This window comes from Exiguobacterium sp. s36 (genome assembly GCF_018618345.1).
Lineage (GTDB): Bacteria > Bacillota > Bacilli > Exiguobacteriales > Exiguobacteriaceae > Exiguobacterium > Exiguobacterium chiriqhucha.
Genome location: NZ_JACSLW010000002.1, coordinates 228896 through 285907 on the forward strand (window position 1 = coordinate 228896; position 57012 = coordinate 285907).

General features: G+C 53.0%; 62 protein-coding genes (2 of these 62 only partly in view). All 62 read right to left on the reverse strand.

Going from position 1 to position 57012, the window contains the following annotated elements:
• A protein-coding gene (gene pnp, locus KNP95_RS06640) for a polyribonucleotide nucleotidyltransferase (protein ID WP_021067164.1) crosses the window boundary here: on the reverse strand, positions 1–1244 show its 5' portion. 973 nt of this gene lie to the left of the window's left edge; the window shows 1244 of its 2217 coding nt (coding positions 1–1244); its start codon is at positions 1242–1244; its stop codon lies beyond the left edge, outside the window.
• 132 nt (positions 1245–1376) lie between these two features.
• Positions 1377–1646, reverse strand: coding sequence for a 30S ribosomal protein S15 (gene rpsO, locus KNP95_RS06645; RefSeq protein WP_015881433.1), 270 nt, complete (start codon positions 1644–1646; stop codon positions 1377–1379).
• Between the two features lie 124 nt (positions 1647–1770).
• Complete coding sequence (locus KNP95_RS06650) at positions 1771–2697, reverse strand: bifunctional riboflavin kinase/FAD synthetase (RefSeq protein WP_214800854.1); 927 nt, start codon at positions 2695–2697, stop codon at positions 1771–1773.
• A 15-nt stretch (positions 2698–2712) separates the two neighbouring features.
• Positions 2713–3621, reverse strand: a complete 909-nt coding sequence (gene truB / locus KNP95_RS06655) for a tRNA pseudouridine(55) synthase TruB (RefSeq protein WP_058763392.1) — start codon at positions 3619–3621, stop codon at positions 2713–2715.
• 48 nt (positions 3622–3669) lie between these two features.
• Positions 3670–4020 (reverse strand): 30S ribosome-binding factor RbfA, encoded by a 351-nt coding sequence (gene rbfA, locus KNP95_RS06660; RefSeq protein ID WP_021067161.1) that lies wholly within the window; start codon positions 4018–4020, stop codon positions 3670–3672.
• A gap of 18 nt (positions 4021–4038) precedes the next feature.
• A complete protein-coding gene (gene infB, locus KNP95_RS06665; RefSeq protein WP_214836276.1) occupies positions 4039–6273 on the reverse strand; it encodes a translation initiation factor IF-2 in 2235 nt (744 codons plus the stop codon).
• 21 nt (positions 6274–6294) lie between these two features.
• Positions 6295–6591, reverse strand: coding sequence for a YlxQ family RNA-binding protein (locus KNP95_RS06670; RefSeq protein ID WP_021067159.1), 297 nt, complete (start codon positions 6589–6591; stop codon positions 6295–6297).
• Positions 6588–6866 (reverse strand): RNase P modulator RnpM, encoded by a 279-nt coding sequence (rnpM, locus tag KNP95_RS06675; protein ID WP_165569410.1) that lies wholly within the window; start codon positions 6864–6866, stop codon positions 6588–6590. The genes KNP95_RS06670 and rnpM overlap by 4 nt, the downstream gene beginning before the upstream one ends.
• Positions 6863–8029 carry a transcription termination factor NusA gene (gene nusA, locus KNP95_RS06680; protein ID WP_029595684.1) on the reverse strand — a complete coding sequence of 389 codons (1167 nt, stop codon included), beginning with the start codon at positions 8027–8029 and terminating at the stop codon, positions 6863–6865. The genes rnpM and nusA overlap by 4 nt, the downstream gene beginning before the upstream one ends.
• Positions 8030–8041: 12 nt before the next feature.
• Positions 8042–8512, reverse strand: a complete 471-nt coding sequence (rimP, locus tag KNP95_RS06685; RefSeq protein ID WP_021067156.1) for a ribosome maturation factor RimP — start codon at positions 8510–8512, stop codon at positions 8042–8044.
• A gap of 119 nt (positions 8513–8631) precedes the next feature.
• Complete coding sequence (locus tag KNP95_RS06690; RefSeq protein ID WP_035385678.1) at positions 8632–12924, reverse strand: PolC-type DNA polymerase III; 4293 nt, start codon at positions 12922–12924, stop codon at positions 8632–8634.
• A gap of 75 nt (positions 12925–12999) precedes the next feature.
• On the reverse strand, positions 13000–14700 hold the full coding sequence (locus tag KNP95_RS06695; RefSeq protein WP_021067154.1) for a proline--tRNA ligase: 1701 nt from the start codon (positions 14698–14700) through the stop codon (positions 13000–13002).
• Positions 14701–14740: 40 nt separating this feature from the next.
• The gene (gene rseP, locus KNP95_RS06700; RefSeq protein WP_029595687.1) at positions 14741–15991 is read right to left on the reverse strand and encodes an RIP metalloprotease RseP; all 1251 of its coding nucleotides are present in this window, start codon (positions 15989–15991) and stop codon (positions 14741–14743) included.
• Between the two features lie 16 nt (positions 15992–16007).
• Positions 16008–17153, reverse strand: coding sequence for a 1-deoxy-D-xylulose-5-phosphate reductoisomerase (gene dxr / locus KNP95_RS06705; RefSeq protein WP_214836279.1), 1146 nt, complete (start codon positions 17151–17153; stop codon positions 16008–16010).
• Between the two features lie 15 nt (positions 17154–17168).
• A complete protein-coding gene (locus KNP95_RS06710; RefSeq protein WP_031200184.1) occupies positions 17169–17966 on the reverse strand; it encodes a phosphatidate cytidylyltransferase in 798 nt (265 codons plus the stop codon).
• Position 17967: 1 nt separating this feature from the next.
• Positions 17968–18705, reverse strand: a complete 738-nt coding sequence (locus KNP95_RS06715; protein ID WP_021067150.1) for an undecaprenyl pyrophosphate synthase — start codon at positions 18703–18705, stop codon at positions 17968–17970.
• 83 nt (positions 18706–18788) lie between these two features.
• Entirely contained in the window at positions 18789–19349 is a 561-nt protein-coding gene (gene frr, locus KNP95_RS06720) for a ribosome recycling factor (protein ID WP_021067149.1), read from the reverse strand.
• A complete protein-coding gene (gene pyrH, locus KNP95_RS06725) occupies positions 19346–20071 on the reverse strand; it encodes a UMP kinase (RefSeq protein ID WP_021067148.1) in 726 nt (241 codons plus the stop codon). The genes frr and pyrH overlap by 4 nt, the downstream gene beginning before the upstream one ends.
• Before the next feature lie 106 nt (positions 20072–20177).
• Positions 20178–21059 (reverse strand): translation elongation factor Ts, encoded by an 882-nt coding sequence (gene tsf / locus KNP95_RS06730; RefSeq protein WP_029595690.1) that lies wholly within the window; start codon positions 21057–21059, stop codon positions 20178–20180.
• A 117-nt stretch (positions 21060–21176) separates the two neighbouring features.
• Positions 21177–21917: a 30S ribosomal protein S2 gene (gene rpsB, locus KNP95_RS06735; protein ID WP_021067146.1), complete on the reverse strand. Its 741-nt coding sequence runs from the start codon at positions 21915–21917 to the stop codon at positions 21177–21179.
• Between the two features lie 152 nt (positions 21918–22069).
• Positions 22070–22438 carry a hypothetical protein gene (locus KNP95_RS06740; protein WP_021067145.1) on the reverse strand — a complete coding sequence of 123 codons (369 nt, stop codon included), beginning with the start codon at positions 22436–22438 and terminating at the stop codon, positions 22070–22072.
• A 13-nt stretch (positions 22439–22451) separates the two neighbouring features.
• The gene (locus KNP95_RS06745; RefSeq protein WP_021067144.1) at positions 22452–23222 is read right to left on the reverse strand and encodes a FliA/WhiG family RNA polymerase sigma factor; all 771 of its coding nucleotides are present in this window, start codon (positions 23220–23222) and stop codon (positions 22452–22454) included.
• A gap of 11 nt (positions 23223–23233) precedes the next feature.
• The gene (locus KNP95_RS06750; protein WP_021067143.1) at positions 23234–23719 is read right to left on the reverse strand and encodes a chemotaxis protein CheD; all 486 of its coding nucleotides are present in this window, start codon (positions 23717–23719) and stop codon (positions 23234–23236) included.
• A complete protein-coding gene (locus KNP95_RS06755) occupies positions 23712–24311 on the reverse strand; it encodes a chemotaxis protein CheC (RefSeq protein WP_214836282.1) in 600 nt (199 codons plus the stop codon). The genes KNP95_RS06750 and KNP95_RS06755 overlap by 8 nt, the downstream gene beginning before the upstream one ends.
• Positions 24301–24732, reverse strand: a complete 432-nt coding sequence (locus tag KNP95_RS06760) for a chemotaxis protein CheW (protein ID WP_029595691.1) — start codon at positions 24730–24732, stop codon at positions 24301–24303. Before KNP95_RS06760 ends, KNP95_RS06755 begins: the two co-directional genes overlap by 11 nt.
• A gap of 12 nt (positions 24733–24744) precedes the next feature.
• Positions 24745–26712 carry a chemotaxis protein CheA gene (locus KNP95_RS06765; protein WP_214713787.1) on the reverse strand — a complete coding sequence of 656 codons (1968 nt, stop codon included), beginning with the start codon at positions 26710–26712 and terminating at the stop codon, positions 24745–24747.
• A gap of 19 nt (positions 26713–26731) precedes the next feature.
• On the reverse strand, positions 26732–27571 hold the full coding sequence (locus KNP95_RS06770) for a MinD/ParA family protein (RefSeq protein ID WP_021067139.1): 840 nt from the start codon (positions 27569–27571) through the stop codon (positions 26732–26734).
• Complete coding sequence (locus tag KNP95_RS06775) at positions 27550–28629, reverse strand: flagellar biosynthesis protein FlhF (protein ID WP_214836285.1); 1080 nt, start codon at positions 28627–28629, stop codon at positions 27550–27552. The genes KNP95_RS06770 and KNP95_RS06775 overlap by 22 nt, the downstream gene beginning before the upstream one ends.
• Positions 28630–30648, reverse strand: a complete 2019-nt coding sequence (gene flhA / locus KNP95_RS06780) for a flagellar biosynthesis protein FlhA (RefSeq protein WP_058763385.1) — start codon at positions 30646–30648, stop codon at positions 28630–28632.
• Between the two features lie 13 nt (positions 30649–30661).
• The gene (gene flhB, locus KNP95_RS06785) at positions 30662–31753 is read right to left on the reverse strand and encodes a flagellar biosynthesis protein FlhB (protein ID WP_021067136.1); all 1092 of its coding nucleotides are present in this window, start codon (positions 31751–31753) and stop codon (positions 30662–30664) included.
• Positions 31750–32520, reverse strand: a complete 771-nt coding sequence (gene fliR / locus KNP95_RS06790) for a flagellar biosynthetic protein FliR (protein WP_021067135.1) — start codon at positions 32518–32520, stop codon at positions 31750–31752. The genes flhB and fliR overlap by 4 nt, the downstream gene beginning before the upstream one ends.
• Positions 32517–32789 (reverse strand): flagellar biosynthesis protein FliQ, encoded by a 273-nt coding sequence (gene fliQ, locus KNP95_RS06795; protein WP_021067134.1) that lies wholly within the window; start codon positions 32787–32789, stop codon positions 32517–32519. The genes fliR and fliQ overlap by 4 nt, the downstream gene beginning before the upstream one ends.
• Before the next feature lie 11 nt (positions 32790–32800).
• Positions 32801–33466, reverse strand: coding sequence for a flagellar type III secretion system pore protein FliP (gene fliP, locus KNP95_RS06800; protein WP_214836288.1), 666 nt, complete (start codon positions 33464–33466; stop codon positions 32801–32803).
• Positions 33463–33957, reverse strand: coding sequence for a flagellar biosynthetic protein FliO (locus tag KNP95_RS06805; RefSeq protein WP_214836291.1), 495 nt, complete (start codon positions 33955–33957; stop codon positions 33463–33465). The genes fliP and KNP95_RS06805 overlap by 4 nt, the downstream gene beginning before the upstream one ends.
• On the reverse strand, positions 33954–34319 hold the full coding sequence (locus KNP95_RS06810; protein WP_021067131.1) for a response regulator: 366 nt from the start codon (positions 34317–34319) through the stop codon (positions 33954–33956). The genes KNP95_RS06805 and KNP95_RS06810 overlap by 4 nt, the downstream gene beginning before the upstream one ends.
• A 12-nt stretch (positions 34320–34331) precedes the next feature.
• On the reverse strand, positions 34332–35447 hold the full coding sequence (gene fliY, locus KNP95_RS06815) for a flagellar motor switch phosphatase FliY (protein ID WP_029595697.1): 1116 nt from the start codon (positions 35445–35447) through the stop codon (positions 34332–34334).
• Positions 35444–36433 (reverse strand): flagellar motor switch protein FliM, encoded by a 990-nt coding sequence (fliM, locus tag KNP95_RS06820; RefSeq protein WP_021067129.1) that lies wholly within the window; start codon positions 36431–36433, stop codon positions 35444–35446. The genes fliY and fliM overlap by 4 nt, the downstream gene beginning before the upstream one ends.
• Before the next feature lie 9 nt (positions 36434–36442).
• A complete protein-coding gene (locus KNP95_RS06825; protein ID WP_021067128.1) occupies positions 36443–36892 on the reverse strand; it encodes a flagellar basal body-associated FliL family protein in 450 nt (149 codons plus the stop codon).
• Positions 36885–37103: a flagellar FlbD family protein gene (locus tag KNP95_RS06830; RefSeq protein WP_021067127.1), complete on the reverse strand. Its 219-nt coding sequence runs from the start codon at positions 37101–37103 to the stop codon at positions 36885–36887. The genes KNP95_RS06825 and KNP95_RS06830 overlap by 8 nt, the downstream gene beginning before the upstream one ends.
• Complete coding sequence (gene flgG, locus KNP95_RS06835) at positions 37103–37894, reverse strand: flagellar basal body rod protein FlgG (RefSeq protein ID WP_021067126.1); 792 nt, start codon at positions 37892–37894, stop codon at positions 37103–37105. Before flgG ends, KNP95_RS06830 begins: the two co-directional genes overlap by 1 nt.
• An 11-nt stretch (positions 37895–37905) precedes the next feature.
• Positions 37906–38337: a flagellar hook capping FlgD N-terminal domain-containing protein gene (locus KNP95_RS06840; RefSeq protein WP_021067125.1), complete on the reverse strand. Its 432-nt coding sequence runs from the start codon at positions 38335–38337 to the stop codon at positions 37906–37908.
• Positions 38309–39355 carry a flagellar hook-length control protein FliK gene (locus tag KNP95_RS06845; protein WP_251138504.1) on the reverse strand — a complete coding sequence of 349 codons (1047 nt, stop codon included), beginning with the start codon at positions 39353–39355 and terminating at the stop codon, positions 38309–38311. Before KNP95_RS06845 ends, KNP95_RS06840 begins: the two co-directional genes overlap by 29 nt.
• Before the next feature lie 20 nt (positions 39356–39375).
• On the reverse strand, positions 39376–39936 hold the full coding sequence (locus KNP95_RS06850) for a MotE family protein (RefSeq protein WP_021067123.1): 561 nt from the start codon (positions 39934–39936) through the stop codon (positions 39376–39378).
• Between the two features lie 4 nt (positions 39937–39940).
• Entirely contained in the window at positions 39941–40375 is a 435-nt protein-coding gene (locus tag KNP95_RS06855) for a flagellar FliJ family protein (RefSeq protein WP_021067122.1), read from the reverse strand.
• A complete protein-coding gene (fliI, locus tag KNP95_RS06860) occupies positions 40372–41691 on the reverse strand; it encodes a flagellar protein export ATPase FliI (RefSeq protein ID WP_214836297.1) in 1320 nt (439 codons plus the stop codon). Before fliI ends, KNP95_RS06855 begins: the two co-directional genes overlap by 4 nt.
• Positions 41678–42400: a FliH/SctL family protein gene (locus tag KNP95_RS06865; protein ID WP_214836300.1), complete on the reverse strand. Its 723-nt coding sequence runs from the start codon at positions 42398–42400 to the stop codon at positions 41678–41680. Before KNP95_RS06865 ends, fliI begins: the two co-directional genes overlap by 14 nt.
• Complete coding sequence (gene fliG / locus KNP95_RS06870) at positions 42384–43391, reverse strand: flagellar motor switch protein FliG (protein WP_021067119.1); 1008 nt, start codon at positions 43389–43391, stop codon at positions 42384–42386. Before fliG ends, KNP95_RS06865 begins: the two co-directional genes overlap by 17 nt.
• Positions 43392–43396: 5 nt before the next feature.
• A complete protein-coding gene (gene fliF, locus KNP95_RS06875) occupies positions 43397–44965 on the reverse strand; it encodes a flagellar basal-body MS-ring/collar protein FliF (RefSeq protein WP_214836303.1) in 1569 nt (522 codons plus the stop codon).
• A gap of 21 nt (positions 44966–44986) precedes the next feature.
• Positions 44987–45271: a flagellar hook-basal body complex protein FliE gene (fliE, locus tag KNP95_RS06880; RefSeq protein WP_021067117.1), complete on the reverse strand. Its 285-nt coding sequence runs from the start codon at positions 45269–45271 to the stop codon at positions 44987–44989.
• Positions 45272–45284: 13 nt separating this feature from the next.
• Positions 45285–45713, reverse strand: a complete 429-nt coding sequence (gene flgC / locus KNP95_RS06885; protein WP_021067116.1) for a flagellar basal body rod protein FlgC — start codon at positions 45711–45713, stop codon at positions 45285–45287.
• Positions 45714–45715: 2 nt separating this feature from the next.
• Positions 45716–46084 carry a flagellar basal body rod protein FlgB gene (gene flgB, locus KNP95_RS06890; protein ID WP_021067115.1) on the reverse strand — a complete coding sequence of 123 codons (369 nt, stop codon included), beginning with the start codon at positions 46082–46084 and terminating at the stop codon, positions 45716–45718.
• Between the two features lie 273 nt (positions 46085–46357).
• Positions 46358–47137, reverse strand: coding sequence for a GTP-sensing pleiotropic transcriptional regulator CodY (gene codY / locus KNP95_RS06895; RefSeq protein WP_016508279.1), 780 nt, complete (start codon positions 47135–47137; stop codon positions 46358–46360).
• 37 nt (positions 47138–47174) lie between these two features.
• Positions 47175–48545, reverse strand: a complete 1371-nt coding sequence (gene hslU, locus KNP95_RS06900) for an ATP-dependent protease ATPase subunit HslU (protein WP_029595703.1) — start codon at positions 48543–48545, stop codon at positions 47175–47177.
• A complete protein-coding gene (hslV, locus tag KNP95_RS06905) occupies positions 48542–49090 on the reverse strand; it encodes an ATP-dependent protease subunit HslV (protein ID WP_214836307.1) in 549 nt (182 codons plus the stop codon). The genes hslU and hslV overlap by 4 nt, the downstream gene beginning before the upstream one ends.
• 11 nt (positions 49091–49101) lie before the next feature.
• A complete protein-coding gene (locus KNP95_RS06910) occupies positions 49102–49983 on the reverse strand; it encodes a tyrosine-type recombinase/integrase (protein WP_021067112.1) in 882 nt (293 codons plus the stop codon).
• A 186-nt stretch (positions 49984–50169) separates the two neighbouring features.
• On the reverse strand, positions 50170–51477 hold the full coding sequence (gene trmFO, locus KNP95_RS06915) for an FADH(2)-oxidizing methylenetetrahydrofolate--tRNA-(uracil(54)-C(5))-methyltransferase TrmFO (RefSeq protein ID WP_021067111.1): 1308 nt from the start codon (positions 51475–51477) through the stop codon (positions 50170–50172).
• A gap of 2 nt (positions 51478–51479) precedes the next feature.
• Entirely contained in the window at positions 51480–53576 is a 2097-nt protein-coding gene (gene topA / locus KNP95_RS06920; RefSeq protein WP_021067110.1) for a type I DNA topoisomerase, read from the reverse strand.
• Positions 53577–53641: 65 nt separating this feature from the next.
• A complete protein-coding gene (dprA, locus tag KNP95_RS06925) occupies positions 53642–54433 on the reverse strand; it encodes a DNA-processing protein DprA (protein WP_214836309.1) in 792 nt (263 codons plus the stop codon).
• A gap of 54 nt (positions 54434–54487) precedes the next feature.
• Entirely contained in the window at positions 54488–55405 is a 918-nt protein-coding gene (gene sucD, locus KNP95_RS06930; protein ID WP_021067108.1) for a succinate--CoA ligase subunit alpha, read from the reverse strand.
• A 12-nt stretch (positions 55406–55417) separates the two neighbouring features.
• Positions 55418–56578, reverse strand: a complete 1161-nt coding sequence (sucC, locus tag KNP95_RS06935) for an ADP-forming succinate--CoA ligase subunit beta (RefSeq protein WP_214836311.1) — start codon at positions 56576–56578, stop codon at positions 55418–55420.
• Positions 56579–56689: 111 nt separating this feature from the next.
• Positions 56690–56959, reverse strand: coding sequence for an EscU/YscU/HrcU family type III secretion system export apparatus switch protein (locus KNP95_RS06940; protein ID WP_021067106.1), 270 nt, complete (start codon positions 56957–56959; stop codon positions 56690–56692).
• A protein-coding gene (locus KNP95_RS06945) for a hypothetical protein (RefSeq protein ID WP_251138505.1) crosses the window boundary here: on the reverse strand, positions 56956–57012 show its 3' end. It continues 666 nt past the right edge of the window; only the last 57 of its 723 coding nucleotides appear in the window; its start codon lies off the right edge, out of view; the stop codon is at positions 56956–56958. The genes KNP95_RS06940 and KNP95_RS06945 overlap by 4 nt, the downstream gene beginning before the upstream one ends.

Sequence of the window (57012 nt, forward strand, 5' to 3'; positions counted from 1 at the left end):
ACCGGGAGCAACGCACGTTCTCCGAGAGCACCGTGACCAATTTCACGACGACCTGGCGCACGCACCGGACGAGCTTCTCCGACCGAGAACGGCGGGAAGTTGTAATGGTGCATGAAGCGCTTGTTCTCTTCGAGACCGATGCCGTCGATGATTTGAGCATCTCCGATGACGCCGAGTGTCGCCACCGACATGACTTGTGTTTGTCCACGTGTGAACAATCCAACGCCGTGGGCGCGTGGCAATAAGCCCGTTTCCGACGCAAGTGGACGGATGACTTCCGGGCGACGACCGTCCGGACGAACTTTATCGACCGTGATGAGACGGCGAACTTCATCTTTGACAAATTTGTTCAAGATGCCAGACACTTCTTTCAACTTGGCCGGCTCGTCGACGAGGCGCTCTTCGTAGATGGCGACGTACTTGGCAATCACTTCGTTGATTGCTGCATCACGCGCATGCTTCTCTTCGACTTGAACCGCAGCGTTGATTTCTGGACGAGCTGCTTCGAGCTCAGCCGTCAAGGCGTCATCAAATTTCGACACCGTGTATTCGAACTTCGGTTTCCCGACAGCTTCGACGATTTCCGTTTGGAAAGCGACCAATTTCTTGATTTCTTCATGACCGAACAAGATTGACTCGAGCATGACGTCTTCCGGTACTTCGTTGGCGCCTGCTTCAACCATGTTGATTGCAGTTGCCGTTCCGGCGACTTGGAGTTCGAGGTCTGTCTGTTCGAGCTGAGCCGTCGTCGGGTTGACGACGAACTCACCGTTGACGCGTCCGACTGTCGCACCGGCGATCGGGCCATCGAACGGGATGTCTGAAATCGAGAGTGCGATTGACGTTCCGAGCATACCGGCCATCTCAGCTGGGCAGTCCGGGTCGTTCGACATGACGTAAATCATCACTTGGATATCATGACGGAAGCCATCCGGGAAAAGCGGACGGATCGGACGGTCGATGAGGCGCGATGTCAAAATCGCGTTCTCCCCAGGACGACCTTCCCGACGGAGGAAACCTCCTGGAATTTTACCGACCGAGTATAATTTTTCTTCATAGTTGACCGTGAGCGGGAAGAAATCTAAATCCTTCGGCGCTTTCGATGCTGTGACCGTGGCGAGCACGACCGTGTCCCCATAACGGACGAGTGCCGAGCCGTTTGCTTGTTTCGCAAGTTGCCCGACTTCTACAGACAGCGGACGCCCGCCCCATTCTGTAGAAAATACTTGTTTCGTACCTAACATGAACATTCTCCTCTCAAACCTTATCTAGTTTATTATGTAACTCATTCATATGAATGTCTAATGATTTTCCTCCTAAAAAAGAAGAAACGGACTAGGAACAAGTGTCCCAGCCCGTCACATGGTCCGTTCGGATTAACGACGGAGACCAAGGCGTTGAATCAATTCACGGTAACGTGTAACGTCCTTGTTACGAAGGTACGTAAGCAAGTTACGGCGACGTCCAACCATTTTCAAAAGACCGCGACGTGAGTGGTGGTCTTTCTTGTGTGTACGAAGATGATCGTTTAAAGTGTTGATTTGTTCAGTCAATACTGCAACTTGAACTTCCGGTGAACCAGTGTCACCTTGTTTTGTCGCGTATTCCGCGATGATTTCGTTCTTACGTTCTTTTGAGAGTGCCATTGCCTCTCCACCTCCATTTAATAGAAAATTGCCGCGTTGCCGAGCCGACGTTGGTGAATCGATCAGCCAAGCGAAGCGGTGTACTTTGCGTACCAAAATAGGATACCGTACCACCCATCCAAAGTCAAGACAGGATTGACCGAGCGGCCGTCTCATCTTGCTTGAGTTGGGCGATGAGCGAGTCGAGTCCGTCGAACGCCCGCTCGTCCCGTAAATAGTGCATCCATTCGATTTCGATCAATTGTCCGTATAAATCTTCCGAGAAGTCGAACAAGTGGCTCTCGATTGAGACGTCACCGGTCGCATAGAACGTCGGCCGCCGACCGACGTTCGTCATCGCGTCGAACGTCCGACCGTCCTGAAGCCGTACACGCGTCGCGTAGACGCCTAGACGCGGCATGACATACGATGCGTCCATGACGACGTTCGCCGTCGGGTAGCCGATCGTCCGGCCTCGGGCGTCACCGTGGATGACTTCCCCGCAGATAACGTACGGCGTACCGAGCAATTCGCTCGCCACATCGACATCACCGGCACCGAGCAACTGACGAATCCGCGTCGACGACACTTTTTCGCCGCCGCTCGTCTGTTCGGCGACGACCGAGGTCGTGAAGCGACCGCGCGCATGATACGGCAGCGTTTCCATCGTCCCCTCGCCGAATTTACCGTACGAGTAGTCAAAACCTGCCGTCACATGGACCGCACCGGCACCAATCAAATAGTCATCCACGAACTGTTGTGGCGACAGGCTCGCCAACTCTTTCGTGAACGTGATGACGATGCACCGTTCGACACCGAGTGCGGCAATCCGGTTCAATTTCCGCTGGAGCGGTGTGATGTAACGGACCGCATCCGGTTTGTTCGATAACACTTGTTTCGGGTGCGGGTCGAACGTGATGACGGTCACGGGCACGTCAAGCTGTTTTGCTTGCGCCTGCGCATGCCGAATCACGGCCTGATGTCCGGTGTGGACGCCGTCAAAAAATCCGAGCACCATGACCGAAGGGACCAGGTCTGGTGTCTCAGGATACGTCAGATGGATCGTTTCCATACTTCAATCTCCCCTTTAGTCGATAGTCAACATGACCTCGACAGTTGCGTCTGTTGTTCCGTCAAGCCGTCGATAGAGGGCAAGTGGAATTCCTTCTTCATTATAGACAGTAAACAGTTCAAATTCGAGCGAGACGTCGTTCAAACGACCTCCGTTTCGAATATACCGTTCTCGATTGGCTGGAATCGTCATGGCAGGCCAACGTTTGATGACCTCTTCGAGCGGGATGAGGTGGTTCATTCGTTCCTCGACCGTCTCGAGGTCGGCCAGTTGCTGCAACGTGACGGCGGCCGTTTCCTCAAACGAACCAGACCGGGTCCGCCGCAAGTCGCTCATATGGGCCGGATAGCCGAGCTGCTCCCCGATTTGAACGGCGAGCGTCCGGATGAACGTCCCTTTGCCACACTCGACGTCGACACGGAAACGGCAGACACCGTCTTCGATGACCGGCTCATTCGTCCGGACGAGGCGATGAATCTCGACGATGCGGCGGGGTCGGTCCACCGTCTGACCTTTTCGGGCGTATTCGTACAATTTCTTACCGTTCACTTTGACAGCAGAGAAGTAAGGCGGGATTTGCTCGATTTTTCCTGTCAGCTTCTCAAGGACACGATCGATGTCCGCAGCGGTGAACGCCTCGGGACCGACTTCACGCGTCTCGACGACCTCGCCATGGGCGTCCTCCGTCATCGTCGCTGTTCCGATTGTAATCTCGGCGGCGTACCGTTTGCCTTCATCGGTCAGAAAACGAGACAACTTTGTCGCCCGTCCGAGGCAAATCGGTAGGACACCGGTCACTTCCGGGTCAAGCGTGCCGGTATGTCCGACTTTTTTCGTTTGGAACAATTTACGGAGCTTGAACACACAGTCGTGGCTCGTCATGCCGCTGTCTTTATCTAAGATCAATACGCCAGTTGGTTCCATCTGAATTCCTCCCATCAAAAAAGGGGAGACGCGAGTCCCCCCTTCAATTTATTGGTCGTTCCGATTTAAGTCACGAATCAATGAATCGATATGGCTACCATATGCGACCGATGAATCGTATTCGAACGACAATTCTGGCGTTTTCCGAAGACGGATGCGGCTCCCGATCTCGCGGCGAATAAATGCGCTCGCCTTATCAAGACCAGCTTGCGTTTCAGCCTTCACCGTGGCGTCGTCTCCGAGCACCGTGTAGTAGGCTGTCGCTTGCTGCAAGTCTCCCGTCACATCAACGCTCGTGATTGTAGCGTTCTTCGTACGTGGGTCGTTGACTTCACGGAGCAAGATATCTGTAATCTCTTTACGCATCTGCTCTGCGACGCGTTGGGCACGAATGTTCATACGTGTTCCCTCCTCGCTTTATTTACGTTCGACTTCTTTCATGATGAACGCTTCAATAACGTCCTCCACTTTGATGTCGTCGAACTTCTCTACTTTAATCCCACACTCGTAACCTGTCGCGACTTCTTTGACGTCGTCTTTGAAGCGGCGAAGCGTATCAAGTTTTCCTTCGTACACAACAATCCCGTTACGGATGATGCGGACGCCGGCGTCGCGTGAGATTTTACCTTCTGTGACGTAACAGCCGGCAATCGTACCGACTTTCGAGACTTTAAAGACGTCACGGACTTCAACTTGTCCTGTGATTTCTTCAACGAACTCAGGGTCGAGCATCCCTTTCATCGCGCTTTCGATTTCATCGATTGCGTTATAGATGATGCGGTGCAGACGCATTTCAACATGCTCTTGCTCGGCCATCGACCGGGCGTTACCATCTGGGCGAACGTTGAATCCGATGATGATCGCATTTGCCGCCGAAGCGAGAATGACGTCACCTTCTGTGATTGCACCGACACCTTGGTGGACGATGTTGATTTTAACGCCTGCGACGTCGATTTTACGGAGTGAACCAGCGAGTGCTTCAGCCGAACCTTGAACGTCTGCTTTGATGATGACGTTCAAATCTTTGACTTCGCCTTCTTGAATGCGGCTGAACAAGTCATCAAGACTAACTTTAGCCGATTCGCGACGCTGTGATTCGAGGTAACGTTGGTAACGTTTTTCTCCGATTGCACGTGCTTTCTTCTCATCTTCAAACACGATGAACTGGTCACCCGCTTGTGGGACATCGTTCAATCCTGTAATTTCGATTGGTGTCGATGGACCAACTTCTTTCACACGACGACCGATATCGTTGACCATGGCCCGGACGCGTCCAAACGTGCTACCGACGACGATTGAGTCACCAATTCGGAGTGTCCCGTGTTGAACGAGAAGCGTGGCGACAGGACCGCGACCTTTGTCGAGCTTCGCTTCGATGACCGAACCGCGAGCTGGCATTTTAGGCGTCGACTTGTACTCTTCGACTTCAGAAACGAGCAAGATCATCTCGAGCAACTCATCAATTCCTTCGTCTTTCAAAGCTGAAATCGGTACGAAAATCGTTTCGCCGCCCCACTCTTCCGGTACAAGACCGAACTCTGTCAATTCTTGTTTGACGCGGTCAGGGTTTGCGCCTTCTTTATCCATTTTGTTCACAGCGACGATAATCGGCACGTTAGCCGCTTTCGCATGTGAGATGGCTTCTTCTGTCTGTGGCATGACGCCGTCATCCGCTGCGACAACGATAATCGCGATATCCGTCACTTCGGCTCCACGAGCACGCATCGTCGTAAAGGCGGCGTGACCTGGTGTGTCGAGGAACGTGATCTTTTTATCGTTGACTTCAACTTGATAAGCACCGATGTGCTGCGTGATTCCTCCGGCTTCACCAGCAACGACTTTCGTGTTGCGGATTGAGTCAAGAAGTGTTGTCTTACCGTGGTCGACGTGACCCATGATTGTGACGACAGCTGGACGCTCAACAAGCTCATACTCAGAGAAGTCGATTTCTACTTCTTCAAAGTCCGTCTCATCGATGAGTACTTCTTTCTCAACTTCATAACCGAATTCAGTTGCAAGCAACTCAATCGTCTCGTCATCAAGTGTTTGGTTGATTGTCGCCATGACACCAAGACCCATCAACTTCATGATGATCTCGTTTGGCTTTTTATCCATCTTCGCAGCGAGGTCCGATACGCTGAGGACATCATCGTACTTGATGACGTTGCCCATTTCAGACTCTTGCGCTAAACGAGCTGCTTTACGCTGACTCGTTTTCGAATTTGGATCCGCTTCTAACGGCACAGCTGCTTTCGCAGGCTTGCCTTTGAATTTACCACCGCGCTTTTTGTTGCGGTTGTCGTTGCGGTTGTTGCCGAAACGGTTGCCACCACGGTTGCCAGCTTGGTTGCTTTGACCGCTAGACGCTTGTGGGCGTGCTTTCGGTGCTTCTTGCTTGGCAGCAGGCTTCGTGTCAGCGGGTTTTGACTCGGCAGACTTCGTTTCAGCTGGTTTCGTTGCAGCTGGCTTTTCTTGCTTGTCAGCCGAACGGTATTTCTCAGGATTGAAGACACGGTCGAGTTGCTTGACCGACTCCTCATCTAAGACAGCCATGTGGTTTTTCACTGGCTTGTTCATTTTCTCGAGCTGAGTAATGACTTGTTTACTTGTTACATTCTGTTCTTTTGCAAATTCATAGACGCGTTTTCCCAAAGCATCCACCTCCGTTAATAGTTAAGAGAGAAGTTGCTTAAGCTTGTTCGCAAATCCGGATTCTGTCACAGACACGACGACTCGCATGTCTTTACCTAAAGCAGCCCCGATCGTATATCGGTCGCTCACTTCAATCAATGGAACACCATACGATGTACACTTGTCGGTAACCCGTTTTCTCGTAGACGCTCCTGCATCTCCGGCAAGGATGACAAGCTTGGCTCGGCCAGCTCGCACATCCTTCAACACAAACTCTTCTCCCATCGTTACTTTCCTCGCACGTGCGGCAAGGCCTAACAATGATTCCCACTGACTCATGATTCGGCTCCTGTGACAGCTTGAAGCAGCTGCTCATAAAGCGCGTCACTCGTCTTGACTTTTAAATGATGATCGAGTGTCCGTTTTTTCTCTGCTAAACGAATCACATCCGCATCTTTCGACAAATACGCTCCACGTCCGTTCAATTTACCGGACGTATCGATGACGACGTCACCTTCCGGCGTCCGAACGACACGAATCAACGCTTGTTTCGGTAACATTTCTTGCGTGACCACACATTTGCGCAAAGGAAGTTTCTTTTGCTTCATGGTCATTCCTCTTCTTTCACCGTTGTCGGCTCGAGGGCGACGTCAACCGAGTCAGTCTGTTCCACTTCATTGTGAACAATTTCTGGCTCCGGTTCAACTTTTTCGGCGTACGTATCATACAAGTCCATGCTTTCTGCATCGGTCTCGCTCTTAATATCAATTTTCCATCCCGTCAACTTAGCGGCAAGACGGGCGTTTTGACCGCGTTTACCGATGGCGAGTGACAATTGATAGTCTGGCACGACGACCGTCGTCGATTTATTAGGTTCATTGACGTACACGTCAACGACTTGAGCCGGGCTGAGTGCGTTTTTCACGAACTCTTTCGGGTCGTTCGACCAACGTACGATATCGATTTTCTCACCGTTGAGCTCATCGACGATTGTTTGGACACGTTGCCCTTTCGGACCGACACAAGCGCCGACTGGATCGACGATGTCTGAATGAACAGCAATCTTCGAGCGATCACCCGCTTCGCGTGAGACCGACATGACGTCGACCGTTCCGCTCGCGATTTCTGGCACTTCGAGCTCGAACAGACGACGCAACAGACCTGGATGCGTCCGCGAGACTTGAATGGCTGCGCCAGACCCTTTCGTCGTCGAATCGACTTTTGTGACATACACCTTGATGCGGTCATGAATCTGGTACGATTCATTTGGCATCTGCTCGTTCGGTGTGAGCACCGCTTCGATATTGTTTTCAAGACCGATATACAAGTTGCGTGGGTCGAACCGTTCCACAATTCCCGTCATGATCTCGTCTTCTTTATCGACGAAGTGGTTATAGATGCGCTCGCGCTCGGCTTCCCGCATCTTTTGCGTGACGACTTGTTTAGCTGTCATCGCCGCGACGCGACCGAAGTCGCTCGGTGTGACTTCTTCTTTATGGAAGTCCCCTAACTCATAGTTCGGGTCAATCTCATGCGCTTCTTCGAGCGACAATTGTTGCTCGGGATGCGAGAGACGTTCAACGACTTCGAGAAGTGCGAAGACACGAATATCACCGGTCACTTGGTCGAATTCAACTTTTACGTTTTCATTCGGGTTTGCGACGTTTCGGCGGTATGCCGAAATGAGCGCCTGCTCAAGTGCATCGATGATAATCTCCTTCTCGATTCCTTTTTCGTTAGCAATCTGTTCGATTGTTGTGAGTAATTGTGGCCCCATCTTTACCTCTCCTTAACTAAACGTGACCGCTAGGCGGGCTTGTGCAATTTTGTCTACCGGTAGCGATATCGCTTTTTTTCTTGTCTTGATGCGTGTCTCGACGATGGCGGTCTCGCCGTCATATTCCGTCAAAATCCCTTCGAACTCTTTGGCACCTTCAATCGGGGCAAACGTCTTGATATAGACGTTCTTTCCAATCGCGCGTTCAAAGTCGGTCGGCTTCTTCAGCGGTCGTTCGGCACCGGGACTCGAGACGTCAAGATAATAGGCTTGTTCGATCGGATCGCTATCGTTTAGTTTTTCCGAGAGTTGTTCGTTGATGTTGACGCAATCATCTAAATCGACGCCCCCCGGCTTGTCGATATAGACGCGCAAGAACCAGTCTGGCCCTTCTTTCACGAATTCGACATCGACCAATTCCATGTTCTCACGCTCCACGATCGGCAACGCGATCGCTTCGACGACTTCTGTTATTTTGGACACTCTCATCCCTCCTTCTGGCTTTTACATACAAGAAAGGAGTAGGGTTCCCTACTCCTTTCCGTCGTAGTATCCAACATTGTTCGATACCAATATATCATATTTTCCCGGTTTTTCGCAACTTACACCCCAAAATCAAAGAACGAGAGTTGGTTCTCATCCGGGAGGCCTTCGAGACATTTCATCGTATCGAGCGTCTCGACGATCGTCTTCGACAACTTGGCCCGTTTGCGCAAGTCTTCTTTCGATAAAAACTGTCCTTCGGCACGTGCATCGACAATCGCTTTCGCCGCGTTCGTACCGAGACCATCGACGGCATTGAACGGCGGGATGAGCGTGTTCCCTTCAATCAAGAACTCGGTCGCGCTCGAACGGTACAAATCGATGTTCTGGAACTTCATGCCGCGCTCTAACATCTCGAGTGCGAGCTCGAGCACGGTGTGGAGGCCTTTGTCTTTCGCCGTGGCTTCAAATCCTTTTTCACGGATATCCGACATCGCTTTACGCACGGCCTGTGACCCTTTGATCATCGCCGACAAATCGAAGTCGCCGGCCCGGACCGTGAAGTACGTCGCGTAATACAGAATCGGATGATGCACTTTGAAGTAGGCAATCCGGACGGCCATGAGCACGTACGCCGTGGCGTGCGCTTTCGGGAACATATACTTGATCTTCTTACAAGACGAGATGTACCATTCCGGGACATCGTTGGCCCGCATCTCCGTCTCCATGTCTTCCGACAAGCCTTTCCCTTTCCGTACCGACTCCATGATTTTGAAGGCGAATGACGGTTCGAGGCCCGCATAAATCAAGTAGACCATGATGTCATCACGACACCCGATGACGTCTTTCAATTCACACGTCCCGTTATAGATGAGTTCGTTCGCGTTCCCAATCCAGACATCTGTCCCGTGAGACAGTCCCGAAATTTGAACGAGTTCGGAGAACGTCGACGGTTTCGTCTCTTCGAGCATCTGCCGGACGAACTTCGTCCCGAACTCTGGAATCCCTAGCGTACCCGTCTTCGATTCGATTTGTTCCGGCGTGACACCGAGTACTTCCGGCGACGAAAAGATTTTCATGACCGTCGGATCGTCCGTCGGAATCGTCTTCGGATCGATACCGGACAAGTCTTGGAGCATCCGGATGGCGGTCGGATCATCGTGACCGAGAATATCGAGTTTGAGCAAGTTGTCGTGAATCGAGTGGAAGTCGAAGTGGGTCGTCTTCCATTCGGACGACTTATCATCGGCCGGATATTGGATTGGCGAAATTTCGGCGATGTCCATATAATCTGGGACGACGATAATCCCCCCCGGGTGTTGCCCGGACGTCCGTTTGACGCCGGTGACACCCGAGACGAGCCGGTCGACCTCGGCGTTCCGATAAATCTTATCGTTCTCGGTCGCATAGCCTTTCACGTATCCGTACGCCGTCTTATCGGCAATCGTCCCGATTGTACCGGCACGATACACATACTCTTCACCGAACAACACTTTCGTGTAGGCGTGGGCGTGTGGTTGATATTCACCCGAGAAGTTCAAATCGATATCCGGTACTTTGTCCCCTTTGAAACCAAGGAACGTCTCGAACGGGATATCATGCCCGTCCTTCGTATACCAAGTCCCGCACTCCGGACATTGCTTGTCGGGAAGGTCATACCCGGACCCGACCGACCCGTCGTCGAAGAAGTGGGAATGTTGACACTTCGGACAGACGTAATGCGGTGGCAGTGGATTGACCTCGGTGATTTCGGTCATCGTCGCAACGAAACTCGATCCAACCGAACCACGTGACCCAACGAGATAGCCGTCATCGAGCGATTTCTTCACGAGTTTATGCGAGATTAAATAAATGACCGCAAACCCGTGACCGATAATCGACTTCAACTCTTTCTCGAGCCGAGCTTCGACGATTTCAGGCAGTTGTTCTCCATAAATCGAGCGGGCCATATCATAACTCATATTCCGGACTTCATCGTCGGCCCCTTCAATCTTCGGCGTATACAAGTCGTCCGGGATGATTTGAATCGACTCGATTTGATCGGCGATCGCGTTCGGGTTCGTGATGACGATCTCGCGGGCGAGCTCGTCCCCGAGGAATTTGAAGTCTTCCATCATCTCTTTCGTCGTGCGGAAATGGGCATGCGGGAGTTCTTTCCGCGTGTTGATGAAGTTGGCGCCACCTTGCGTCCGAATCAAAATCTCCCGATACGAACGGTCCGTCCGGTCGAGATAGTGGACGTTGCCGGTCGCACAGACCGGCAGTCCGGCCTGACCTGCGACGCGAATGATCCGTTTGATGATTTCACGCAACTCAAGTTCGTTGGCGACAATTTCTTTATCGATGAGATGCATATAGAGCGCCGGCGGATGAATCTCGATGAAATCGTAAAACGCCATCATCTTCTCAAGCTCTTCGTCCGATTTGTTCAGGGCAGCATCGAAAATCTCGCCATTGTCGCACGCCGAACCGATCAAGAGGCCCTCACGACGCTTGATAATCTCCGAGCGAGGCATGCGTGCCATGCGGAACAAGTAGTCGATGTGCGACAAGGAAATCAGTTCGTATAAGTTCCGGAGTCCCGGTTTTTTCGTTTTCGCATAAATCGTCGCATGGAACGGACGAATCTTCGAGACGTCGCTCCCGACTTTCGCGTTCAGCGAGCGATGCGTTTCCATCTCAAACATCTGTTTGGCGAGTTCGAGCAGCTTCATGAGCAAATAAGCCGTCGCCTCGGCATCATAGATGGCGCGGTGATGTTGCGTCAATTCGATATCGAATCGCTTCGCGAGCGTGTTGAGACGGTGGTTCTTGAGCGTCGGTAAAATCGTCCGGGCGAGCTCGAGCGTGTCGATGACCGGATAGTCATCCGGCTCGTGTCCACCGCTCCGGAGCGTCGCTTCAAGGAAGCCCATATCGAACGATGCGTTATGGGCGACGAGAATGCCGTCCCCGCACCAATCGACGAATTGCTTGGCGATGACTTCCGGGTCGGGCTGGCCATGGACCATGTCATCGGTGATACCCGTCAGTTCAATCGTCGTGGCCGAGAGCGGGTGCTTCGGATCGGCGAACGCCTCGAAGCGGTCGATAATCTCTCCGTCCTTGATTTTGACACCCGCGAGCTCGATGATTTTATTGTAGACGGCCGAAAGCCCCGTCGTCTCGACGTCGAAGACGACGTACGTCGCATCGTCGAGCGGGACGTCGGTCGGATGATAGGCGACGGGTACGCCGTCATTGACGACGTTCGCCTCGACCCCGAACAGCACTTTAATGTCATTCTTTTTCCCGGCGTAATAGGCTTCTGGGAACGACTGGACTCCGGCATGGTCCGTGATGGCGATGGCACGGTGGCCCCATTTCGCCGCTCGTGCGACGAGGGCCGATACGTTTGTGACCGCGTCCATCTGGCTCATCTGCGTGTGCGCGTGCAGTTCGACCCGCTTTTCACCGGCCCATTCGTCCCGGACCGGTTCGACTTTCACTTCTTGCAGTTGTGACGCCATCATGCACAGTTCGCGCATGAAGCTGTCATCCTCGACCCGACCGGCTGCTTGAATCCACATGCCTTTTTTGACGGCACTGAGCATACGGTCATCGTCGTCATCGCGCGCGAACACTTTGACGATGAGTGAATCGGTATAGTCCGTCATCTTGAACGTGAACAGTTTCTTCCCGCTCTTCAATTCTTTCCGTTCGGCCGAGAAGACGAGGCCACGGATGGCGACGCGTCGTTCTTCTTCGATAATCGTCTTGATTGGGACAATCTCGTCTTTAATCAAGGCGCCCATCCGCACTTCAGTGACCGGCTCATCGTTCGTCTCGGTCGACTTGGCGAACTGCGCCGCGAGTGCGAGCTTCGCCTGTTCCAAATCTTCTTGGACGACTTGTTCGCGCAACGCTTGGTTCGCTTCTTCATTTTCTGAGAACAACGCTTGGCATGGTTTTTTCATAAAGCCATAGGCGCTGTAGAGCGCCTGGACTTCTTGGCATAACTCTTTATCGACATAGTTCGCCTCAGGGGCCGAGCGCACCGGGATGAGCAATTTGTTCTGCTCGAAGCGCGGTGCGACCGATGCGAAATAACTGCGCATCGCGCCTGACACTTGGCTCAATTCACTGACGATTCGGGGCCAATAGTCGATATAGTCCTGTTCGCCCCCACCTGACGTCGTCGTGAACCGAGCGTACACCTCGTCCGCGAACGTCGCATAGCGACTCTCGAGCCGGCTCATGAATAGTTGATACACCTCATACGGCAACACGTGTTGCAATTGGAAATAAAACGTCCATGTCCGGCGTTGCTTGTTGACGACGAGTCGTGACAGCTCCGCTCCGTCGAATTGATCCGTTTCGGTCGTGATGCCGAGGTCACCCAAGAGCAATTGCATTTTTTGATTAGCTTCCACGGGTAAGAAGTCCCCCCTTTTATCATTCAATGTCGAAAAATGAAGGTGACGGCAAGAAACCGTCACCTTCATCGATCATTTGGCTTCGTTCAGTTGCGTCGTGATGACACGTGGCAACTCATCGACTGTCGTCTCGAGGACTTCGCCAGTGGCACGTACTTTCACTTCGACGATTCCTTCGCTCGCTTTTTTCCCGACGTTGATACGAATCGGAAGACCGATCAAATCAGCATCGGCAAACTTGACGCCAGCCCGTTCTTTACGGTCATCATACAACACATCGTACGTCGATGACAGCTCATCGTATAAACGGTTCGCGAGTTCGACTTGCGCCTCGTCTTTCGTGTTGATGGCAATCAAGTGCACATCGAACGGAGCGACGCTCTTCGGCCAGACGATCCCGCGATCGTCATGATGTTGCTCGATGACGGCCGACAACGTCCGCGAGACGCCGATGCCGTAACAGCCCATGATGAGCGGTTCGGCCCGACCTTCTTCGTTCAAGAACGTCGCGCCCATCGCTTCTGAATAGCGTGTGCCGAGCTTGAACACTTGTCCGACTTCAATCCCGCGGGCGAAGCGGACCGGACCTGACTCGTCAGGTGCCATGTCGCCTTCGACGACGAAACGGAGGTCGTGATACGTCAAATGCGACAAGTCGCGTTCGGCGTTGACGTGCGTATAATGGGTGTTCGCCTCGTTGGCGCCACATACCGCGTCGACCAAATATTTGACGGCGTAATCAGCCACGACTTTGACCGGTGAATGAATCGGTCCGAGCGTGCCCGGCTCACAGCCGAACAAGTCGATAATCGTCGCTTCTTCTTCCATTTGGATGTCGAGTCCACCGAGAGCGTTCTTCACTTTGACGTCGTTCGCCTCGTGATCACCTCGAACGATGGCCATGACCGTCTCGCCATCGACGTTGAAGAGGACCGACTTGATCGTCGTCTTCGGATCGACGTTCAAGAAGCGCGCCACATCTTCAATCGTCTTATTGTCTTTCGTGTCGACCTTGTCGAGTGCGAGCACGTCGGCCGCTTGCATGTCATAGCGGTCGAGCGTTTCAGCCATCTCGATGTTCGCCGCATAAGTTGATGAATCCGTATATACGATCGTATCTTCACCGATTTCGGCGAGCGCTTGGAACTCGTGTGTATCTTTCCCGCCGATGGCACCTGAATCAGCTACGACCGGACGATATTTCAAGCCGATGCGGTCAAAGATGCGTGAATAGGCGTTATACATATTCGTATACTCTTCGTCCAAGTCGTCTTGCGTCGCATGGAACGAGTACGAGTCTTTCATCAAGAACTCACGACCCCGGAGCAATCCGAAGCGCGGACGACGTTCGTCGCGATACTTCGTCTGAATCTGATACAAGTTGACCGGTAACTTTTTATACGAGTTGAGTTCATCGCGCACGATTGACGTGATGAGTTCCTCATGGGTCGCACCGAGTGCGAAACGACGGTCATGACGGTCCGTCAATCGCATCAATTCTGGACCGTAAATGCCCCAGCGTCCCGTCTCTTCCCATAGTTCGGCCGGTTGAATCGCTGGCATGAGCAACTCTTGCGCTCCGGCCCGATTCATCTCTTCGCGGATAATCGTTTGGATATTGTGCAATACGCGATGGCCGAGCGGGAGATATGAATAAATCCCAGCGGCGTTTTGGCGCATGAAGCCCCCACGGACGAGAAGCTGATGGCTGATGGCTTCCGCATCGGCCGGTACTTCTCGTAATGTAGGCATGAACAGTCTCGATTGTTTCATAGGTATCAACGTTTCCCTTCTGTAACTCGATTAGATCTTATTATTTAAAGAATGACTGGATATCATTCCAGGTGACAATCAACATGAGCAGCATGAGCAAAGCGAAACCGATAAAGTGGACGAATCCTTCCTTTTTCGGATCAATCGGTCGTCCGCGCACCGCTTCGAACAAGAGGAAGATGAGTCGTCCCCCATCGAGCGCCGGGAGCGGCAACAAGTTGAAAATGGCCAAGTTGACGGATAGAAGTGCCGTCCAGTTGAGGAGCATGATGAATCCGCTCGCTGCCACTTCGTCGGTCATGCGGACGATCCCGACCGGACCGGCCAACTGATCGACGCCGACCTGACCCGTCACCAAGTCACCGACCGCGGAGAAGATGAGCGTCGACATCGTCCACGTCGTCTCGGCCCCGGTTGTAAAGGCTTTGGCCGGTGAACGTTCGAGCGCGTTCGTCACGCCTAAAATCCCGACCGTCTCCCCATTTTGTTCGACCGCTTGCGGCGTAATCGTCACCGTTTGCTCGACGTCGTCACGAATATACGTCACTTCGGTCGGTGTGTCGGCACGATCGGCCAATACCGTCCGCAAATCGAGCCAGTTGTCGATCGGTTGACCCTCGATCGAGACGATCTCGTCGCCTGCGACGAGCCCGGCTTGATCGGCGGCCGAGTCCGGTTGGACCGTACCGATTTGACCATCGTCCGTCGGTGTCCCTTGGACGAGACCGACGATGACGAGGAGGAGGAAGGCAAGGACGAAGTTCATCGCCGGACCGGCTGCAATCGCAAGCACCCGTTTCCAGACAGATTGGGCTCCGAACGTGCGGTCGTAAGGCGCGATTTGAATCTCCATGCCTTGGTCGACGAGAAGCGTGTCCCGCTCGAGCGAATAGACACGGACCTCATCATCGACGAGCAGTTGTACTTTCAATTCGCGGACCGAGTCAAACTTGTCGACCGTCCCGACGACATGAACGTCTTGGGCCTGGTCCGGTTGGAAATAGACGCGATCGACCGTCCCGGCACTCGTCAGACGCAATCCGACGTGTTGCCCGGCCTTCACTTCGATCGGCTCAAAATCTTCCCCGGCCATTTTGACATAACCGCCGATTGGCAATAGTCGAATCGTATACAGCGTCTCATTTTTTCGGAATGAGAGGATTTTCGGTCCAAACCCGATTGCAAATTCATGACAGAGAATCCCTGCCCGTTTCGCCATGACGAGGTGTCCCCATTCATGAACCGAAATGAGTACCCCAAACATCAAAACGATGGCGATAAAAGTCGTCATTGTCTATTCCCCACCTTCACTTTCCTTGCTGAATTTGTTCTCGAACCGCTCGGTCGATTTGAAGAATCTCCTCGAGCGTCGGTTCTGCAATTACCGTATGTGTCTCCATCGCTTGCTCGACGATGCGTTCGATATCGAGGAATGCGATCTCCCCGTTCAAGAACAGCTCGACGGCCGCCTCGTTGGCCGCATTGAGCACGGTCGGCATCGAACCGCCGGCACGCCCGGCCTCATAAGCGAGGCGTAACGCCGGATAACGTGTTAAATCGGCTTCCGCGAAGTGTAGCGTCCCGATTTCTCTCAAGTTTAACCGCTTGTTCCCTTCGATTTCAAGACGTTTCGGGGTTGATAGCGCATAGAGAATCGGGCCTCGCATATCGGGGTTGCCGAGCTGCGCCATGACAGCGGCATCTTTGAATTCGACCATCGAGTGGATGATCGACTCGCGATGGAGCACTACTTCAATATCATTATAATCGATATCGAACAACCAGTGCGCTTCGATGACTTCGAGTCCTTTATTGAACATCGTCGCCGAATCGATTGTGATTTTGGCACCCATCGACCAATTCGGATGCGCGAGCGCCTCTGCGACCGTAACCCCTTCAAGCTCTTCTCGCGACTTGTCACGGAAACTTCCGCCTGAGGCCGTCAAGATGATTTTCGAGACGTCGTCGCGACGTTCGCCGTTCAAGCATTGATAGATGGCCGAATGTTCACTGTCGACCGGGAGCAGGCTGACGCCATGCTTTTTGACGGCTGCGGTGACGAGATGCCCTGCCGTGACGAGCGTCTCTTTGTTCGCAAGCGCGATGTCTTTCCCCGCTTCGATGGCGGCAAGGGTCGGTTCCAGCCCGACGGCCCCGACGACTGCCGTCACGACGACATCGGCCCGTTCAGCGGTCGCACATGCAATCAACCCTTCCAGTCCGATGAAAAAGAGTGGTTCATATGTAAGGCGTGGCTTGAGCTGTTCGAGTACCTCGATATTTTTAGCGGATACGTATTTTGGCCGTAGGCGATTGATCCATTCTTCCGCCACGTCTACGTTCGTTCCGAACGCATATGCCTCAAGTTCAAACAAGTCGGGGTGCTGTTCGATGACGTCGCATGTTTGTACGCCAATCGATCCAGTCGCCCCGATTAAGCTGATTCGCTTCATCTTGACACTCCTCTTTTATAACAAATTAAATACCCAAATGACGGTGAATACCGCGATCATACTATCAAACCGGTCTAAAATCCCACCGTGTCCCGGTAACAGATGACCGGAATCTTTCACATTATATTGACGCTTGTATGCTGATTGTACCAAATCACCGAGTTGACCGACGACTGATACGACGACCGCGAGCACCAATACTTCGAGAATCGGTAACACCGGCTCGATGAGTACGTAGACGATGCCGAGGACGATCGCCGACACGATGCCGCCAATCGCACCTTCAATTGTCTTATTCGGGCTGATAGACGGCCATAGTTTCGTCTTTCCGATTGCTTTCCCCGTGAAATAGGCTCCAGAATCGGTCGCCCAAATCATGAACAAGACGAGCAACACTTTGACGAGCCCGTCTTCTGACAAGCGGACGAGTGCGAAACTCGAGAACCCGATGACGAGATAGACGGCAGAGACGAAATAAAAGCTCGCATCTTCGTACGTGAACCGGTTTTTCGTGACGACCGTCCAGAACAAGAGGAGCATTAAACCGAGCACCATCCATTGCGTCGTCGACATTGGCAGTTCCTCGAGGACGAGCCGACGCTCTAGCAACATCAAGATGAACGGGAACGCCACGAGAAGTGACGTCACGAGAAACGGGAACGCCATCAATTTATGATTGCGCATCAACGTAAACTCGCTCAATCCGATTAAGGCGAGCACGCCCATCAAGATGACGAACGGGCTACCGCCTAAGGCAATCAACGTGACAAATATGGCGCCGGCCCAGAGACCGGTAATGATTCGTGTTTTCATGTCACACCCCGCCAAACCGGCGAGTCCGCGCATTGTACGCTTCAATCGCCTCGACGAAGTGATCCCGTTTGAACTCAGGCCACAACACGTCCGTGAAATGTAGTTCAGCGTAAGCCCCTTGCCAGAGCAAGAAGTTCGAGAGGCGCTGTTCCCCACTCGTGCGGATAATCAAATCAACGTCTTGCATGTTCGTCATGAGACGCTCACCAATCATGACGTCATCGATCTCGTCCGGTTGGATCGTACCGTGCGCCACATCACTCGCGATTTGTTTCATCGCTTGAACGAGTTCATCACGTCCGCCATAGTTGAGCGCAAAGACGAGATCGAGCCCCGTATTCGTCGCCGTCCGTGTCCGTGCCTCATCGACCGCTTCTCGCGTCCCGCGTGGCAGTTTTGTCACATCGCCTGCGACGAGCACGCGAACGTTCTGTTCATCCAATTCTTTTAAATCCGTCTCTAAAAATTGCTTCGGCAATTTCATCAAGAAGTTGACTTCTTCTTCAGGACGCGTCCAGTTCTCCGTCGAGAACGCATACAGCGTCAATGAACGGATGCCAAGTTCTTGGGCGGTGCGCACCGCTTCCCGGACCGACTTCATCCCTTCCCGGTGACCCATGATGCGAGGGAGCCCACGCTTCTTCGCCCAACGGCCGTTGCCGTCCATGATGATGGCGACGTGTTCGGGAATGCTCAGTTCCGCCTCGGTTTTTGTTTTAGGATTCACCCATTTAAACATACTCTATCCTCCTGATTGTATGAAAGAGGGACCCTCTCAGTAAAAGGGTCCCCACACAGCTTTTTGGTATACCACTTCCGTGATTACACTTCCATGATTTCTTTTTCTTTCGTCGCTGCAGATTCATCAATCTTTTTGATGTACGAATCCGTTAACGATTGAACGTCATCCGCGTAACCGCGAAGGTCGTCCTCAGTCAAGTCCCCATCTTTTTCAAGCTTCTTCAAGTTTTCATTCGCGTCACGACGAACGTTACGGACAGCTACTTTCGCTTCTTCCGCATATTTTTTCGTCACTTTTACGAGCTCTTTGCGGCGCTCTTCTGTCAAAGCTGGGATCGCGAGACGAATGACCGTCCCATCAGAAGACGGCGAGAGGCCGAGGTCGGCTTTTTGAATCGCTTTCTCGACATCTGACACCATCGATTTGTCCCATGGTTGAATCAAGAGTAGACGCGCTTCCGGAGTGTTGATGTTCGCCACTTGGTTGAGCGGAGTCGGTACACCGTAGTAGTCGACTTGGACCGGGTCCAAGATTGACGCGCTCGCGCGTCCCGTACGAAGTGTCCCGAAATCACGTTTCAAGGCAGAATGGGCTTTCTCCATCTTTTCTTCAGCAGTTTTCAATACGTCATTAACACTCATGAATTGATTCCTCCTACTACCGTCCCGATATGTTCCCCGAGTACGACACGTTTGATGTTTCCTTCTTCAAGCAATGAGAATACAATCAGTGGGATATGGTTGTCCATACATAGTGATGTGGCTGTCGAATCCATCACTTGGAGTCCGTCTTTTAAGACGTCCAAGTACGTGAGCGTGTCGTATTTGACCGCATCCGGAACGAGTTTCGGATCCGCCGAATAGACACCATCGACGTTATTTTTACCCATCAGGATGACGTCAGCTTCAATTTCCGCTGCGCGGAGTGCTGCTGTCGTATCTGTTGAGAAGTACGGGTTCCCCGTCCCTGCCGCGAAGATGACGACTCGACCTTTTTCAAGGTGACGCATCGCCCGACGACGGATGTACGGTTCAGCCACTTGGCGCATTTCGATTGAGGTTTGGACGCGCGTCTGGACACCGTTCGATTCAAGGCTATCTTGAAGTGCGAGCGAGTTCAACACCGTGGCAAGCATGCCCATATAATCGGCATTCGCCCGGTCCATGCCGAGTTCGCTGCCCGTCTTCCCGCGCCAGATGTTTCCGGCTCCGACGACGACGGCTACTTCGACGCCCAAGGCAACCAACTCTTTGATTTGTCCAGAGATCGAGTTGACGATGGCCGGGTCAATCCCGTACCCTTGATCTCCTGCGAGCGCTTCTCCACTCAATTTTAACACAATTCGCTTATATTTCGGTTCCATACTTTGCCTCCTCTTGCTTGAAAAAAGGGAACACGCTCCCTTAACGAACTAACTCAAGGTTATACAGACGTGTTCCCATTTTTGATTGCATCACGCGTGATGCAGATTATTTTTTAAGTTGGTTCATTACTTCTTCAGCAAAGTTTTCTTCGCGTTTTTCCATACCTTCTCCAACTTCGAAACGTACGAATGAGTTGACACGGCCGCCTTTAGACTCTACGTATTTCCCAACTTTGAAGTCAGCGTCTTTAACGAATGTTTGGTCGACGAGGCAGATTTCCTCGAAGTACTTGTTCATACGTCCCGCGATCATCTTCTCGACGATGTTGGCAGGCTTGCCTTCGTTGAGGGCTTGCTCAGTCAAGACTTTCTTCTCACGATCTGCTTCTTCAGCCGATACTTCGTCGCGTGTCGCGTAAAGTGGACGTGCTGCTGCGACGTGCATAGCTACGTCTTTCGCAACTGTCTCGTCCGTTGTACCGTCGATGATGACGACCGAACCGATGCGTCCACCCATGTGAAGGTACGTGCCGAAGACTGCATCGTCAGCTTTTTGAAGAACAGCGATACGACGGAGTGAGATTTTCTCTCCAATTGTCGAAGCTTCTTCTTGGATGTGCGTCTCAAGTGTTTTACCTGCTACGAATTCAGAAGCAAGTGCCGCTTCTACTGAAGTCGCGCCTGAAGTGAGAACTGCATTCGCCACGTCTGAAACGAGTGTTTGGAACTTCTCGTTTTTCGCAACGAAATCTGTTTCTGAGTTAACTTCGACGAGCGCAGCTTTGTTGCCGTCAACCGCTACTGCCGTCAAACCTTCTGCTGCGATGCGGTCGCCTTTAGCTGCTGCTTTAGCGATCCCTTTTTCACGAAGGAAGTCGATTGCCGCTTGCATGTCACCATTTGTTTCAGTGAGTGCTTTTTTGCAATCGAGCATACCTGCGCCTGTTTTTTCACGAAGTTCTTTTACCATTGCTGCTGTAACTGCCATCGGAAATTCCTCCTTGTAAAACTTACGAATTTTTAAGAAAAAGCACTAAGGCTTTATATACGTGTCCTAAAAAAAGGTGATAAAAGGCTTTCCCTTTATCACCTGTTGTCTGACCGATTACTCAGCTTCTGTCGCTTCAGCTTCTGGAGCTACTGCTTCTTCAGCTACTTCTTCTTCGCCTTGCTTCGCTTCGATGATCGCGTCTGCCATCTTAGAAGTGAGCAATTTAACCGCACGAATCGCATCGTCGTTCGCTGGGATGACGTAGTCGATTTCGTCTGGGTCACAGTTTGTGTCGACAATCGCAACGATTGGGATGTTCAATTTGTGAGCTTCTGCAATCGCAATACGCTCTTTACGTGGGTCAACGATGAAGAGGGCATCAGGAACACCTGGCATGTCCTTGATTCCGCCGAGGAACTTCTCAAGACGTGTCATTTCTTTTTTCAAGATGATGACTTCTTTCTTAGGAAGTACTTCGAACGTACCGTCAGCTTCCATTTTCTCAAGCTGCTTCAAGCGGTTGATACGCTTTTTGATTGTTGAGAAGTTTGTGAGTGTTCCACCCAACCAACGCTCGTTGATGAAGTACATACCTGAACGGAGTGCTTCTTCTTTGATCGTGTCTTGAGCTTGTTTTTTCGTACCTACGAAGAGGACGTTTCCGCCTTCTGCCGCGAGTTCACGAACGAAGTTGTAAGCTTCGTCTACTTTTTTGACCGTTTTTTGAAGGTCGATGATGTAGATTCCGTTACGCTCCGTGAAGATGTATTTCGCCATTTTTGGGTTCCAACGGCGTGTCTGGTGACCGAAGTGTACACCAGCTTCGAGCAATTGCTTCATTGAGATTACTGCCATGATAAATTTCCTCCTTGTGGTTTAAAAAAGTCCTCCGCCTCGTTCATCGTTGTATTCCGACCTTTCGGCACCGAGGAATACCATCCCGAGACGTGTGTGATGTGTTTAACACCGAAAATTACTATAGCATATGTCAGCCAATCCGGCAACTCTCACTTTTTGCGAAGTTTGGCATAAAGGGCGACTTCTCCCTCACCTTTTCCGAGCAGTCGGGCCGTCTCTCGGACCGAATGGTTCAGTAAAACGTCCTCGACGTGCGGTGCCTGTTGGCGCTCACGGGACGACGGTGCCTCCATCGGCGAATCCTCAAGTGCAGGTTCCACAGCCGATTCCTCGCTCGATGGCGCAGGGTGTTTCACGACATCGTTCATCGATTCCATGAACGACAACAGGAGGGCCTCGGTCTCACGCTTCTCCTGTTCGAGCCGCGTGACACGAGCCGTCAGTGCCTGGACTTGACGAAACAAAATCAACAGTCCGTACGCGACGATACAGGCGATTCCGATATAGACGACGGTCATCTCCATCCCTCCTTCACGATGTCTTTTCTTCTAAATAGGAACGTCCGAGCGCAAGCTTCAACGTCTTCAGCGCCTTGGAATGAATTTGTGAGATGCGGGACGTCGATAGTTCCAACACTTCACCGATCTCCGTTAACGTCAACTCGTCGAAATAGAATAACGACACGACGAGTCGTTCTTTCTCAGATAAATGCTCAATCTCGTTCGTCAACACATCGAGCAACTCGCGCTGCAGGAGCGTGTCTTCCGGTTTTTCGGAGTCGGGGTCAAAATACGTGACGGACATGACCTTGCCTTCCTCTTGAAGCGTCACCGCCTCATCGATTGACAACATGTTCGCAAAGTACCCTTCCGCCATCGCTTTCTCGATTTCTGAGACCGGCAGCTCGCACGCGTGCGCCAGTTCTTCTTTCGTCGGGGCCCGATGCAACTTCTGTTCGAGCTGTTCGGCGACGTGGTCAATCTTCTTCACCCGTTCACGCACCGATCGCGGCAACCAATCGATTTTCCGTAATCCGTCGATGATGGCGCCCCGAATCCGAAACGCCGCGTACGTGTCAAACTTGTTGTTGTGTTCTGGATCATATTTCATGAGGGCATCGTACAATCCCATGTAACCCAAACTTTTCAATTCGTCGCGTTCGACGCTCTTCGGGAGCGTCACGATCATTCGTTGCACGTGATAATGGATCAGGAACTCATAGTGCGTCAATAGTTCATTCGCCGTATCCATATCGCGGTCAGTATTCCAACGATCCCACAACTCGGTAAGTTGAGTCGTCATGTCGATCCCCCCTAAATTTCCTTTGTTCCTACGCTGACCGTTCGAATCGAGAGGACGCAAGTCGCCACATCAAATTCAATCGTCCGCCCATTATGTCCGCCACAGTCCTCGGCGATGAGCGGGATCCGGTGCGCTTTCAACGCATTGCGGACGGCCTCGGCATTTCGTTCACCGATGCGCATCGCCTCATTCTCATATTTAAATTGAAACATTTGGGCGCCGCCGGCCATCTTTGCTTGCAACCGACCGGCCCCGGCCCGTTTCAATGAAGCGACGAGAGCATCGATGGCCGTATCCGCATATTTCCCTACTTCAATCGTTTGATGTTTGCGGGCAATCGCCGAATCCGGCAACATGACGTGAGCCATCGCCGCGACTTGGAGCCGGACGTCGTACAGGATGACCCCGACACACGAACCGAGTCCGGCCGTCCGCAACTTGTTCGGCGCCGTCGTCTGCTTCCATTCCGCAATCCCAATTTTGAGTACTTCAGCCATGGCCCATCAACCGCTGCTTAATCCGTTCGAGCGAGCCATGCGTCGGTAGGAACAACACATGTCCGGCACTTACTTTTCCGTCGATGCGGAACGTCGTATCGATATAGAGCGCCGCATCTTCTTCGGGCTGGACCGATGTGACGACGAATTCGACGATCGAACCGGCCATGTCGACCGCTGTCGCCGGGACTTGAATCGGGATTGGTGTATTCAACCAATCGCCGAGCGCCCGGGCATATGCCCCGCTCATGATATTCCCAATCTCTTCCCATGCCGACTGACCGAGTTCATCGGCCGCTTGGAACGTGAACCCGCTCCCGATGAGTGATGAGACCATCATCTCGGCGTCGTCGACCGGAAATAAGATGAGGATCATGCCGCTGATGTCGCCTCCGAGCTCTAATAGCACGGATGCCACATGACGCTCAGGACCGCCGACCCGTTCCGGCAGATACGTGATCGGTTCCATCTCGGCCGAGGAGACGGTAATGTTGACCGGCTTGGCCAAGAGCGTCGACAATGCCGTCGCTGCGTGGCCTGATCCGATATTGCCAAGTTCTTTCAATAAATCTTGCTCGAACTCACTCAGCATGTTGTTCCTCGAACAACGCGTTGGCGTCGAGAAGCGAGAACAGTTTGTCCTCCCCTTTCGCAATCGCCGTCAAATGAGCCGACAACATGTCTCGACTCGATTCAGGAATCGGCTCGAGACGAACGTCCTCGCTTTCCACGACCTCGTTGGCGCGATCGACGATAAAACCGGCATCGCCTTGATTGAGCGAGGCGATTAAAATCCGAGTCTCGTCGGTCGGTTCAATCGCCTCATACCCGAGGCGGAGGCGAAGGTCGATGACCGGCGTGACGACACCGCGCAAATTGATGACGCCCTTGACGTGAGCCGGTGCGTTCGGGACGCGTGTGACCGGTTGTACCCGTTCAATCGAGCGGACCGACTGGACATCGATCCCGTATGTGTTCGTTCCCAGTGAAAAGACTACCCATTTTTGTTCCATCCTTCTTCCTCCTTAGAACAGATCGTTGCTGTCGACAATCAAAGCGACACGCCCGTCTCCGAGTATCGTCGCACCAGAGATGGCCGGAATGCCCTCGAGATACGTACCGAGCGGCTTCATGACAATCTCTTGTTGGCCAATCAAATCGTTGACGACCACGCCGACGAGTTTATTTCCTTTACGGACGACGACGACCGGGAATTGCGTCTTCGTTTCCGTCTCAATCGCAAACATTTCTTTTAAATAGACGAGCGGGACGAGCTGACCTCGGAAATCGAAGACACGTTCGCGATGGGCCGTCAAAATGTCGGCCTCGTCAAGAAGTGTCGTCTCAAGAATCGATGACAACGGGATGGCGTACGTCTCCTCACCGGCTTGAACGAGCATCGCCGAGATGATGGACAGCGTGAGCGGAAGGCTGACTTGGAATTTTGTCCCTTGTCCGACGACCGTCTCGAGCGTGACGACCCCACCGAGTGATTCAATTTTGTTTTTCACGACGTCAAGACCGACACCGCGACCAGACAAATCAGTGACGACATCTGCCGTCGAGAAGCCTGGGGCGAAGATGAGCATAGCGACTTCGTTATCGGTCATCGCTGTCGCTTCTTCCGGCGTGATGACGCCGCGCTCGAGCGCTTTCGACCGGACTTTATCGACATGGATCCCTGCCCCGTCGTCCTCGATTTCAATGAAGACACGGTTGCCGCCATGGTAAGCCCGGAGTGCAAGACTCCCTTGCTCCGGTTTCCCGGCGGCGACACGGACTTCTGGTAGTTCGATGCCGTGATCGATGGCATTGCGAATCAAGTGAACGAGCGGGTCGCCAATCTCATCGATGACCGTCCGATCGAGTTCCGTCTCCGCGCCTGTGATCTCAAGCTGGACTTTTTTATGGATGTCTTTCGCGACCGAACGTACCATGCGTGGGAAGCGGTTGAACACTTGCTCGATCGGCATCATCCGGAGCGTCAGGACGAGTGATTGGAGTTCGTTCGTCCCGCGTTTGATTTTCTCGACCGTCTCGTTCAATTCAGGCTGTCCGACTTCGTCGGCGAGCCGCTCGAGACGACCGCGGTCGATAATGAACTCTTCGAATAAGTTCATTAAACGATCAATCCGTTCCAAGTTGACGCGAATCGTCTTCGCCTGGGCGACAGCCTGTTCTTTCGGCTCGTCCGCCTCGACTTTCGGTTTCGCTTCAGCGACGGCGACGGTCTCGGCACTGACGGCGACTTCCGTTTCACTCGATGCACTCGTATACACCGTCACGAGGACGTGCTCGACTTCTGACACTTGGGACACGGCGTGTTCAATCACATCTGCCGTCTCTTGTGACACAAACAAGACGTCAAACGAGAGGTCGAACTGCTCTTGTTCGATGGCCTCGGTTTCCGGTAACGTCCGGACGACCTCGCCGAGTTCTTGCAGGCGATCGAATACCATATAGGCACGCGCCGCTTTCAAAACGACGGCATCGGATAGTTTCACGTGCAATTGGAACGCCTCGAAGCCCGTCTCCTTCGCTTGGGTGATGACCGAATCCGTATAAAGGTCGGCCGTGAAGACATTGGCTTCGACCGTCGGAGCCGCCTTTGGCGAGCTGCCGATGAACGACTGGAACGCAGACACCGTCGCAGCGACATCGACGTTCGCGCCTCGGCCGCCGGTCTCGATATTGGCGATCATCTCTTCGATTTGTTCCATCGCTGAGAACATCGTATCAAGCAACAGCTGGTTGCTCTCTTTCTTACCGGCCCGAACCAAGTCGAGCGCGCTCTCCATCTCATGTGTCAAGTTGGCCACACTCTCGTAACCCATCGTCGCCGACATTCCTTTGAGCGTATGCGCGGAGCGGAAAATCTCTTGAATCGCCTCTTGGCTGCCCGTCTGTTCAAGTTTTAACAGTTGGGTGTTCACCGATTGAATATGTTCTTGCGACTCATCTAAAAACAATCCTAAGTATTCGTTCACGTCCATCTATAATGCCTCCCTGTCGTTAGACTCGGTTCCACTGACGTTTCAAGTTCCCCATCAAGCGATCCATAAAATGACGCGGTTTCGGCGGTGTCCCGGTCAATGTCGTTAAAATCCGCTCTAACCGCCAACTGATATCACTTTTTCGGTCCAAATGGTAAAACGGGACTTGGGCGATGACCGCTCGTCTGACCGTGGCGTCATCTGGTAAATACCCGAGGAATCGAATCGATTTCTTTAAAAACTGCTCACACGCAACTTCCATTCGTTCAAAACATTGCAGCGCTTCCTCACCCGATTGGGCCCGATTGACGATGACGCCGAGCGGTAAGTCTGGGCTTTGTCGATGCACCAGCTTCGTATAGGCGTACCCATCCATGAGCGAGGTCGGTTCAGGCGTCAAGATGAGAAACATCTCATCGCATCCTTCAATGAATTGAAGTGATGTGTCGGTCGCCCCGGCCCCCATGTCGAACAGGACATAATCGTATTCAGTGAGCACTTCGAGTTCACGCATAAAAAATTGCATATCGGCATGTGAGAATTGGACTAGTTCATCAAGTCCACTCCCCCCATGTAATATATCGACACCATGCACACCTTTCTGAACCGAGGCGGCCAGCGGAATTCGGGCTTTGACCGAATCCATCATCGTCCGTGATCTCGAGGCGTTCAACAAGATATGCACGTTCGCCATCCCGATGTCGAGATCGACGATTAACACGCGCTTCCCAAGCTCGACGAGGCCGATGGCCGTATTGACACAGACGTTCGTCTTGCCGACCCCGCCTTTCCCGCTCGCGAAAGCGATCGTCGTCGGTGGGGTCTCTGTTTTCGCCCTTAGACGTCTTGCTTGGTCCATTGGGTCCACCCTTCTTTCTCAAGCAACCGATCCGTCAGCCGGGAAGGGTCCCCGTTGACGAGGTCGTCAGGCACTTCTTGTCCATCCGTCAGCCAAGCGACCGGCAGCCCACTTTCGCGAACCATCCGATACATCGCATGGATGTCGCTCGTCTCGTCCGCTTTCGTGAAGATGAGCGACCCGAGCGGCAACGGCTCGAACTGACGATATATCATTTCCATGTCCCGCATCTTTGACGTCAAGCTGAGAACGAGCGAGAGACTCGTCTCCGAAAAGTCATGATGCCGCTCGAACTGCTCAACATACGCCTCGTCGCGGAAATTGCGGCCAGCCGTATCAATCAAAATGATGTCTTTTCGAGCGAACAGCTGCTTCGCCCGCTTGAAATCATCAAAATCGTAGGCGACCTCGACCGGGATGTCTAGAATCTCGGCGTACGTCTTCAACTGCTCGATGGCAGCGATTCGATACGTATCCGTCGTGATGAGGCCGACCGAGAGTCCATGCTCGAGCTTATAGTGGGCGGCTAGTTTCGCGAGCGTCGTCGTCTTGCCGACACCGGTCGGACCGACGAGCATCATGTACCGCTTCGGTTCCGGTACAGGCAAGAAAGAATTTTGGATTTGATCGCGGACGTAACGTTCGACGGCGTCGACCGATTTTGTCGTGTAATACAGTTCCTGAATCGCTTCGTCCCACGCTTCACCTTGAAACGATTCGGACGCGAGCAGCGCTTCGACGTGTGCCAATGGTGCCGGCAACCGTCTCGCTCCCGAGATTTCAGGCGCAGCATACGCGACGTTCCGTGGTTGCGGTTGACGTTTTGGCGTTGCCTCAGGTTTCGTTGCCGCGACCGGCTTCGCAACCGTACGTGGTTTGACGGCGAGTGGCGCCTTCTCGAGCGCGGCGATGACCTCGACGTGTTGTGAGGCGAACAAGCCGAGCCATCCTTTCTTCACTTGGCGCGAATTCAAGATGACGGCGTCGTCGCCAAACTCTTGTTTGACTTTCGCCATCGCTTCCGCCATCGTCTTGCCTGTATATTTTTTGATTTGCACTTAAATCACCCCAATACTTTTCACTTCAATCGAGCTGAGCAGTTCGTTGTAGGCGAGGACCGGCACATCCGGATAATACCGTTCGAGCAATTGTCTCACGAACAGGCGGATCGTCGGCGAACAAAGAATGACGGCCGATGCCCCGTAGCGTTCGAACATCGACAGCTGCTCGCCCGAGCGTTCGATAATCTCGCGCGCTTGTTCCGGGTCGAGCGCCAAATAGTTGCCGAACTCCGTCTTTTGAACGGCGTCTTGAATCAGCTGTTCGGTCTGGCCGCCGAGCGTGACCACGTAGAGTGGTCCGTCGGGCGGACTGACTTGGTCGGTCAATTGACGCGACAGACCTTGCCGGCAGTATTCGCCGAGGATATCCGCGTCTTTCGTCACTTTGCCATAGTCGGCCATCGTCTCGAACAAGAGCGGTAAATTGCGAATCGAGACGTGTTCTTTCAACAGATGACGGAGCACTTTTTGAATGTCTCCAATCGACAAGACGGATGGTGTCACGTCTTCGACGAGCACCGGATGTGTCTCTTTCAAATGCTCGACGAGCTGTTTCGTCTCTTCACGGCCGAGCAGGTCGGCAGCGTGTTTCTTGAGCGTCTCCGTCAAATGTGTCGCCACGACGGATGGCGGATCGACGACGGTATACCCGCTCATCTCTGCGCGGGTGCGCGTCTCTTCATCAATCCATAACGCCGGGAGACCGAACGCCGGCTCCGTCGTTTCAATCCCATATACTTCCGGATCTTCAATCCCAGGACTCATTGCCAAGTAATGATCGAGCAAGAGTTCGCCTTCAGCGACGACGTTGCCCTTCACTTTGATGCGATATGCGTTCGGTGACAATTGCAGATGATCGCGAATCCGTACTGTCGGCAAGATGAACCCAAGTTCGAGCGCGAGCTGACGACGAATCATGACGACTCGGTCGAGCAAGTCGCCGCCTTGCGATTCATCGGCGAGCGGAATGAGTCCGTAGCCGAACTCGAACTCGATAGCATCAATCTGTAACAGCGAAACGACAGTCTCGGTCGGTGCCGACGGTTCTTCTTCCGGTAACGGCGTATCGATGACCCGTTTCAAATTGCGACGCATCGTATAGGCACCATAGAACGTGGCTCCGGCAATGATGAGCGTCACGGGGAGCAGACTCGGCGAAATAAAGCCGAGCATGATGACGATGGAGCCGGCGATATAGAGCAGCGTCGGGTTTTGACCGAGCTGATCGACGACGTCCTCGCCGAGATTCCCGTCCGAGACGGCACGCGTGACGATAATCCCGGTTGCCGTCGAGATGAGGAGCGCCGGGATTTGACCGACGAGCCCGTCGCCGATCGTCATGAGGGAGAACGTTTGGAACGCCTCACCGACCGGAAGACCCATTTGGACGGTACCGATGATGATTCCGAAAATCAAGTTGATGGCGACGATGATAATCCCAGCGATGGCGTCCCCTTTGACGAACTTCGAGGCCCCATCCATCGACCCATAGAAGTCGGCTTCACTTTGAATCTTTTTCCGCCGGATTTGCGCGTCTTTGTCATCAATCAAGCCCGAATTCAAATCGGCATCGATGGCCATCTGTTTCCCTGGCATCGCATCGAGGGTGAAACGCGCCGACACTTCGGATACACGTTCGGCCCCTTTCGTGATGACGACGAATTGGATGATGACGAGGATGAGGAAGACGACGAACCCGACGAGCACGTTCCCGCCTACGACGAAGTTACCGAATGTCTCGATGACTTCTCCACCGTATCCGGTCGATAAAATCGAACGTGTCGTCGACACGTTCAATCCGAGCCGGAACAACGTCACGATCAGCAAGAGCGAAGGAAAGACCGAGAAGTCGAGTGCTTCACGTGCATTCATCGCGACGAGTAAAATCAGCAACGCAATCAGTATGTTGACAATGATTAAGAAATCTAACATGAACCCCGGTAACGGGATGACGAGCATGACGACGATTAACAGAACGCCGATCAATACCGCAAAATCTTTAGCTTTTACTGCCAATACATACTCCTCCTCAAGACGGTTGTTTCAATTGATAGACGAATGCGAGCACTTCGGCGATCGCCTGATAAAACGACTCGTCAACGACTTCCCCGATATCCATTTGGGCGTACAGCGCACGGGCCAACGGTTTGTTTTCGACAATCGGGATGTCATGTTCTTTGGCCACGTCACGGATATTGAAGGCGACACGATCGACCCCTTTGGCGACGACGAGCGGCGCGAAGTCTTTCGTGTCGTCGTACCGGATGACGACGGCATAGTGGGTCGGGTTGGTGATGACGACATCCGCGTTCGGAATTTCTTGCATCATACGGCGCATCGCCATCTCCCGTTGTTGTTGTTTGATTTTCGATTTGATGAGCGGGTCACCCTCACTATTCTTATACTCGTCTTTGATATCTTGCTTCGACATGCGAATCGATTTCTCAAAATCGAATCGTTGATAGAAGAAGTCGAGCAACGCGAGCGCGAGCAAGGCCACACTCACCCATAGTCCGAGTTCGATCGTGATATGGGCGAGCGCGATGACCGATTCACGGATATGTTCGACCGCCATGCGGGACAGCTCTTTTTGATTCTGCCAGAGCACGGCGACGGCAGTCGTCAGGATAATCAATAATTTGAATAAGGACTTTAAAAATTCGACGACCGCTTTCATACTGATAATCCGTTTGACCCCTTTAATCGGATCGATTCGTTCGAGTTTCGGTTGAATCGCTTCCGCCGAGAACAACGTCCCGATTTGAAGGTAGTTGATTAAAATCCCGAACACGACGGCGACCGCGAAGAACGGGCCTACGATCAGTCCGACCCGAAGCAACAAGTCGGTGAGCATGCCGGACAACCCGTTGGACAGATCGAACAGCAAGTAGCTCGGACCGAGCAACTCTTTCGTCACACTGAACAACTGTTTGCCGAGATACGGTCCTAAGAACGATAACATGAGAAACATCGCGAACAAGGCGAAGGCACCGGTCAAATCGGCTGACTTGGCCACTTGGCCTTTCTTACGCGAATCCTCTCGTTTACGTGGTGTTGCTTTTTCGGTTTTTTCTCCTGCAAAAAATTGAAGATCGACCGATAAGGTATATAGAGGCTTCATGAGGCGTCTCCTAGCACAGTCATAAAATCACGTAACACTTCTTGTAGAATCGGGATGAATTGGCTGATGCCGTTCAAGGTCAAGCCCATCATGACGACCATGACCGAAAATCCCGCAATCAGCTTGAATGAAAATCCGATTGCAAAAATATTGAACTGCGGCGCCGATTTCGCCAAGAACCCGAGCGCCATGTCGACGAGCAAGAGCGACGCCATGAGCGGAAAGGCAAGCTGCAAGGCGACCATCATTGTCATCGTGACGACCTTGACGGCCATCATGAGTGACGCTTCGCTAAAGTCGATGATCGGCTGACCCGGCGGATAAATTTGAAAGCTATAATAGATACCATCAATCAGCAACAGATGTAAGTTGCTCGACAGCATGATAAACAACGTAAAAATATAATAGAATCGACCAATCAGCGGCGACTGGCCTCCGAACATCGGGTCATAGGCCGATGCCATCGCGAGTCCGAGCTGTAAATCGATGACGCCACCCGCAATCTGAGGCGCAAAGAATAAAATGTTAATCAAAATACCGAGCACTAACCCGATCAACACCTCGTACAACACCTGTAAAATATAGGCTTGACCGAGATCGAGCGGCTCTGTCACCGTGAACATCGCATAATACGCTAAAAAGGCACTGAACGCGACGCGGTGCATGACCGGCAGTTGCCGGGATGAAAATAACGGGACGCTCACGAAGAAGCCGGAAAGACGGGCAAACGTCAATCCATAGAGACTGATGAAATCGACCGCGTTCATTTCGAGGCGACCTCGACCATCAGTTCAAAAATCAAACGGGTGAACCCTTCAATCTGTTGCAGCATCCAAGGCCCAAAGACGACGAGCCCGATAAAGACCGAGACGATCTTTGGCACGAACGATAGCGTCTGCTCTTGAATTTGTGTCGTCGCCTGTAAAATCGAAATGACGAGACCGACGACGAGCGAGATCAACAAGAGCGGCATCGAGATTTTCAATAACGTCCACACACTCTCCGTCGCCAAATAAATGACCATTTCCTGCGTCATATTCGTTCCTCCTACATACTTCTAAGCAAGGACTCCACAATCAAGTGCCATCCATCCACCAACACAAACAGTAACAATTTGAACGGCAATGCGATCATAACCGGCGGAAGCATCATCATCCCCATTGACATGAGGACACTCGCCACGACCATATCGATAATCAAAAATGGCAAGAAGATCATGAACCCGATTTGGAACGCCGTTTTTAACTCGCTAATCGCATAGGCCGGGACCATCGCGAGCAGCGGGACATCTTCGACCGACTCAGGTTGCTCATAGTTCCCATATTTAATAAATAATTGCAAATCCTCTTGGCGCGTATATTGGGCCATGAACCGCTTCATCGTATTCCCCGCCTCTTCGAACGCCTCGTCTTGGCTGATTTCGTCGTCCATATATGGCGACAACGCCTGATCATTCAACTCCGATAGTACAGGCGACATGACGAACAACGTGATGAACAGGGCGAGCCCGATAATCAGCTGGTTCGGTGGCGTCTGCTGCGTCCCGAGTGCCGGGCGGACGAACGAAAGCACGACGACGACTCGTGTGAAACAAGTCATCAAGATTAAAAACGATGGCGCGAGCGTGAGCAAGGTGAGCACGACCAACAATTTGATCGAGGTCGATGTACTGTCTGGCGTCTCCAAGTTGATTAATTGTTCAATCGTCGTCATCGTTTCTTCCTCACTTCTTCAATCTGGGCCAACTGTTGTTTAAACGTGTCGAGGAAAGCCGACGAGTTCGACTGGTTCAAGGTCGGGGCATCGAGCGCCGCCTCGTCCATCGCTTCGGCATCAATCCGGTCGAGCAATTGAATTGAGTCGCCGACACCGAGCACGTACACTTGTTCACCGAGCTTGACGAGTTGCACCGAACGGTCTTTGCCGAGCGGGACACCACCGAGATGGGTCAAATGCTGAGCCGACTTCACGCCTTGTGTCCGTGCGTTCAACCATCGCACGAGGACGAGGAACCCACCGATGACGACGACCAGGCTCAATATGAGCTTGATGGCCGTGCCGACCGATGAGACGGCCGATGTGACCGGTTCCTCTTTCGTGTCTGGTTGTTGCTGTTCGAACTGTTGGTCGACGGTGGCGGCCTCGACCGTGGCCGGGATGAATAACCCAGCCACGAGAAGGATAATCAACCACCACTTGTTCATTGTGCGACCGTTTTTGAGACTGCCTCGACGACGCGTTCAGCGTTGAACGGTTTGACGATAAAGTCTTTTGCTCCTGCTTGAATCGCATCGATGACCATTGCTTGTTGTCCCATCGCCGAACACATGATTACTTTCGCGTTCGAATCGAACCCACGGATTTCTTTCAATGCGGCCAAGCCGTCCATTTCTGGCATCGTGATGTCGAGCGTGACGAGATCGGGCATGAGCTCACGATATTTCGCGACTGCATCGACACCGTTCTCCGCTTCTCCGACGACTTCAAATCCATTCTTTGTCAAGATATCCTTAATCATCATGCGCATGAACGCCGCATCATCTACCACTAAAATTTTTGCACTCATTGTTCTTCCTCCTTAAACGATGCCAATCCGCTCGTGCGGTTGGATAATTTCTGTTACGCGGACGCCGAAGTTCTCTTCGATGACGACGACTTCGCCGCGGGCGATCCGTTGTTGGTTCACATAAATATCGACCGGCTCACCGGCCAACTTGTCGAGTTCGATAATCGAACCTTGTGACAGCTCAAGCACTTCTCGGACCGAACGTTTCGTCCGTCCGAGTTCGACCGTCACGTTGAGCGGCACGTCATACAACAATCCCAGATTCGCTGGAATCGAGTCGTTCGTCGCCGGTGCGTGGAGCGGCATGAACTCGGCCTGGCTGACCGCGACTTCCGGTACCGACTTCGCTGCCGGACGAACCGGTTGTTGGGCGGCGGGAGCCGGTGCCTTCGGCGCTTCCTGCTTCGGCGCGGCCGGGGCAGCTGCCGGAGCTGGTGCGACAGGGGCTGGCGATGTGGCGGCCATCAGTTCGTTGACAAGTTGTTTCCCGAACTGGACCGGGGCGATTTGAACGATTTTCGAATCGATTAACGTACCGACCTTCAAGTTGAACTCGATTAAGACCATCGTCTCCCAAAGCTCGAGGCGGTCGATAATCGTCTGGTTCTTCGTCGCATCGAACACTTCGACGAGCGGTGGTGAAATATCAATCTTTTTCGAGAATACGGTCGACAATGATGTCGCTGCCGCACCCATCATTTGGTTCATCGCTTCTTGGACGGCTGAAAGACGAATTTCATCGAGTCCTTCCGGATCGACGCCAATCCCAGTTCCACCGAGCATCAAGTCTGAGATGATGGCGGCGTCTTCACGTGTCAATACAAGCACGTTCTCGCCTTTCAAGCCTTCCGTATAGCCGACTCGAAGTGCCACGTGCGGCGTCGGATAACGCTCACGGAGCGCATCGATTGTGACCTCACTGACGATTGGAGTCGTGATTTCTACTTTTTGTTGCAGTAACGTCGATAGCGCCGTCGCCGAGTTACCGAACGAAATATTCCCGATTTCCCCTAAGGCGTCGCTTTCCATCGAATCAAGATGTTCTTCAGGATTCGCCTCCGGTTTTGACGACTCGCTCGTCCCGCGCAATAACGCGTCTATTTCATCTTGTGACAACATCTCACTCATTGCTCTTCCTCCTTCACCCGGTGGAGCACTTGGACCGCCATCCGCTTCCCGCTCACACCGACTTGCCCTCTGAACACTTTATTTTCCCCTACCATGATCGATAACGGGTCTTTCACCAATTGATCGAGGGTCAAACAGTCCCCGACCTCTAAATGCAACAAGTCACCGAACGTGATCGTCGTCTCCCCGAGCAGGGACACGACCTCGACCGACGAGTTCATCAACTGGGCTTTGAGCGGTTCTTTGCTGTTCCCGCTCGCATTACGGCGATTGGCCTCTTGCATCCAGTAATGACTCGACAGTTTCGATAACACCGGCTCAATCGTCACGAACGGTAAGCAGACGTTGATCGTCCCGCTCACTTCGCCGATGGTGACACCGATCGAGACGAGGACGACCGTCTCGTTTGGCGAGACGAGTTGGAGGAACTGGGGATTGACCTCGACCGCTGTCATCTCTGACTTGATCTCGGCAATCGATTCCCAGGCGTCTCCGTATCCTGCAAACGCTCGTTTATATAATTGCGTCAAGATGCGCATCTCGATTTCCGTGAAGCTCTCGACTTTTTCAATCTCGACCCCGGGACCGCCGAGTAGGCGATCGAGCATCGCGTACGAGATGTTCGGATTCACTTCGATGATGAAACGGCCGTTGAGCGGCGGCGCTTCAATCAAGTTGATCATCGTCATGCTCGGAATGGAATGAATGAATTCGTCATAAGGAAGCTGCTCGACCGAGTTGACCGTGAACTGGACGTACGTCCGGAGCTGGGCCGAGAAGAACGTGGTCAGCATCCGTGTGAAATGCTCATGAATCCGGGTCAAGCTTCGGATTTGGTCTTTCGAGAAGCGGACCGCCCGTTTAAAGTCATACTGCCGGACTTTCCGCTCTTCTTCCTGGGCCAAAAAGGAGTCGGCTTCGACGTCGCCACTGCTTAACGCCGATAGCAAGGCATCAATTTCTTGTTGAGATAAGACTTCTCCCATGATGCCACCTCACTGTATGATTTTCTTCGTCATGTAGACTCGTTGGACCTCACCTGACTCCAACAGTCCGTTTAGTTGTTTGCGGAGCGACTGCTCAAACTTCTGCATGTCTTCTTTCGTCGTGAGCTTCGCTTTCGTCATGCCGGCCAAATCGCCGAGGATGACGTTATGCACTTGGAACTTTCGAAGTTCGAGATCTTCTTTCGTCTCCGCAGCATCCGTCACGATTGTGAACTGGACGTTGATGAAACGCTCATCTTGGATGTTCGTCGTCATATCGTCCGTCGTGAAGCTGCGTTCGGCCAATTCTTCGGCGGTGACAGGTTTCGTCTTCGCCGTCACGTTGTCACCGAACAAGTATTTATAAGTCATAAATCCGGCCCCGCCCATGACGAGCAGGACGACTAGCAGGATGAGCACCATCTTCATGGCGCCGCCTTTTTGTTTTTCTTCACTCATCTTCTTCACCTCGTATGCCTATCGTTCCAACCAGACCGACCGAGGCATAGAACGCCGTCGTCCGGTCGATGATTTGTTGTTTCGTCTCGCGGACGATATACGTCTTTCCGTTATACAAGTGAATGATCGTATCGGGCTCGGCTTTGACCGTCTCGATGAACAAGGCGTTCAGCACAAGTTCTTCACCCCGGAGCGTCGTGACGCGAATCATCAGCGTTTCAAGTTGACGAGTTCTTGGAGAATCTCGTCCGATGTTGTGATGATTCGTGTGTTCGCTTGGAAACCACGCTGCGCGACAATCATTTCTGTGAACTCTTCCGACAAGTCGACGTTCGACATCTCGAGCGCACCCGAGACGAGTTCGCCACGCCCATCTTGTCCAGGGATACCAATGTTCGGCTCACCTGAGTTTTGCGATTGAATGAAGTTGTTCGCGCCGACTTTTGACAATCCGGCGTTGTTGGCGAACGTGACGACTTGGATTTGGCCGACGACTGTCGAAGCTCCGGCGTTATCGACGTAGCTGACTTGTCCGTCTTTCCCGATTGAGAGCGACTTCGCACCGGCAGGGATGTTGATTCGGTCTCCTGTCATGCTGAGGACATACGCACCGTCTCCGTTGACGAGGTCTCCTGTGTTATCTGTATAGAAGTTACCTGCCCGCGTGTATTGTGTCTGGCCGTTCACGTCCAAGGCGAAGAATCCTTCTCCTGAGATCCCGACATCAAGCGCTCTCCCTGAGTTTTGCATGGCGCCTTGGTTATAGACGTTATCGACGGTCGCCATCGTGCCCCCGAGACCGACTTCTTTCGGGTTGACCCCACCGCTGACACCGTTCGCCGCCGTCGCACTACCGACTTGTTGGCTGACGAGGTCTTTGAACGTGACCCGGCCCTTTTTATAGCCGAACGTGTTGACGTTGGCGATGTTGTTCCCGACGACGTCAAGCTTCGATTGGAAGTTCTTTAAACCACTGATTCCTGAGTACATTGCTCTTAACATGATGAATCCTCCTATGCTTGTTTGATGGAAGTGATGTTGTACACGTTGACGGACGTTCCGTCTTCAAGGTCGGCCACATAGCCGGCTTCGGTCTTCGAAATCGAGAGAACACGTCCCGAGCCTTTAATCGTCTCGGTTTCCGTTTCGTTTGTATAAGCGACCGTTTGCCCGATCATATTGCTGAACTCCGAAATCGAGGCCATTTGTCGATCGACGAGCGCGGAATCGAGTTGTTTCGAAATCGTCTGCATCTGTTCGAGTGAAGAGAACTGAGCCATCTGAGAGATGAACTCACGGTCTTCCATCGGTGACATCGGGTCTTGGTTGGCGAGTTGGGCGAGCAACAGTTTCAAGAACATGCTTTGATCGTATTGGTTCGTCGCTTTCGGCATCGATTGATCCGGTAGCGTATAGTCATTCGTCTTCGGCTGGATTGTCGTCATCGTCAGGGTCTCCTTTCGGTTGTTCATGGTGTTCCGGTTCAGGTTGGTCGAACTCATTGAAGCTCGAGTTTTTCGTCTCTAGCGCTTGTTGGGTCAAGTTGACCTCGACTCGGACGTTCGGGTTCGCGGGCTGGAGCGTCTGTTGCAACTGTCCTAGTTGTGATTGCAATAACTGCTTCGCTTCTTGGTTACTCGCAAACAGCTTGACGACGAGTTCTCCGTTCTGCCGTTCGAGTTTGACGACGAGTTCCCCTAACTGCTCCGGATAAAGACGGACCGTGAACACTTTCGACCCATCGGCCCCGCTCTTGAACGGTGCCCGGTGCAAGGCCGCTTCGATGCGGGCCTGCATGTTCTCAGGTAATGAGCCTTTCGAGGCGTACATCACCATCTCAGAGTCGATATTCGGTTTCGACCACGTCATGCTTTTCGGCATCCAGTCGGTTTCTTTGATCGGCTGTTGCATCTGTGCGGGTTGCGTTTCAGTTTGTGTCACACCGGGTAAAGATTTTGGGGTCTGTCCGAGCGTCCCTTTAAACTGCGCAACGACTTGCTGGATGATGCGCACGTTCTCCTCTACTTGATTGACCGGCACCGTTTGGACGAGTGTGTCCGTTTCTTTCTTCGTGAGCGTAAACGAGAGCGTCGGCGCCGCCGCTTGGCTTGTGAGCAGTGCAGGGATTGCGTCCGGGGCCTTGACTGTTGCAGGTTCCGGGGCGACTTGATTCAAAATTCCGATATAAGCATCCATGAACTTGCGATACGCATCGGCCGGCAATGACTTCAACCATTGCAGGCTATCCGGCTGTTGCAGCCACTGCTCTAACCGATTCGATACGTTCTCGAGCGGGAGCGATGCTTCGTCTTCCGGAACAGCCATAGCTTCAGGCGACGAGGTCGGCGTCGTTCCGAGCATGGCCGAGAGCAATTCTAAAAACTGTCCGGTCGGGGTCGCACTCGCGTCCCCGCCTTTTTGTGGTGCCCCTTGCATCGATTGGGCCAGTAAGGCGATATTCATCATCATGTCCTCCTTTCCAGTCACTGGAGCAACTGGGTGACGACGGCGGCCTGTTGGGCATCCATCCGTCCCAATATGTCGGCTTGTTGCTTCGGCGACAATTCCTTCAATAGGTTCGCCACTTGCGGACTCTCGAGTTCGTTCATGATGGCAGCGGCTTGTTTCGCTGACATCTCCTCATAGACACGAGACACGTCCGAGGTTTCTTCTTCGACCGCACTGGCCGTCGCCAATTCCGCGACGAGTCGGTCACGTTCCTGAATCAACTTCGAGACTTCTTCTTGTCTAGCCTTCACTTCGTTCGTCAACTCGGCGTTATCGGCCCGAAGCTTCTCAATCTCGGCATTCGCCACTTTCAAGCGATTCGCGGCATCAGTATCCACACCGGTCACGTTCACGTTCGTCTTCACTTTTTCTTCCGGCTCTTGTTTTGAACCGGTCTCTAGAAACGGGACCGATAACAACGGACGGTCCATCGCATAGTTCATGACGACAATCCCTCCAACGAGTAGAAAGATGGCCGGGACGAGAACGAGCGCAACCAATAGCTGTCTGCCTCGCTTCGTGTTGTCTTTTTCCATCGGTTTACTTCCCTTTCCCGTGATGAATCACTGCCAACTCATCGATGAAATGCTGTTCGATGAGCTTTGTCGCGGCCACTTCATCTTGACTGACTTTTTCATGCAACGTTACATATTTCTTTTCCTCGACGACTTTTCCGAGCAGACGTTCCTGCGACAAATGGTAGCGGTTACGCGCCTGCTGGACGACGAGTTGTTGTGTCTCGATTTGGCGTTTCAACCGTTCGCGTGTCTGTTCACGGTATTGCGACATGAGCAAGTCGATGACGCCAGCTTGTTCGTCTTGACTCTTCATGAGCGACTCGTACGTCAACACGAGCCGATACAGCGTCTCCATCTCTGTCTCGAACCGCGCTTTATGTTGTCTCATCTCCGTCGCCGACTCTTCTTTCTCGTGTTCTGCGATCGGCATGATGCGCTCTAACAATAATCTGTTCATCGTTCACCTCGCACGATTTGGGCCAGGCGCTCTAACGATTCCTCGAGCGGGGCCTCTTCTTCGATGGATTGCTTTAAAAACGTCAACAAGTTCGGATACTGCTCGATGGCGGTATCGATGGCCGGGTTCGTCCCTTTTTTATAAGCACCTATATTGATTAAGTCTTCGGCATCCAAATACGTGGCCAGCCACCCCCGGAACGTCTGCGCGACCTCCCGATGCATCGGCGTGGCAATTTGGTTCATGACGCGGCTGATCGACTTCAAGACGTGAATCGCCGGGAACTGTCCACGGTTCGCGAGCGAGCGGTCCATGACGAAGTGTCCGTCTAAAATCCCTCGCACCGCATCCGCAATCGGCTCGTTCATATCGTCCCCGTCGACGAGGACGGTATAGAACGCAGTAATCGATCCTGTCACGGCGGTCCCGCTTCGTTCTAACAGTTGCGGCAGCATCGCGAAGACGGAAGGCGTATACCCTTTAGACGTCGGTGGTTCCCCTGTGGCGAGTCCGATTTCCCGTTGCGCCATGGCGAACCGGGTCACCGAATCCATCATGAGGACGACTTCTTTGCCTTGGTCGCGGAAGTATTCGGCGATAGCTGTCGCTGTATAAGCTCCTTTCAACCGCACGAGCGGAGGTTGGTCGCTCGTCGCCACGATGACGACCGAGCGGGCCATCCCTTCTGGTCCGAGTTCTTTCTCGATGAACTCTTTCACTTCCCGACCACGCTCTCCGATTAAGGCGATGACGTTGATGTCGGCCGATGATCGTTTGGCGATCATGCCGAGCAATGTCGACTTCCCGACGCCGGAACCTGCGAACAATCCGACCCGCTGTCCTTTCCCGACCGTCAAGAGACCGTCGATGACGCGAACGCCTGTCGAGAGGACGTCTAAAATGCGGGGCCGCTCAAGCGGGTTCGGCGGCTTACGAAGCACGTCGTAACGTGCGCCAGGCATTGCACCCTCACCGGACAAAGGACGGCCGAGACCGTCGAGCACTTGGCCAATCGACTCGTCGCCGACCGGCACTTGAAGCATCCGGCCTGTCCCTTTGACCATACATCCCGGTGCGATTTGGGTCGTTTCGCCGTAAGGCATGAGGAGGACGCGTGCCTCATTGAATCCGACAACTTCGGCTTCGACGTGTTGACCGGATGGTAGCTCGATCAAACAACGTTCTCCGATAAAAGCACTCGGTCCATTCGACTCGATCATCAGACCGACGACCCGACAGACGCGTCCGACTTTTCGGACGTACTCGTCATCGGGCGAGGACACAATCGACTCGAGCACGCGGTCAATAAGCGCCATCGGCCAGGACCTCCTCGATTTTGGAACGTACGCGATCAAAGCTATAGCTCAAATCGAGCTCATCCCCGTGATGCGGGGTCTCAATCCTTACGCTCGTCTCATCCAAGCCTGCATCCGCCCGGTATTTGATGCCCGGGCCGTCTGGGATGACCCAGTCCGCTTCAAAGCGTTGAATCGAGGCGAGTCGCGTTGGATGGACGTACACCGTCAATGATTCCGCATCGAGTTGACGGAGCAACTGTTCACGGACACGGTCGGCGAACAACGCCTCATCGTTTCGGACGAGTTCTGTCGTCACGCGAGCGCTGGCCTCGACGGCGAGGGCGACGAGCTGTTGCTCGGCGTCCCGCCATTTCGTATCAAACAACTGCTCGAGTTCGACACTGACCGTGTTTAAGCGGGTCGTCAATTCCTCATACTCGGCCTTGCCGTCCCGTCTTCCTTGGTCAAAGCCTGCGTCGTAGCCTTCTTGTCTAGCCGACACGAGCACTTCTTCCCTTAAATCGGCGAGTTCTTGTTCCATCGCCGTGCGGCGCGCTTCGAGTGTGGCTGCTTGCTCGTCTAGTTTCGCACGCGTTTGGGCCAACCGCTCCCGCTCTTCATCCTGGTGTAGCATACTCACCGGCTCGAGGAACGGCTTTGAATCAATCCGTTGCGGCTCGAGTGGTGTCGCATAGTGGCGTTTGATTACGTTAGACAACGATGTCATCTCCTCCACCGCGGCTAATCACGATTTCTCCGACGTCTTCTAGGCGACGGATGATGCCGACGATACGGCTTTGTGCCTCTTCGACGTCACGCAACCGGACAGGCCCCATGAATTCCATGTCTTCTTTGAACGTTTCGACCATTCGTTGCGACATGTTTTTGAAGATGATCTGTTTGACTTCGTCGGACGAGACTTTGAGGGCGAGCAAGAGATCGTCGTTCGCCACTTCGCGGATAATCCGCTGAATCGCCCGCGAATCGAGTGTAACGATATCCTCGAAGACGAACATCCGTTTTTTGATTTCTTCGGCCAATTCCGGGTCTTCGATTTCAAGCGCATCGAGAATCGTGCGCTCGGTCGTACGGTCGACGCCGTTGAGCACTTCGACGACCGCCTCGATGCCACCAGACTGGGCATAATCTTGCATATCCGTTTGGGACAAGTTCTTCTCGAGAATCTGTTCAATCTCATGAATCACGTCCGGGTTGAGTCGGTCCATCGTCGCGATCCGCTTGGCGACTTCCGACTGAATCTCAGGCGGGAGCTCAGACAAAATTTGTCCTGACTTGACCGGTTCGAGATGCGCCAAAATCAAGGCGATCGTTTGCGGATGCTCGTTTTGGATAAAGTTCAACAGCTGTTTCGGGTCGGCCTTGCGGGCGAACTCGAACGGTCGGACCTGAAGCGTCGAGGTGAGCCGATGGATGAGAGCCATCGCTTTCTCTTCTCCGACCGCTTTCTCGAGCACCGTTTTCGCGAATCCGATGCCCCCTTGCGTGATATAGCTCTGCGCCATGGCGAGCTCGTGGAACTCACCCATGATGGCTTCTTTTTGTTCGGATGATACTTTTTTCAACGCCGAAATTTGTAGCGTCAATTGCTCCATCTCTTCTTCGGACAGATGCTTATAGACGCTCGCTGCCACTTCAGGTCCAAGCGAGATCATGAGCATGGCCGCTTTTTCTCGGTTCGGTTGTTTGGCGTAATTCACAGTACTCACTCCTCAGACATCCATGTACGGAGAAGTTTGGCGAACTCTTCAGGGTTGCTCTCTGCCAATTTCTCCAACTGTTTCTTCTTGACGGCCCCTTCGCCCCGTTCTTCGAGGTCGAGGTCCGGCACTTCGTCTTCATATGGGACTTCCCACTCGTTCGACTCGGCGACTGGTTCGCGGTTGCGCTTGCGCATCGCGAAGAACAAGAGTGCGAGCAAGACGACGGCACCGGCTGCGGCGGCATACATCCACCATTGGGTCGGTTTTTCGACCACGGCCGCTTCTTCCGTTTCTGCGAACGGACGTGAGACGACAACGACTTTCTGTTCAAGTTCCGCCTCAGTGAGTGCCTCTCCGGTCTTGGCGAGTGACGTCCGGATAATCGAGTACATCATCGTCTCGAGGTCACCCTCGAGTTGAGGGTCGATTGTCGTCGCCCCGTTCGGTGGTTCGACGATCAATTGGACGCCGAGGTCACGAATCGAGTACGGTGCGTTCTGAATCTGTTTCGTGATTCGGTTGACTTCATAATTGATGATTTCATGATTCTTTTCGCTCTCTTCTTCCCCGGTGCCCGTGGCGGCCGGGAAATTGACCGTATCGTTCTCGGCCGTCCCGGCAGCAGTTGCTGCACCGGTTCCGCCTGTATACGCTTCAGCAATCCGCTCGGCCGAAGTGACGATGCCTTCCATGCTGTCCTCATTGACAGGTGTCACGAGGTTTTGCTCTTCAGCCGCTTGCGTCGTGTCGATATCGGCTGTGACCGAGACGAGCACGCTTCGTTCGCCGAGCAACACCGACAACATTTGTTGAATCTGTTGACGGACATCTTTCTCGACTTGGCGTTTCAAGACGAGCGGGTCGGTCGATGATCCACCGGCCGTCGTCGTCTGGTCTAAATCGTAATACGTGAAATATTGGTCCATGACCGATATGTTTTCAGGTTTCAAGTTCGGTACGCTCTTACTGATTAAATGATAGAGCCCTTTCACCGTCGCCGGCTCGAGATTCGTACCAGCTCCTAAATTTAAGACGATGGAGGCCGTCGGTTCACCTTGATCTTCGGCCAAGAAGACCGATTTCTCTGGAATCGAGATGATGACTTTCGCCTGGTTGATCCCTTCGATTTGCGTGATCAACCGTTCGAGCTCGGTCTGCATCGCGCTCCGTTCGATGACGGCCATCTCACGGTCCGTCGTTCCGAAGCCAGCGTTCTCGCTAAAGAAGCTATAATCGATTGCACCCGACTTCGGGATGCCTGCTGCCGCCAGACTGACTTTCAGTTGGTCGACTTGCTCACTCGGTACGTATACACTGACACCGTTCGAAGTCGCTTTAATCTCAGCCTTTACTCCGTCGGCCGTCAACTGTTCCGTCACCTCGCCCGCTTCTTGAGCGGACAGGTTCGTATAGAGCGGGGCCATGTTCGGGCGCGACAGCCAGACGGTCAAGAGCACCGCGACAAGAATCACGCCGACGATGACGAGACCCCAAATGATTTTTCGGTTCGTTTTCATCGTTTGAAGCGAACCGGTCAGTGAACCGAATCGTTCTTTTAACTTTTCATTCATCGCTACTCGTCATCCTCTACTTTAAACTTGCATTCGCATCATTTCTTGATAGGCCTCGACCGCTTTGTTCCGCACCTCTATGGCGAGCTGCATCGCAATCGATGACTCTTCGCTTTGAATCATGACTTGATGTAAATCGGCTTTGCCGACGGCGAGATCGGCTCGGGCCGAGCTCGTCGCTTGTTGGACGTCATTTAATGAGCGCATCGCCTCGTTCAAATACGTTCCGAACTGGGATGGCGTCTCTTTCACGGCCGGCGCGACTGTCGGTTGTGTGCCAATCAATTGAATGGGGTTAATCTGCATCCTCGATCACTCCTTATCCTTTACCAATTTCCATCGCTTTGACGAGCATCGCCTTCGTGGCGTTCATCGCGGCGATGTTCGCCTCGTACGACCGTGTCGCTCCCATCAAATCGACCATTTCTTTCAACAGGTCGACGTTTGGCATCTGGACATAGCCCCGGTCATCCGAATCAGGATGGCTCGGGTCATAGACGAGCTTGTACGGGCTCTCATCTTCCACAATCTGTGAGACTTCGACCCCGCCGCTGACAGCGGACAGCTGTTGGCGAAACGGTGCTTCCTGCATCACGGTCATCTTTCGCGTGTACGGTTGCCACTCCCCGTCGACTAACTTGCCGCGTGTCGTCTGAGCGTTCGCAATGTTCGCGGACACCGTGTCCATCCGTAACCGTTGCGACGTCAGTGCCGTCGCCGAGATATGAAAACTATCAAACATGCCCATCGTCAACGCCCTCCTCTAATGACGGTTTTGAGTCCGCCGAGCCGGCGGTTCAACTGTTCCATCATCGCTTCGTATTGAAGCTGGTTCCGTGCCAACTCGCTCATCTCGTAATCGAGATCAACGTTATTGCCGTCACTTCGCATCGCGCCTCCGGCCCGGTCCGTGATCGTCGTCGCCGAGCGCTCACTCGGACGACCGCCTGCCAGCTTGAGACGCATCTCGTTGTTCAGCGTCTGTTCAAACACGGCCTGCTTCGCCCGGAAGTTCGGGGTATCGATATTCGATAGGTTATGGCTGATGACTTTTTGATTTACGACCGAATGATTGATCGCTTGCTTCATTAATTGATAGTCGCTACCGATCCAGTTCATGCGTTTCACTCGCTTTCACTAAAAGAATGCATGTATATACCTTATTTGGAAAATCCACTATTTCATTGAAACAAATCTGTAACAGTGTTGAAAGATATTTTTATTAAAACAGGTAAATGCTGTCTTCTGTTTTTGTCGAATTTACGACGAATTCTGAAAATAATTACTTTTGCACTAAAAAAAGTCGCTCCCATTACGTCGGGAGCGACTTTGTAAGTCTAAAGTCCTAATTCGATAGACTTTCTAGTATTCATCAGTTGAATCTAGTTTATTTCAATTCGATTTCAACTTTTGTAATTCGAACAAGAAGTTGTCATTCAGTATCTTAATATACGTTCCTTTCATACCGAGAGAACGTGACTCGATGACACCCGCACTTTCCAATTTACGGAGTGCGTTAACGATGACCGAACGAGTGATTCCCACACGGTCGGCAATTTTGGAAGCAACTAGTAAACCTTCGTTGCCACCAAGCTCTTCGAAGATGTGCTCGATCGCTTCAAGCTCAGAATACGAGAGCGAGTTGATCGCCATTTGGACGACCGCTTTTTTACGGGCTGACGCCTCCGCTTCGGCCGCTTTCTCACGAAGAATCTCCATCCCTACGACGGTCGCGCTATATTCGGCCAAGACGAGGTCATCTTCCGTGAACTCGTTGTTGAGCCGACCGAGCACGAGTGTACCGAGACGCTCGCCACCACCGATGATTGGAACAATCGTCGTCATCGAGTCGAGGAACAACTCACGGTTCTCGACCGGGAACGCCGTATACTCACTGTCGATGCCGATATTTTCCGTCGTCTCTTTGACGTTGAACAAGTTTGAGGCGTATGGCTCCGGGAATTGACGGTCGACCAAGAACGCCTTCATGCGTTCGTTCTCGATTTGTTGTTTGATGGCAAAGCCGAGCAAACGGCCCCGACGACTGACGATGAACGTGTTTGCTTCGAGTACTTCGCGCATCTTATCCGCCATTTCTTTAAAGTCTACGTGCGCGCTTGCCTCTTGTTGAAGCATCGTGTTCAATTGGCGTGTTTTGTCTAGTAAGTTCATAATTCTTATTTTCCTCCCTGTATGTGCATACAGAATCTTATAGTATAAATTGGCTAAGGTCTCGATCTTCCGCAATCGAGCCGACTTTCTCTTTCACATAGGCCGGTGTGATTTGAACATGCGTTTGCGGCATGTCGGCCGCCTCGAACGACAAGTCCTCGAGGACGCGCTCCATAATCGTATACAGACGGCGGGCCCCGATGTCATCCGTCTCTCGGTTGACGTGCGTCGCGATGCGCGCAATCTCTTCGATGGCTGGATGAGTGAACTCGACGCTAATCTCCTCCGACTCGAGGAGTGCCGTGTACTGCTTGATGAGCGCCTGGGACGGCTCCGTCAAAATCTTGACGAAGTCCTCTTCGGTCAGGCTGCTCAGTTCAACGCGAATCGGGAAACGTCCTTGTAGCTCAGGAATCAAGTCGGACGGCTTCGCCATATGGAATGCTCCGGCGGCGATAAAGAGCACGTGGTCCGTCTTGACCGGTCCATACTTCGTGACGACGGTCGATCCTTCGACGATTGGCAAGATGTCACGTTGGACTCCCTCTCGTGAGACACCGGCATGATCTTGCGACTTCGTCGCAATCTTGTCGATCTCATCGACGAAAATGATGCCCATCTGCTCACTACGGCGCACGGCCTCGTCATGAACTTCGTTCATATCGAGCAAACTCTCCGCTTCCTCGGCGACGATGAGCGGACGTGCTTCGCGGACCGGCAACTTGCGTTTCTTCCGTTTCTTCGGCACGATTTGACCGAGCATGTCCTGCAAGTTCGATAAACCTTCCATGCCTTGCCCTTGGAACAAGTCTACGGTCTGCTTTTCTTCGAGATTGACCTCGATTAATCGTTCTTCGAGTTCACCGAGCTCGAGCAAGCGACGCAACTGTGCGCGGTCGGACGACTGCGTGTTAGTCGGCTCTTCGGTCTTTTGAGCTTGGCCGCCGAACAACGCCTCGAACGGGTTCGATGCGGTCGGTTCGACTTTGGCCTTGCCTTGCAAAGCGTCAAGGATGCGTTCAGTCGCAGCGACTTCCGCTTGCTCTTTCACGCCTTCTTTCTTCTCTTCCTTCACGAGACGGACCGACGCCTCGACAAGGTCACGGACCATCGATTCGACATCGCGGCCGACGTAGCCGACTTCAGTGAATTTGGTAGCCTCGACTTTGACGAACGGCGCGCCGACGAGTTTGGCCAAGCGGCGTGCGATTTCCGTCTTCCCGACACCGGTCGGGCCGATCATCAAGATGTTCTTCGGTGTCACTTCATCACGCAGGTCGGCACTCAATTTTTGGCGACGATAACGGTTGCGGAGTGCGATCGCGACGGCGCGCTTGGCATCCTTTTGTCCGATGACGAAGCGGTCTAGTTCCGCTACGATTTGGCGTGGTGTCAGTTCACGTTTCATTCAGAATCGCCTCCGATCGTTTCTACGATGACTTGGTCGTTTGTATAGACGCACAACTCTCCGGCAATCTCGAGAGCGGCGCGGGCTATGTCTTCCGCTGATTTCTCAGGCGAATGGCGTACGAGGGCGCGCCCGGCAGCGAGCGCATAGTTCCCGCCCGAACCGATCGCTAAAATGCCATCATCCGGTTCGATCACTTCGCCGTTCCCAGACACGAGCAGTAGGTGCTCACGGTCCATGACGATCAAAAGCGCTTCGAGTTGACGGAGCATCTTATCCCCGCGCCAATCTTTAGCCAGCTCGACGGCCGCACGCGGCAAGTTCCCGTTGTACATCTCTAGCTTCGATTCAAACTTCTCGAAGAGCGTGAATGCGTCGGCCACGCTTCCGGCGAACCCGGCGACGACTTTACCGCCGTAGAGACGTCGTACTTTTTTGGCCTTGTTTTTCATGATGACGGCGTTTCCGAACGTAACTTGTCCATCCCCGCTCATGGCACCATGCCCGTTGTGGCGGACTGCGAAAATCGTGGTTGCGTGAAACATCTGATGACCTCCTACTTTCTCGGATGTGTGGCTTGATAGACCGCTCGCAAGCGCTCCGTCGAGACGTGAGTGTAACGACCCGTCGTCGAGAGTGACTCGTGACCGAGCAACTCTTGGACGGCACGGAGGTCAGCCCCGCGCTCGAGCAGGTCCGTCGCAAAACTATGACGGAGCGAGTGAGGCGTCAACGGCTTATGCAGGCCGCCTTGCTTCCTCAGACGCTTCATGACGTAGCGAATTTGGTCTGTTGTCACTCGATTCCCTTTTTGACTGAGGAATAATGCCGTTTCTTGGGGGGAAGCGCATGTTTGGCGCACGTCGAGGTAACGATCGAGCGCCGCGATGGCGAACTGTCCGATTGGGATGTAGCGCTCTTTCTTCCCTTTCCCGACGACATGCACGAAGGCGAGGTCGGCATCGTAGGACGACACGTCCATCCCGCACAACTCGGCGACGCGCATGCCCGTCCCGTACAACATCTCGACGATGGCGACGTCACGGGCCCGCAGGAACGGATCATCTTGTCCGTCCGCGGTCGCGATGAGCTGTTCGACTTCGCTAGGCACGGCGAACGTCGGCAGCGTCTTGCGCCGTTTCGGAGACGTTAGGCCGTGGAAAAGAGGCTCGACACCCGTCTCACGTGCCACAAATTTCCCGAATTGCTTGAGGCACGATACTTTTTGGGCGACCGTCGTCGTGGCGCTGTCGGTCTCATAAAGGGCATATAAATAACGCCGCGCCGACTGCACATCATACGGATCTTGATGTGTCGATTGGCAATAAGCGGCGTACTGGTCGAGCGTCTGCTCGTAAGAGCGTTTCGTGTGAGGAGACAGCCGGCGTTCGACTTGGCAATAGCGCAAAAATGACTGTTGATCGTCACCGAATCCCATTCTCTCGCCCCCTCGTTTTCAACTTAAAAACGCATGTTCTCGTCAAATCGAAATTAGCATAGCATACACCGTCAGAGGTGACAATAGATAGCCCCTCAATAATCTGAAAATTTTCAAAGTGTTGTACAAATTACACAATTGAAATTTAAATTCACAAAAAAGGAGCCAAAAAATGGCTCCTTTCCCTTAAATCTCTTTATATTGCTGAATCGTTTCAAGGGCACGGTTCGCGTAACGTTCGTACCGTTCTTGTTTCTTCATCTTCTGCGGTGCATCCTCGAGCGACGGCACGAGACCGAAGTTTGCGTTCATCGGTTGGAAGTGCTTGCCGTCCGTCGTCGTGATATAGTGCGCCATCGAACCGAGCATCGTCTCGCGTGGCAAGACGACGAGGTCTTCACCGGCAATCAGTTTCGCTGCGTTAATCCCAGCGAGAAGTCCTGACGCCGCCGATTCGACGTACCCTTCCACACCGGTCATCTGCCCGGCGAAGAACAACGTGTCGCGTGTCCGCGCCTGATACGTCGGTTTTAACAGGCTCGGTGAGTTGATGAACGTGTTCCGGTGCATGACACCGTAGCGCACGATCTCAGCGTTCTCGAGACCCGGGATGAGTTGAAGGATCCGTTTCTGTTCGCCCCATTTGAGGTGGGTTTGAAAACCGACCAAGTTGAACAGCGTGCCGGCCGAGTTATCTTGCCGTAACTGCACGACCGCGTGCGGACGTTTGCCCGTCTTCGGATCTTCGAGGCCGACGGGTTTCATCGGTCCGAACAAGAGCGTCTTCTTGCCGCGTTGGGCAAGAACTTCAAATGGCATGCAGCCTTCGAAGTAAATCTCTTTCTCGAACTCTTTGAGCGGGACGACCTCTGCTTTGACGAGCTCGTCGTAGAACAAGTCGAACTCTTCTTCCGTCATCGGACAGTTGAGGTACGCCGCCTCACCTTTGTCGTAACGTGATTTCAAGTATACCTTGTCCCGGTCAATCGTCTCGCCGTCCAAAATCGGCGCCGCGGCGTCGTAGAAGTAAAGGTAATCTTCACCTGTGAACGCTTTGAGCGAAGCCGAGAGGTCCGGTGACGTGAGTGGACCGGTCGCCATGATGACGATCCCGTCCGGAATCGCCGTGATCTCTTCGTTGTGCACGGTCACGTTCGGATGGTTCTTCAACGTGTCCGTCACGAATCCGGCGAAGTCATGACGGTCGACGGCGAGAGCGCCGCCGGCCGGTACACTTGCCGTGTCGGCCGCTTTCAAGATGAGTGAGTCGAGCGTGCGCATCTCTTCTTTCAAGACGCCGACCGCGTTTTGTAGCCCGTTCGCTCGAAGCGAGTTCGAGCAGACCAGTTCAGCGAATTGGTCCGTATGGTGTGCCGGTGTTTTTCGGACCGGTCTCATTTCATACAAATCGACTTGAATTCCGCGTTTCGCGAGTTGCCAAGCCGCCTCGGAGCCGGCGAGGCCCGCTCCGATCACAGTTACACGTTGCTGCAAAGTTAATCCTCCTCTAACTGATGTACCTCGGCATGGGTACAGTTCGTACATTGATATTTCACACCGTCTTTAATTTTTTTCTCGACCATCATCTTACCACATTCCGGACACGGTTTCGCGACCGGCTTGTCCCATGAGACGAACTCACAGTCTGGATAGTTCGAGCAACCGTAGAACAGACGACCCTTCTTACTGCGTCGTTCGACGACTTGTCCGTCTTTGCAGCTCGGACATGGGACGCCGATTTCGACTTGTACCGGTTTCGTGTTCGTACAGTTCGGGAAGTTCGAGCATGCCATGAATTTCCCGTAACGGCCCATCTTGATGACCATCGGCGAACCGCACACTTCGCAGTCGATGCCGGCCGGTTCATCTTTCACTTCGATTTTCTCAATCTCTGACTCGGCTCGTTTCAGACGTTTCTCGAAACTGCGATAGATTGGAGCGACGACTTCCGTCCATTCGACTTCCTCGTTCTCAATCGAGTCGAGGAGCGTCTCCATGTCGGCCGTGAACTGGACGGTGATAAAGTCGTTGAAGTACTCATCGATCATCTCGATGACGAGTTCGCCAAGTTCTGTCGGGACGAACTTCTTCTCTTCAAGGACGACATATCCGCGTTTTTGAATCGTATCGAGCGTCGGTGCATACGTCGACGGACGACCGATTCCGAGTTCTTCCATCGCCCGAACGAGACGCGCCTCACTGTAACGTGGCGGCGGCTGTGTGAAGTGCTGCTTCGGTTCGATTGTCTCGAACTTGACGAGGTCATCCACTTCGAGCGGTGGAAGCAACCCTTCTTTCTCCGGGTTCGTGTCTTCGATATCTTCATCTTTCGATTCGATATACACTTTCATGAAACCAGGGAATTTGACGGTCGACCCGTTGGCACGGAAAATCATGCCGTTCGACTCGACGTCGATTTTCACCGTATCGAGGATGGCCGGCGCCATTTGGCTCGCGACGAGGCGCTCCCAAATCAACTTGTACAAGCGGAGCTGGTCACGCGACAAGTACGCTTTCACCGAGGCCGGGTCGCGTAACGCCGAAGTCGGACGAATCGCTTCGTGGGCGTCCTGGGCGTTCGCGGCTTTCTTCTCTTTTTGCTTCTGCAACGCGACGTACTCTTCTCCGAATGTGGATTCGATATACTCTTTCGCTTCCGCTTTCGCCAAATCTGAGATACGCGTCGAGTCGGTACGCATATACGTGATCAAACCGACGGTGCCTTCTTTCTTCCCGAGGTCGATCCCTTCGTATAGCTGTTGCGCGAGCATCATCGTCTTCTTGGCACGGAAGTTCAATTTACGAGCCGCATCTTGCTGGAGCGAGCTCGTCGTGAACGGGAGCGACGCGTTGCGCTTCCGCTCTTTCTTCGTGACGTCGATGACTTTGAATGAGTCGTCAATCGCTTTGAGCACCGCGTCGGCATCTGCCTCGCTCTTGAGCTCCATTTTTTTCCCGTCTTTACCATAAAACGAAGTCTCGAACGATTCGCCTTCATGGTTGAGGGTGAGTTTGATGGTCCAATACTCTTCTGGGTCGAAGGCATTGATCTCCCGCTCCCGGTCGATAATCATTTTAACGGCCACGGATTGAACGCGTCCGGCCGATAATCCTTTTTTGACTTTCTTCCATAGTAATGGGCTCATCCCGTATCCGACGAGACGGTCCAAAATTCGACGCGCCTGCTGGGCGTCGACGAGGTCATGGTTGATTTTACGCGGGTGTTTGAACGACTCTTTAATCGCATCTTTCGTGATCTCGTTAAAGACGACGCGACATTCCGTCGTTTCGTCGACACCGAGGGCACGTGCTAAATGCCAAGCAATCGCTTCCCCTTCGCGATCCGGGTCAGCCGCGAGAAAGATTTTCGTCGCTTTTTTGGCTGCCGTCTTCAATTCTTTCAAAACTGGGCCTTTGCCACGGATCGTGATGTACTTCGGTTCGAAGTCATGTTCCACGTCGACACCGAGTTGACTCTTCGGTAAATCGATGACGTGACCCATAGATGCCTTGACCGTGTAATTCGATCCTAAATAACGTTTAATTGTTTTCGCTTTCGCGGGTGATTCGACGATCACCAAGTATTTTGCCATACATCTGCTCCCCTTTTAGAGGTCATTTAAATCCCTACCATAATATTCATGTTGTCGATGGTTTGTCAACGTCCAATCCTTGAACATGTTAGAATTTGATCGGCAGTCGTCAATGGAATCGCCCCGTCTTCAATCAATTGATTCGGACCAGCCGCGAGCGGATCGAGCGGGCTTCCAGGCACCGCGAATACCGTCTTTCCTTGCTCGAGGGCATGTCCGACCGTGTTCATCGTCCCGCTCTTTTGACGAGCCTGGATGACGACGAGACGATCGGCAAGTCCGCTGACGAGACGATTCCGTTCTAAAAATTGAATTTTTTTGACAGGTGTTTCCGGTGTGTATTCCGTGAGGAGTAACCCGTGTCGCGAAATCCGCTCGAACAAGGGCGAATGGATCTGTGGATACAAGTGCGAAAAGCCCGCTCCGAGGATGGCGATGGTCGGCCGGTCATGATCGAGCGACAGCTCATGGACGAGACCGTCGATGCCGAGCGCCCCACCCGAGACGGAGACAGTTTCTTCTATTAAAGGACGGAAATGTTCGACGAGTCGTCGGCTGATACGATTCAATTCACGGCTTCCGACCAATGCGGTCGTTTGTTGATGTAGTACCTCTAAATCACCTCGATAAAACAAACAATATGGAGGATTCGGAATATGGAGCAACGCGGACGGGAACAATTCATCCTCCCACGTCAAAAAACGGTCGTACGTGACCGTGGAACGAAGCGCCCGTTCTGCTTTGCTTCGGACGCTCGGATGGAACTGCTGCATGTTCATATGCGCGTGCGACAAGTAATGATGGACGAACTCGACCGGCAACCGTTCGGCAGCGAATCGAGCGATTGTTTGATTCATCACAATCACCTCTAAAAAAATGAGGGATGCCGCGCATCCCTCATTCCGAATGGTTTACGTTGTCGGTTGACCCGTCACGCAAGCTTCATACAAACCTTGTTGTTTCAACACCCGGATGAGTGTCTCTCCGATGACGGCAGGCGTCTCGGCGACTTCAATCCCGTTGGCGTTCAACGTCTTAATTTTCTCAGCAGCTGTACCTTTTCCGCCTGAGATGATGGCGCCGGCATGGCCCATCCGCTTGCCTTCAGGGGCTGTTTGTCCACCGATGAAACCGATGACCGGTTTCGTCATGTTCGCTTTCACCCATTCAGCAGCTTCTTCTTCAGCCGTTCCACCGATTTCACCGATCATGATGACTGCTTTCGTGTCCTCGTCTTCATTGAACGCTTGGAGCGTGTCGATGAAGTTCGTTCCGTTGACCGGGTCTCCACCGATCCCGACAGCTGTCGATTGTCCGATTCCGGCAGTCGTCAACTGATGGACCGCTTCGTATGTGAGCGTCCCTGAGCGCGAGACGATGCCGACGTGGCCTTTCGTGTGGATATAGCCTGGCATGATGCCAAGTTTCGCTTCCCCTGGCGTGATGATCCCCGGGCAGTTCGGTCCGATGAGACGGGCCGGTTTGTCCTCGAGGTAACGCTTCACTTGAATCATGTCGATGACCGGGATGCCTTCTGTGATACAGATGATCAACTCGATGCCGCTATCGGCCGCTTCCATAATCGAATCGGCTGCGAACGCAGGTGGCACGTAGATGATTGACGCGTTCGCGCCAGTCGCTTCGACTGCCTCGGATACGGTGTTGAAGACCGGTACGCCGTCAAGGACGGTCGTGCCACCTTTACCAGGTGTCACCCCTCCGACCAATTTCGTGTTATATGCCAGCATCTGTTCGCCGTGGAACAGACCTTGTTTCCCCGTGATCCCTTGAATGATCACTTTTGTATCTTGATTCGCCCAAATACTCATGTCGTTTCCCCCTTATCGAACGAGTGCCGCGATTTTTTCTGCACCGTCAGCCATCGAGCTCGCCGAAGTGATCGCAAGTCCAGATTCATCGAGAATGCGTCGTCCCGCATCCACGTTCGTGCCTTCTAACCGAACGACGAGTGGTAAATCGAGACCGATTTCTTTCGTCGCCGCGACGATACCTTCAGCAATGATGTCACACTTCATGATGCCACCAAAGATGTTAACGAAGATTCCTTTGACTTGGTCGTCTGACAAAATCAATTTGAACGCTTCCGTTACTTTTTCTTTCGTTGCACCGCCGCCTACATCGAGGAAGTTAGCGGGTTCGGCGCCATAATGCTTGATGATATCCATCGTCGCCATGGCCAAGCCAGCCCCGTTAACGAGGCAACCGATGTTGCCATCGAGCGCGATATAGCTAAGGTCGTGTTTTGACGCCTCGACTTCACGCGGATCTTCTTCTGTCGTGTCGCGAAGGTCGACGATGTCTTTATGACGATAAAGCGCGTTGCTATCGAAGTTGAGCTTCGCATCGAGTGCGATGACGTTGCCGTCTTTCGTCGTGACGAGCGGGTTGATTTCCGCGATCGTGCAATCTGTCTCGACGTACACTTTATACAATTTCATGACCATGTCGCTGAATTTGTTGACGAGTTTGGTCGGCACTTCCATCTTGAACGCGAGACGGCGTGCTTGGAACGGACGGAGTCCGACGACTGGGTCGACGACTTCTTTATGAATCTTTTCAGGTGTATGTTCAGCGACTTCCTCGATGTCCATACCGCCTTCTGATGAACCCATGATGACAATTCGGCCGATCGAACGGTCAAGCACAAGTCCTAAGTAAAATTCTTGGTCAATGGCAGAGCCTTCTTCAATGTAAAGGCGTTGCACGACTTTTCCTTCTGGTCCAGTCTGATACGTGACGAGCGTCTTGCCGAGAATCTCTGACGCGTACTGTTTGACTTCTTCATCTGACTTCGCAAGTTTGACACCGCCGGCTTTACCGCGGCCTCCTGCGTGAATCTGAGCTTTGACAACTTTTAGTTCACCGTCTAACTTGGCGGCGGCTGAGACTGCTTCTTCAACCGTGAACGCTGGATAGCCCGTAGGTACGGCCACTCCAAACGCTCGAAGCAATTCTTTCGCCTGATACTCATGGATATTCATTTCGTTTCCCCCTTAGTCCCCTTTAATATCGGCACGTCTATTGTAACGAAAAACTGAAAGCGCTGTCTATCGTTCTTGCTTTAAGTTTTCATCTTTTTTTCACATCTACCCCTAGACATCCTCGATTTTTCCTTGTTCCATCTGATAAAGAAACACGAAAAGCTCGGCGATGACCTGGTACAGGTCGTCTGGAATCTGCTCTTCAATCTGTAGCGCGGACAAGAGTGACAGTAAGGCCGGGTCCTCATGAATCGGCACACCGTTCGCTTGCGCGAGCGCGAGCATGCGCTCGGCGACGAGTCCGCCCCCTTTGGCGACGACGCGCGGTGACTCCATCGATTGCTCATAGGACAAGGCGATGGCTTGTTTGCGATCGGTCATACGCGTTGGTCCACCTTTCCGAGTGGGGCGAACGTGTCCGGCACCGTTTCACG

What these genes read in the sequence shown, in the direction of transcription:
- KNP95_RS06745 (WP_021067144.1), bottom strand. Translation starts at nt 23,222, where the DNA reads ATGACGACTCAACTTACCGAGTTGTGGGATCGTTGGAATACTGACCGC.
- KNP95_RS06910 (WP_021067112.1), bottom strand. Translation starts at nt 49,983, where the DNA reads ATGGGATTCGGTGACGATCAACAGTCATTTTTGCGCTATTGCCAAGTC.
- fliQ (WP_021067134.1), bottom strand. Translation starts at nt 32,789, where the DNA reads ATGACGCAGGAAATGGTCATTTATTTGGCGACGGAGAGTGTGTGGACG.
- KNP95_RS06845 (WP_251138504.1), bottom strand. Translation starts at nt 39,355, where the DNA reads ATGAATATCGCCTTACTGGCCCAATCGATGCAAGGGGCACCACAAAAA.
- fliI (WP_214836297.1), bottom strand. Translation starts at nt 41,691, where the DNA reads ATGGCGCTTATTGACCGCGTGCTCGAGTCGATTGTGTCCTCGCCCGAT.
- dxr (WP_214836279.1), bottom strand. Translation starts at nt 17,153, where the DNA reads ATGAAGCGAATCAGCTTAATCGGGGCGACTGGATCGATTGGCGTACAA.
- KNP95_RS06695 (WP_021067154.1), bottom strand. Translation starts at nt 14,700, where the DNA reads ATGAAACAATCGAGACTGTTCATGCCTACATTACGAGAAGTACCGGCC.
- topA (WP_021067110.1), bottom strand. Translation starts at nt 53,576, where the DNA reads ATGGCAAAATACTTGGTGATCGTCGAATCACCCGCGAAAGCGAAAACA.
- KNP95_RS06650 (WP_214800854.1), bottom strand. Translation starts at nt 2,697, where the DNA reads ATGGAAACGATCCATCTGACGTATCCTGAGACACCAGACCTGGTCCCT.
- KNP95_RS06740 (WP_021067145.1), bottom strand. Translation starts at nt 22,438, where the DNA reads ATGACCGTCGTCTATATCGGAATCGCCTGTATCGTCGCGTACGGACTG.
- flhB (WP_021067136.1), bottom strand. Translation starts at nt 31,753, where the DNA reads ATGAAGCCTCTATATACCTTATCGGTCGATCTTCAATTTTTTGCAGGA.
- hslU (WP_029595703.1), bottom strand. Translation starts at nt 48,545, where the DNA reads ATGAAACGTGAACTGACACCACGCCAAATCGTAGCGGAACTAGACCGC.
- rbfA (WP_021067161.1), bottom strand. Translation starts at nt 4,020, where the DNA reads ATGAACATTCGTGCCCAACGCGTCGCAGAGCAGATGCGTAAAGAGATT.
- rnpM (WP_165569410.1), bottom strand. Translation starts at nt 6,866, where the DNA reads ATGACCATGAAGCAAAAGAAACTTCCTTTGCGCAAATGTGTGGTCACG.
- dprA (WP_214836309.1), bottom strand. Translation starts at nt 54,433, where the DNA reads ATGAATCAAACAATCGCTCGATTCGCTGCCGAACGGTTGCCGGTCGAG.
- truB (WP_058763392.1), bottom strand. Translation starts at nt 3,621, where the DNA reads ATGGAACCAACTGGCGTATTGATCTTAGATAAAGACAGCGGCATGACG.
- rpsB (WP_021067146.1), bottom strand. Translation starts at nt 21,917, where the DNA reads ATGGCAGTAATCTCAATGAAGCAATTGCTCGAAGCTGGTGTACACTTC.
- rseP (WP_029595687.1), bottom strand. Translation starts at nt 15,991, where the DNA reads ATGACGACTTTTATCGCCATCGTTTTGATGTTTGGGGTACTCATTTCG.
- sucD (WP_021067108.1), bottom strand. Translation starts at nt 55,405, where the DNA reads ATGAGTATTTGGGCGAATCAAGATACAAAAGTGATCATTCAAGGGATC.
- KNP95_RS06670 (WP_021067159.1), bottom strand. Translation starts at nt 6,591, where the DNA reads ATGAGTCAGTGGGAATCATTGTTAGGCCTTGCCGCACGTGCGAGGAAA.
- KNP95_RS06865 (WP_214836300.1), bottom strand. Translation starts at nt 42,400, where the DNA reads ATGACATCGTTGTCTAACGTAATCAAACGCCACTATGCGACACCACTC.
- fliM (WP_021067129.1), bottom strand. Translation starts at nt 36,433, where the DNA reads ATGGGAGAAGTCTTATCTCAACAAGAAATTGATGCCTTGCTATCGGCG.
- KNP95_RS06755 (WP_214836282.1), bottom strand. Translation starts at nt 24,311, where the DNA reads ATGCTGAGTGAGTTCGAGCAAGATTTATTGAAAGAACTTGGCAATATC.
- KNP95_RS06805 (WP_214836291.1), bottom strand. Translation starts at nt 33,957, where the DNA reads ATGAACAAGTGGTGGTTGATTATCCTTCTCGTGGCTGGGTTATTCATC.
- KNP95_RS06770 (WP_021067139.1), bottom strand. Translation starts at nt 27,571, where the DNA reads ATGGACCAAGCAAGACGTCTAAGGGCGAAAACAGAGACCCCACCGACG.
- KNP95_RS06850 (WP_021067123.1), bottom strand. Translation starts at nt 39,936, where the DNA reads ATGGAAAAAGACAACACGAAGCGAGGCAGACAGCTATTGGTTGCGCTC.
- KNP95_RS06855 (WP_021067122.1), bottom strand. Translation starts at nt 40,375, where the DNA reads ATGAACAGATTATTGTTAGAGCGCATCATGCCGATCGCAGAACACGAG.
- KNP95_RS06710 (WP_031200184.1), bottom strand. Translation starts at nt 17,966, where the DNA reads ATGAAAACACGAATCATTACCGGTCTCTGGGCCGGCGCCATATTTGTC.
- fliF (WP_214836303.1), bottom strand. Translation starts at nt 44,965, where the DNA reads ATGAATGAAAAGTTAAAAGAACGATTCGGTTCACTGACCGGTTCGCTT.
- KNP95_RS06825 (WP_021067128.1), bottom strand. Translation starts at nt 36,892, where the DNA reads ATGAGTGAAGAAAAACAAAAAGGCGGCGCCATGAAGATGGTGCTCATC.
- KNP95_RS06715 (WP_021067150.1), bottom strand. Translation starts at nt 18,705, where the DNA reads ATGTTTAAATGGGTGAATCCTAAAACAAAAACCGAGGCGGAACTGAGC.
- KNP95_RS06840 (WP_021067125.1), bottom strand. Translation starts at nt 38,337, where the DNA reads ATGACGACAATCCAGCCGAAGACGAATGACTATACGCTACCGGATCAA.
- frr (WP_021067149.1), bottom strand. Translation starts at nt 19,349, where the DNA reads ATGAGTGTTAATGACGTATTGAAAACTGCTGAAGAAAAGATGGAGAAA.
- fliY (WP_029595697.1), bottom strand. Translation starts at nt 35,447, where the DNA reads ATGAGTGAGATGTTGTCACAAGATGAAATAGACGCGTTATTGCGCGGG.
- KNP95_RS06765 (WP_214713787.1), bottom strand. Translation starts at nt 26,712, where the DNA reads ATGGACGTGAACGAATACTTAGGATTGTTTTTAGATGAGTCGCAAGAA.
- fliE (WP_021067117.1), bottom strand. Translation starts at nt 45,271, where the DNA reads ATGCAGATTAACCCCATTCAATTGATTGGCACACAACCGACAGTCGCG.
- fliP (WP_214836288.1), bottom strand. Translation starts at nt 33,466, where the DNA reads ATGACGACGATTGAACAATTAATCAACTTGGAGACGCCAGACAGTACA.
- hslV (WP_214836307.1), bottom strand. Translation starts at nt 49,090, where the DNA reads ATGTTTCACGCAACCACGATTTTCGCAGTCCGCCACAACGGGCATGGT.
- flgB (WP_021067115.1), bottom strand. Translation starts at nt 46,084, where the DNA reads ATGAACTGGATCGGTAGCGACTATCAATTAATGAAGCAAGCGATCAAT.
- flgG (WP_021067126.1), bottom strand. Translation starts at nt 37,894, where the DNA reads ATGTTAAGAGCAATGTACTCAGGAATCAGTGGTTTAAAGAACTTCCAA.
- KNP95_RS06830 (WP_021067127.1), bottom strand. Translation starts at nt 37,103, where the DNA reads ATGATTCGCGTCACGACGCTCCGGGGTGAAGAACTTGTGCTGAACGCC.
- tsf (WP_029595690.1), bottom strand. Translation starts at nt 21,059, where the DNA reads ATGGCAGTTACAGCAGCAATGGTAAAAGAACTTCGTGAAAAAACAGGC.
- fliR (WP_021067135.1), bottom strand. Translation starts at nt 32,520, where the DNA reads ATGAACGCGGTCGATTTCATCAGTCTCTATGGATTGACGTTTGCCCGT.
- KNP95_RS06760 (WP_029595691.1), bottom strand. Translation starts at nt 24,732, where the DNA reads ATGGAACAAAAATGGGTAGTCTTTTCACTGGGAACGAACACATACGGG.
- KNP95_RS06940 (WP_021067106.1), bottom strand. Translation starts at nt 56,959, where the DNA reads ATGACCGATCGCAAACAAGCCATCGCCTTGTCCTATGAGCAATCGATG.
- flgC (WP_021067116.1), bottom strand. Translation starts at nt 45,713, where the DNA reads ATGGGCATGTTTGATAGTTTTCATATCTCGGCGACGGCACTGACGTCG.
- rpsO (WP_015881433.1), bottom strand. Translation starts at nt 1,646, where the DNA reads ATGGCACTCTCAAAAGAACGTAAGAACGAAATCATCGCGGAATACGCG.
- KNP95_RS06810 (WP_021067131.1), bottom strand. Translation starts at nt 34,319, where the DNA reads ATGAGTGCAAAAATTTTAGTGGTAGATGATGCGGCGTTCATGCGCATG.
- pyrH (WP_021067148.1), bottom strand. Translation starts at nt 20,071, where the DNA reads ATGGAACCGAAATATAAGCGAATTGTGTTAAAATTGAGTGGAGAAGCG.
- KNP95_RS06750 (WP_021067143.1), bottom strand. Translation starts at nt 23,719, where the DNA reads ATGGCTGAAGTACTCAAAATTGGGATTGCGGAATGGAAGCAGACGACG.
- sucC (WP_214836311.1), bottom strand. Translation starts at nt 56,578, where the DNA reads ATGAATATCCATGAGTATCAGGCGAAAGAATTGCTTCGAGCGTTTGGA.
- nusA (WP_029595684.1), bottom strand. Translation starts at nt 8,029, where the DNA reads ATGGGGCCACAATTACTCACAACAATCGAACAGATTGCTAACGAAAAA.
- codY (WP_016508279.1), bottom strand. Translation starts at nt 47,137, where the DNA reads ATGAACTTACTAGACAAAACACGCCAATTGAACACGATGCTTCAACAA.